General features: G+C 41.9%; 57 protein-coding genes (2 of these 57 only partly in view). 23 read left to right on the top strand and 34 right to left on the bottom strand.

Annotated elements, in window-relative coordinates:
* Positions 1 to 934, bottom strand: the 5' portion of a protein-coding gene (locus ACEQZT_RS12595) for an exopolyphosphatase (protein WP_370089796.1). 8 nt of this gene lie to the left of the window's left edge; the window shows 934 of its 942 coding nt (coding positions 1-934); it begins with the start codon at positions 932 to 934; the stop codon falls past the left edge of the window.
* A 167-nt stretch (positions 935 to 1,101) separates the two neighbouring features.
* Here ACEQZT_RS12595 and ACEQZT_RS12590 point away from each other — a divergent pair, with 167 nt between their 5' ends.
* The 7 genes from ACEQZT_RS12590 (at position 1,102) to aat (ending at position 6,733) form a co-directional block, all read left to right on the top strand.
* Positions 1,102 to 2,613, top strand: a complete 1,512-nt coding sequence (locus ACEQZT_RS12590; protein WP_370089818.1) for an acyl-CoA carboxylase subunit beta — start codon at positions 1,102 to 1,104, stop codon at positions 2,611 to 2,613.
* 33 nt (positions 2,614 to 2,646) lie between these two features.
* On the top strand, positions 2,647 to 3,000 hold the full coding sequence (locus ACEQZT_RS12585) for a four helix bundle protein (RefSeq protein WP_370089795.1): 354 nt from the start codon (positions 2,647 to 2,649) through the stop codon (positions 2,998 to 3,000).
* A gap of 10 nt (positions 3,001 to 3,010) precedes the next feature.
* Positions 3,011 to 3,709 carry an SDR family oxidoreductase gene (locus ACEQZT_RS12580; protein WP_370089794.1) on the top strand — a complete coding sequence of 233 codons (699 nt, stop codon included), beginning with the start codon at positions 3,011 to 3,013 and terminating at the stop codon, positions 3,707 to 3,709.
* A 94-nt stretch (positions 3,710 to 3,803) separates the two neighbouring features.
* Positions 3,804 to 4,871: a M42 family metallopeptidase gene (locus ACEQZT_RS12575; RefSeq protein ID WP_370089793.1), complete on the top strand. Its 1,068-nt coding sequence runs from the start codon at positions 3,804 to 3,806 to the stop codon at positions 4,869 to 4,871.
* The gene (locus tag ACEQZT_RS12570) at positions 4,871 to 5,326 is read left to right on the top strand and encodes a hypothetical protein (RefSeq protein WP_370089792.1); all 456 of its coding nucleotides are present in this window, start codon (positions 4,871 to 4,873) and stop codon (positions 5,324 to 5,326) included. The genes ACEQZT_RS12575 and ACEQZT_RS12570 overlap by 1 nt, the downstream gene beginning before the upstream one ends.
* Before the next feature lie 3 nt (positions 5,327 to 5,329).
* Positions 5,330 to 6,079 carry a helical backbone metal receptor gene (locus tag ACEQZT_RS12565; RefSeq protein WP_370089791.1) on the top strand — a complete coding sequence of 250 codons (750 nt, stop codon included), beginning with the start codon at positions 5,330 to 5,332 and terminating at the stop codon, positions 6,077 to 6,079.
* 3 nt (positions 6,080 to 6,082) lie between these two features.
* Complete coding sequence (gene aat, locus ACEQZT_RS12560; RefSeq protein WP_370089790.1) at positions 6,083 to 6,733, top strand: leucyl/phenylalanyl-tRNA--protein transferase; 651 nt, start codon at positions 6,083 to 6,085, stop codon at positions 6,731 to 6,733.
* On the opposite strand, the gene ggt is transcribed toward aat, so the two are convergent.
* On the bottom strand, positions 6,715 to 8,415 hold the full coding sequence (gene ggt / locus ACEQZT_RS12555; RefSeq protein WP_370089789.1) for a gamma-glutamyltransferase: 1,701 nt from the start codon (positions 8,413 to 8,415) through the stop codon (positions 6,715 to 6,717). The two genes, aat and ggt, sit on opposite strands and share 19 nt — an antisense overlap.
* A 262-nt stretch (positions 8,416 to 8,677) precedes the next feature.
* Here ggt and ACEQZT_RS12550 point away from each other — a divergent pair, with 262 nt between their 5' ends.
* Genes ACEQZT_RS12550 through ACEQZT_RS12540 form a run of 3 tightly spaced genes read left to right on the top strand, consistent with a single transcriptional unit; the run spans position 8,678 to position 11,760 of the window.
* Positions 8,678 to 9,478: a hypothetical protein gene (locus ACEQZT_RS12550; protein WP_370089788.1), complete on the top strand. Its 801-nt coding sequence runs from the start codon at positions 8,678 to 8,680 to the stop codon at positions 9,476 to 9,478.
* Positions 9,479 to 9,524: 46 nt separating this feature from the next.
* Positions 9,525 to 10,682 (top strand): tetratricopeptide repeat protein, encoded by a 1,158-nt coding sequence (locus tag ACEQZT_RS12545; RefSeq protein ID WP_370089787.1) that lies wholly within the window; start codon positions 9,525 to 9,527, stop codon positions 10,680 to 10,682.
* A 25-nt stretch (positions 10,683 to 10,707) separates the two neighbouring features.
* Positions 10,708 to 11,760 carry an amidohydrolase family protein gene (locus tag ACEQZT_RS12540; RefSeq protein ID WP_370089786.1) on the top strand — a complete coding sequence of 351 codons (1,053 nt, stop codon included), beginning with the start codon at positions 10,708 to 10,710 and terminating at the stop codon, positions 11,758 to 11,760.
* Here ACEQZT_RS12540 and ACEQZT_RS12535 read toward each other — a convergent pair.
* From ACEQZT_RS12535 to ACEQZT_RS12525, 3 genes are read right to left on the bottom strand one after another with little or no spacing between them, the layout of a single operon-like run.
* Complete coding sequence (locus tag ACEQZT_RS12535; protein WP_370089785.1) at positions 11,757 to 12,224, bottom strand: nuclear transport factor 2 family protein; 468 nt, start codon at positions 12,222 to 12,224, stop codon at positions 11,757 to 11,759. The genes ACEQZT_RS12540 and ACEQZT_RS12535 overlap by 4 nt on opposite strands.
* A complete protein-coding gene (locus ACEQZT_RS12530) occupies positions 12,221 to 12,916 on the bottom strand; it encodes an NAD-dependent deacylase (RefSeq protein WP_370089784.1) in 696 nt (231 codons plus the stop codon). Before ACEQZT_RS12530 ends, ACEQZT_RS12535 begins: the two co-directional genes overlap by 4 nt.
* 47 nt (positions 12,917 to 12,963) lie before the next feature.
* Positions 12,964 to 13,428: a hypothetical protein gene (locus ACEQZT_RS12525; RefSeq protein WP_370089783.1), complete on the bottom strand. Its 465-nt coding sequence runs from the start codon at positions 13,426 to 13,428 to the stop codon at positions 12,964 to 12,966.
* A gap of 218 nt (positions 13,429 to 13,646) precedes the next feature.
* On the opposite strand from ACEQZT_RS12525, the gene ACEQZT_RS12520 reads away from it, so the two are divergent.
* From ACEQZT_RS12520 to ACEQZT_RS12510, 3 genes are all read left to right on the top strand, one after another.
* A complete protein-coding gene (locus ACEQZT_RS12520; RefSeq protein ID WP_370089782.1) occupies positions 13,647 to 14,126 on the top strand; it encodes an outer membrane beta-barrel protein in 480 nt (159 codons plus the stop codon).
* A gap of 146 nt (positions 14,127 to 14,272) precedes the next feature.
* Positions 14,273 to 14,794 (top strand): porin family protein, encoded by a 522-nt coding sequence (locus ACEQZT_RS12515; protein ID WP_370089781.1) that lies wholly within the window; start codon positions 14,273 to 14,275, stop codon positions 14,792 to 14,794.
* Between the two features lie 111 nt (positions 14,795 to 14,905).
* Positions 14,906 to 15,427: a hypothetical protein gene (locus ACEQZT_RS12510; protein WP_370089780.1), complete on the top strand. Its 522-nt coding sequence runs from the start codon at positions 14,906 to 14,908 to the stop codon at positions 15,425 to 15,427.
* Between the two features lie 57 nt (positions 15,428 to 15,484).
* Here the strand turns inward: ACEQZT_RS12510 and rsmG are convergent, their stop codons facing one another.
* Genes rsmG through ACEQZT_RS12495 form a run of 3 tightly spaced genes read right to left on the bottom strand, consistent with a single transcriptional unit; the run spans position 15,485 to position 17,796 of the window.
* Complete coding sequence (rsmG, locus tag ACEQZT_RS12505; protein WP_370089817.1) at positions 15,485 to 16,114, bottom strand: 16S rRNA (guanine(527)-N(7))-methyltransferase RsmG; 630 nt, start codon at positions 16,112 to 16,114, stop codon at positions 15,485 to 15,487.
* Between the two features lie 3 nt (positions 16,115 to 16,117).
* Positions 16,118 to 16,729, bottom strand: a complete 612-nt coding sequence (locus ACEQZT_RS12500; RefSeq protein ID WP_370089779.1) for an RNA polymerase sigma factor — start codon at positions 16,727 to 16,729, stop codon at positions 16,118 to 16,120.
* Positions 16,717 to 17,796, bottom strand: a complete 1,080-nt coding sequence (locus tag ACEQZT_RS12495; RefSeq protein ID WP_370089778.1) for a glycosyltransferase — start codon at positions 17,794 to 17,796, stop codon at positions 16,717 to 16,719. Before ACEQZT_RS12495 ends, ACEQZT_RS12500 begins: the two co-directional genes overlap by 13 nt.
* Positions 17,797 to 17,894: 98 nt before the next feature.
* On the opposite strand from ACEQZT_RS12495, the gene tgt reads away from it, so the two are divergent.
* From tgt to ACEQZT_RS12475, 4 genes are read left to right on the top strand one after another with little or no spacing between them, the layout of a single operon-like run.
* On the top strand, positions 17,895 to 19,025 hold the full coding sequence (tgt, locus tag ACEQZT_RS12490; RefSeq protein WP_370089777.1) for a tRNA guanosine(34) transglycosylase Tgt: 1,131 nt from the start codon (positions 17,895 to 17,897) through the stop codon (positions 19,023 to 19,025).
* 15 nt (positions 19,026 to 19,040) lie between these two features.
* Positions 19,041 to 20,123, top strand: coding sequence for an LptF/LptG family permease (locus tag ACEQZT_RS12485; protein ID WP_370089776.1), 1,083 nt, complete (start codon positions 19,041 to 19,043; stop codon positions 20,121 to 20,123).
* On the top strand, positions 20,120 to 21,031 hold the full coding sequence (locus tag ACEQZT_RS12480) for a DMT family transporter (protein WP_370089775.1): 912 nt from the start codon (positions 20,120 to 20,122) through the stop codon (positions 21,029 to 21,031). The genes ACEQZT_RS12485 and ACEQZT_RS12480 overlap by 4 nt, the downstream gene beginning before the upstream one ends.
* A gap of 1 nt (position 21,032) precedes the next feature.
* The gene (locus ACEQZT_RS12475; RefSeq protein WP_370089774.1) at positions 21,033 to 21,353 is read left to right on the top strand and encodes a heavy metal-binding domain-containing protein; all 321 of its coding nucleotides are present in this window, start codon (positions 21,033 to 21,035) and stop codon (positions 21,351 to 21,353) included.
* Here the strand turns inward: ACEQZT_RS12475 and ACEQZT_RS12470 are convergent.
* The 14 genes from ACEQZT_RS12470 to ACEQZT_RS12405 form a co-directional block, all read right to left on the bottom strand.
* Entirely contained in the window at positions 21,350 to 22,312 is a 963-nt protein-coding gene (locus ACEQZT_RS12470) for an NAD(P)-dependent alcohol dehydrogenase (RefSeq protein WP_370089773.1), read from the bottom strand. The two genes, ACEQZT_RS12475 and ACEQZT_RS12470, sit on opposite strands and share 4 nt — an antisense overlap.
* Positions 22,313 to 22,370: 58 nt before the next feature.
* Complete coding sequence (locus ACEQZT_RS12465) at positions 22,371 to 23,984, bottom strand: SulP family inorganic anion transporter (protein ID WP_370089772.1); 1,614 nt, start codon at positions 23,982 to 23,984, stop codon at positions 22,371 to 22,373.
* A gap of 303 nt (positions 23,985 to 24,287) precedes the next feature.
* Positions 24,288 to 24,932 carry a hypothetical protein gene (locus tag ACEQZT_RS12460; RefSeq protein ID WP_370089771.1) on the bottom strand — a complete coding sequence of 215 codons (645 nt, stop codon included), beginning with the start codon at positions 24,930 to 24,932 and terminating at the stop codon, positions 24,288 to 24,290.
* Between the two features lie 150 nt (positions 24,933 to 25,082).
* The gene (gene ispE / locus ACEQZT_RS12455) at positions 25,083 to 25,871 is read right to left on the bottom strand and encodes a 4-(cytidine 5'-diphospho)-2-C-methyl-D-erythritol kinase (protein ID WP_370089770.1); all 789 of its coding nucleotides are present in this window, start codon (positions 25,869 to 25,871) and stop codon (positions 25,083 to 25,085) included.
* Between the two features lie 38 nt (positions 25,872 to 25,909).
* Positions 25,910 to 26,263, bottom strand: a complete 354-nt coding sequence (locus tag ACEQZT_RS12450) for a four helix bundle protein (RefSeq protein ID WP_370089769.1) — start codon at positions 26,261 to 26,263, stop codon at positions 25,910 to 25,912.
* A 31-nt stretch (positions 26,264 to 26,294) separates the two neighbouring features.
* Complete coding sequence (locus ACEQZT_RS12445; RefSeq protein WP_370089768.1) at positions 26,295 to 27,107, bottom strand: enoyl-ACP reductase; 813 nt, start codon at positions 27,105 to 27,107, stop codon at positions 26,295 to 26,297.
* A gap of 27 nt (positions 27,108 to 27,134) precedes the next feature.
* Positions 27,135 to 27,536, bottom strand: coding sequence for an endonuclease domain-containing protein (locus tag ACEQZT_RS12440; protein ID WP_370089767.1), 402 nt, complete (start codon positions 27,534 to 27,536; stop codon positions 27,135 to 27,137).
* Positions 27,537 to 27,585: 49 nt separating this feature from the next.
* A complete protein-coding gene (gene recN, locus ACEQZT_RS12435; RefSeq protein WP_370089766.1) occupies positions 27,586 to 29,238 on the bottom strand; it encodes a DNA repair protein RecN in 1,653 nt (550 codons plus the stop codon).
* Positions 29,239 to 29,263: 25 nt separating this feature from the next.
* Positions 29,264 to 30,154, bottom strand: a complete 891-nt coding sequence (locus tag ACEQZT_RS12430; protein ID WP_370089765.1) for a DUF4835 family protein — start codon at positions 30,152 to 30,154, stop codon at positions 29,264 to 29,266.
* The gene (locus ACEQZT_RS12425) at positions 30,155 to 31,138 is read right to left on the bottom strand and encodes a hypothetical protein (RefSeq protein WP_370089764.1); all 984 of its coding nucleotides are present in this window, start codon (positions 31,136 to 31,138) and stop codon (positions 30,155 to 30,157) included.
* A complete protein-coding gene (gene coaBC / locus ACEQZT_RS12420) occupies positions 31,135 to 32,325 on the bottom strand; it encodes a bifunctional phosphopantothenoylcysteine decarboxylase/phosphopantothenate--cysteine ligase CoaBC (RefSeq protein WP_370089763.1) in 1,191 nt (396 codons plus the stop codon). The genes ACEQZT_RS12425 and coaBC overlap by 4 nt, the downstream gene beginning before the upstream one ends.
* Positions 32,326 to 32,335: 10 nt before the next feature.
* Positions 32,336 to 32,668, bottom strand: a complete 333-nt coding sequence (locus tag ACEQZT_RS12415; RefSeq protein WP_370089762.1) for a DNA-directed RNA polymerase subunit omega — start codon at positions 32,666 to 32,668, stop codon at positions 32,336 to 32,338.
* Positions 32,669 to 32,676: 8 nt separating this feature from the next.
* Positions 32,677 to 33,483 carry an outer membrane protein assembly factor BamD gene (locus ACEQZT_RS12410; RefSeq protein ID WP_370089761.1) on the bottom strand — a complete coding sequence of 269 codons (807 nt, stop codon included), beginning with the start codon at positions 33,481 to 33,483 and terminating at the stop codon, positions 32,677 to 32,679.
* Between the two features lie 59 nt (positions 33,484 to 33,542).
* A complete protein-coding gene (locus tag ACEQZT_RS12405; RefSeq protein WP_370089760.1) occupies positions 33,543 to 35,183 on the bottom strand; it encodes an OstA-like protein in 1,641 nt (546 codons plus the stop codon).
* A 24-nt stretch (positions 35,184 to 35,207) separates the two neighbouring features.
* On the opposite strand from ACEQZT_RS12405, the gene tilS reads away from it, so the two are divergent.
* Positions 35,208 to 36,509: a tRNA lysidine(34) synthetase TilS gene (tilS, locus tag ACEQZT_RS12400; RefSeq protein WP_370089759.1), complete on the top strand. Its 1,302-nt coding sequence runs from the start codon at positions 35,208 to 35,210 to the stop codon at positions 36,507 to 36,509.
* 20 nt (positions 36,510 to 36,529) lie between these two features.
* On the opposite strand, the gene ACEQZT_RS12395 is transcribed toward tilS, so the two are convergent.
* The 12 genes from ACEQZT_RS12395 to ACEQZT_RS12340 all read right to left on the bottom strand — a co-directional run bounded on the left by ACEQZT_RS12395 (position 36,530) and on the right by ACEQZT_RS12340 (position 51,326).
* Positions 36,530 to 38,767 carry a SulP family inorganic anion transporter gene (locus ACEQZT_RS12395; protein ID WP_370089758.1) on the bottom strand — a complete coding sequence of 746 codons (2,238 nt, stop codon included), beginning with the start codon at positions 38,765 to 38,767 and terminating at the stop codon, positions 36,530 to 36,532.
* A 222-nt stretch (positions 38,768 to 38,989) separates the two neighbouring features.
* On the bottom strand, positions 38,990 to 40,717 hold the full coding sequence (locus ACEQZT_RS12390) for an ATP-binding protein (protein WP_370089757.1): 1,728 nt from the start codon (positions 40,715 to 40,717) through the stop codon (positions 38,990 to 38,992).
* A 19-nt stretch (positions 40,718 to 40,736) separates the two neighbouring features.
* Positions 40,737 to 42,455: a chitobiase/beta-hexosaminidase C-terminal domain-containing protein gene (locus ACEQZT_RS12385; RefSeq protein ID WP_370089756.1), complete on the bottom strand. Its 1,719-nt coding sequence runs from the start codon at positions 42,453 to 42,455 to the stop codon at positions 40,737 to 40,739.
* A gap of 136 nt (positions 42,456 to 42,591) precedes the next feature.
* Complete coding sequence (locus ACEQZT_RS12380) at positions 42,592 to 42,783, bottom strand: YwbE family protein (RefSeq protein WP_370089755.1); 192 nt, start codon at positions 42,781 to 42,783, stop codon at positions 42,592 to 42,594.
* A complete protein-coding gene (locus ACEQZT_RS12375) occupies positions 42,783 to 43,022 on the bottom strand; it encodes a hypothetical protein (RefSeq protein WP_370089754.1) in 240 nt (79 codons plus the stop codon). Before ACEQZT_RS12375 ends, ACEQZT_RS12380 begins: the two co-directional genes overlap by 1 nt.
* A gap of 290 nt (positions 43,023 to 43,312) precedes the next feature.
* Positions 43,313 to 44,017 carry a hypothetical protein gene (locus ACEQZT_RS12370; protein WP_370089753.1) on the bottom strand — a complete coding sequence of 235 codons (705 nt, stop codon included), beginning with the start codon at positions 44,015 to 44,017 and terminating at the stop codon, positions 43,313 to 43,315.
* A gap of 249 nt (positions 44,018 to 44,266) precedes the next feature.
* On the bottom strand, positions 44,267 to 44,791 hold the full coding sequence (locus ACEQZT_RS12365) for a hypothetical protein (RefSeq protein ID WP_370089752.1): 525 nt from the start codon (positions 44,789 to 44,791) through the stop codon (positions 44,267 to 44,269).
* A gap of 324 nt (positions 44,792 to 45,115) precedes the next feature.
* Positions 45,116 to 46,654 (bottom strand): NFACT RNA binding domain-containing protein, encoded by a 1,539-nt coding sequence (locus ACEQZT_RS12360; protein WP_370089751.1) that lies wholly within the window; start codon positions 46,652 to 46,654, stop codon positions 45,116 to 45,118.
* 15 nt (positions 46,655 to 46,669) lie between these two features.
* Positions 46,670 to 47,437: an MBL fold metallo-hydrolase gene (locus ACEQZT_RS12355; RefSeq protein WP_370089750.1), complete on the bottom strand. Its 768-nt coding sequence runs from the start codon at positions 47,435 to 47,437 to the stop codon at positions 46,670 to 46,672.
* Positions 47,434 to 47,709, bottom strand: coding sequence for a hypothetical protein (locus ACEQZT_RS12350; RefSeq protein WP_370089749.1), 276 nt, complete (start codon positions 47,707 to 47,709; stop codon positions 47,434 to 47,436). The genes ACEQZT_RS12355 and ACEQZT_RS12350 overlap by 4 nt, the downstream gene beginning before the upstream one ends.
* Positions 47,699 to 48,073, bottom strand: coding sequence for a response regulator (locus tag ACEQZT_RS12345; RefSeq protein ID WP_370089748.1), 375 nt, complete (start codon positions 48,071 to 48,073; stop codon positions 47,699 to 47,701). The genes ACEQZT_RS12350 and ACEQZT_RS12345 overlap by 11 nt, the downstream gene beginning before the upstream one ends.
* Complete coding sequence (locus ACEQZT_RS12340; protein WP_370089747.1) at positions 48,066 to 51,326, bottom strand: PAS domain S-box protein; 3,261 nt, start codon at positions 51,324 to 51,326, stop codon at positions 48,066 to 48,068. Before ACEQZT_RS12340 ends, ACEQZT_RS12345 begins: the two co-directional genes overlap by 8 nt.
* 36 nt (positions 51,327 to 51,362) lie before the next feature.
* Between ACEQZT_RS12340 and miaA the strand changes: the two genes are divergently transcribed.
* The 5 genes from miaA to ACEQZT_RS12315 all read left to right on the top strand — a co-directional run.
* Positions 51,363 to 52,277: a tRNA (adenosine(37)-N6)-dimethylallyltransferase MiaA gene (gene miaA, locus ACEQZT_RS12335; RefSeq protein ID WP_370089746.1), complete on the top strand. Its 915-nt coding sequence runs from the start codon at positions 51,363 to 51,365 to the stop codon at positions 52,275 to 52,277.
* Positions 52,278 to 52,311: 34 nt separating this feature from the next.
* Entirely contained in the window at positions 52,312 to 53,598 is a 1,287-nt protein-coding gene (locus ACEQZT_RS12330; RefSeq protein WP_370089745.1) for a hypothetical protein, read from the top strand.
* A gap of 25 nt (positions 53,599 to 53,623) precedes the next feature.
* The gene (locus ACEQZT_RS12325) at positions 53,624 to 54,466 is read left to right on the top strand and encodes an N-acetylglucosamine kinase (protein ID WP_370089744.1); all 843 of its coding nucleotides are present in this window, start codon (positions 53,624 to 53,626) and stop codon (positions 54,464 to 54,466) included.
* Positions 54,459 to 55,265 carry an N-acetylmuramic acid 6-phosphate etherase gene (murQ, locus tag ACEQZT_RS12320; RefSeq protein WP_370089743.1) on the top strand — a complete coding sequence of 269 codons (807 nt, stop codon included), beginning with the start codon at positions 54,459 to 54,461 and terminating at the stop codon, positions 55,263 to 55,265. Before ACEQZT_RS12325 ends, murQ begins: the two co-directional genes overlap by 8 nt.
* 184 nt (positions 55,266 to 55,449) lie before the next feature.
* Positions 55,450 to 57,387, top strand: the 5' portion of a protein-coding gene (locus tag ACEQZT_RS12315) for a TonB-dependent receptor (protein WP_370089742.1). 597 nt of this gene lie beyond the right edge of the window; the window shows 1,938 of its 2,535 coding nt (coding positions 1-1,938); it begins with the start codon at positions 55,450 to 55,452; its stop codon lies off the right edge, out of view.

Below are 57,387 nucleotides of genomic sequence, written 5' to 3'. Positions count from 1 at the left end.
AGGTATTATTTTTGAATCGATCAAGTACGTTGTACAGGATTCCTTCTTTGAGCGCATAGCCAGATACACGGATGGACTCAAGTTCAAATTTTTCTATGATGTAATTGACCAGGACACAAGCTACCACGATCATGTCCACCCTCATCTCAATCATACCTGGAATCAGGAGTCGTTGTTCTCTGCTTTTGGAGATAAGTTCTTGATAGATTGCTCTGAATGCTTCCTTCCCAAAGGGATATTCAGTCAGGCTAAGGTCTCGCTCAATCCCATTTTCTTCACAATAGATATCACTAAGTGTATCAAAGGTGCCCGAGCATCCTATGAGTGTTTTTGGTTTGTATTCTTTACAGGCTTTCGATAAGGGCTCAAGCTCCGCATCAAAGAAATTGTAGAGATCAGATATTTCTGTTTGTGCGATTGGGTCTGTTCTATGAAATTTTTCAACAAGCCGCTGGCCACCTACTTCAAAGCTTTGCAACCAATAGGCCTGATTTTGATCTGCGATAATAAACTCAATACTCCCCCCACCAATATCCATAATTAGGTTCTTCTCTTCACCAAAATTGAGCGCTTTGCTGGCACCCAGGTGAATAAGCTCAGCTTCTCTCATCCCTGAGATCACCTCTATTTCAATTCCAGTTTGTTTTTTTATTTCTTCAACAAGAGCTCGCCCATTCTTAGCATTTCGAATGGCACTAGTGGCAGTGGCAAAAACCTGATCAATTTCATTTTGAGCGATGGTGGTTTTAAACTCATTTAGAGCGGCCAATGCACGATCCCAGGCTTGCTGATTGATCTCACCTTTATTGATTCCCTTTTCTCCAATTTTTACAGCCTTTCGCTCTCGATGAAGAATTTCATGAGATTCCTTTTCTATTCTTGCGATTAGCAGATGAAAAGTATTAGTACCCAGATCGATTACAGCGACTTTCATATTGGAGGGCGCAATTTACTAATTTGAGTGAGCTTTCAAAGAGAGACCCTTGGATTGAAGGATAGTATTTTATCTTTGGCGTTTTGCAAATAAATATGAGTACAGAGAAACCAAAAACCGCAACGAACATACAATCTATAGCCGAAAAAATTGAGCGCCTTGAATCGATGAACGAAGAAGCTCTGAAAGGCGGAGGAGAAGATCGGATTGCTAAACAGCACGAGAAAGGAAAATTGACAGCCAGAGAGCGAATTGATTTGCTTTTGGATGAGGGCTCATTTGAGGAGATTGGGAAGTTTGTTACCCACCGGGCTACCGATTTTGGAATGGCAGAGCAGAAGATTTTAGGTGATGGTGTTGTCACCGGATATGGCACCATAGATGGAAGGTTGGTTTATGTATTCAGCCAGGATTTTACCGTTTTTGGTGGATCACTTTCCGAGACATTTGCCGAGAAGATTGTGAAGATCATGGACATGGCCATGAAAAATGGAGCTCCGGTAATTGGTCTTAACGATTCAGGTGGTGCGCGAATTCAGGAGGGTGTGGTTTCACTAGGCGGCTATGCCGATATTTTTTATAGAAACACGCTGGCTTCAGGGGTTGTGCCTCAAATATCTGCGATTCTAGGTCCATGTGCCGGTGGGGCCGTTTATTCTCCAGCTATTACCGACTTCATTTTCATGGTGGAGCAAAGTAGCTACATGTTTGTGACCGGACCTAACGTGGTGAAGACTGTAACTCAGGAAGATGTAACAAGCGAAGAATTAGGTGGAGCTCAAACACATGCAACAAAAAGTGGTGTGACCCATTTTGCTTGCGCCAATGAGGCCGAATGTATTCGTCGGATCAAGCAATTGATGAGCTACATCCCATCAAACTGCGAGGAGGAGCCTCCAATGCTGAAGTACGAGATCGGAGATGAAACTCGTAAGGAACTGGATAGTGTGATGCCTGAGAATCCTAATCAGCCATACGATATGCACGATGTAATCAAGGGCATTATTGATGCTGATTCATTCCTGGAAGTGCATAAAGATTTTGCTGAAAATATCATTTGCGGATTCGGCAGATTAGCCGGAAGAAGTATAGGTATCGTGGCTAACCAGCCTATGAGTATGGCGGGTGTGCTGGATATTCATTCCAGCACCAAGGGAGGTCGATTTGTTCGTTTCTGCGATAGCTTCAATGTCCCGCTGCTAGTGTTGGTGGATGTTCCTGGATTCTTGCCTGGAACAGATCAGGAGTGGAACGGCATCATTACCAATGGAGCTAAACTCCTATATGCTTTCAGTGAAGCAACGGTTCCTCGAATTTCGGTGATTACCAGAAAGGCATATGGTGGAGCCTATGACGTCATGAACTCCAAGCATATTGGAGCGGACATGAATTATGCCTGGCCAACAGCTGAGATCGCCGTGATGGGAGCTCAGGGAGCATCTGAGATTATTTTCAGAAAGGAAATTCAAAAAGCGGACGATCCGAATGCAATGCATCAGGAAAAAATCAATGAGTATACGGAGAAGTTTGCCAACCCATACATTGCTGCCGCACGAGGTTTTGTAGATGAGGTGATTATGCCTCATGCTACCAGAACTAAACTCATTCACGCATTTAAGATGCTGGAAAATAAGGTTGACAAACTTCCAAGAAAGAAGCACGGAAATATTCCGCTTTAAAGCTTAAAGTTTTTAGTTTCAAGCTTCAAGTTTATGCGGAATTTTAAAGAATTGATGATTTGGCAGAAAGGTATGGACATTTGGCAAGAATGCTATAAGCTTTCTCAATTATTGCCAAACGATGAAAGGTTTGGACTAGTAAGTCAAATTAATCGAGCATCTTCTTCAATACCCGCAAATATTGCTGAAGGGTCAGGTAGAAAGAGCGTGAAAGATCAGGCAAGATTCATTCAAATCGCACTTGGTTCAGCATTCGAATTAGAGACATTTTTCATTGGAATTGCACGACTGGAGCTTATTGAAGAAAATATTGTCAATCCAATACTTAATTTGATTATCGAGGAGCAAAAGATGCTATCTGGGTATCTCAAAAGACTTGAAGCTTAAACCTTGTGACATGAAGCTTAATAAAGTAGCAATCATCACCGCAGCATCGAAAGGAATGGGGCTGGCTTGCACAGAAAAGCTGGCTGAAGAAGGCTATCAACTGGCCATTCTTTCCCGCTCATCTGAAATCCATGATCTGGCTGATAAGTTTGGGGGAATTGCAGTACAAGGATCAACGGACAATGTTGAGGATTTGACCAGGCTGGTTGATGCTACCATGGAAACTTATGGGCAAATTGATGTGGTGGTTAATAACACCGGACACCCACCAAAAGGTGAGCTTCTGGAGCTTACTGATGAGCAATGGAGAGAAGGATTTGATCTTGCCTTGATGAATGTAATTCGTATGTGCAGGCTAGTAATTGATCATATGAGTGGAGGTGGATCAATCATAAATATCTCCACTTTTGGGGCAAAAGAGCCATCATTAAGCTTTCCGATCTCTTCCGTAGCAAGAACTGCACTTAGTGGGTTTACCAAATTGTTTGCTAATAAGTATGCCAAGGCAAACATTCGAATGAATAATGTTTTACCAGGCTTTATTGATAGTTATCCGGCTGATAAAGAAACAATTAAAAATATTCCAATGTTGCGACAAGGGACACCAAAAGAAGTGGCTGAGTTAGTTGCATTTTTGGCTAGTGATAAATCAGAATATATTACAGGACAAGATTTCCTCATTGATGGAGGATTAGTCAAAGCCTTATAGCTACAAGCCGAAAGCTTCAAGGATTTGATGACTCAATCTTGTTGCTTACTGCCTTTACTTGTAGCTTGCAGCTTCAAAACTTGAGACTTAGATAATGGATAAGAAAAGCAGAGATTTCCTTTTTAAATACCTCAATAACGCATCTCCAACAGGGTTTGAGCAGGAGGGACAGAAAATATGGTTGGATTACATCAAGCCATATGTGGATGACTATGTGGTGGATACTTACGGAAGTGTGTATGGTGTGGTGAATCCGAAGGCAAAGTACAAGGTGGTGATCGAGGCGCACGCCGATGAGATCAGCTGGTTTGTAAACTACATCACAGACAAAGGCTACATCTATGTAGTTCGTAATGGTGGTTCAGATCACCAGATCGCACCTTCTATGAGGGTAAACCTTCACACCGAAAAAGGTATCGTTAAAGGAGTGTTTGGCTGGCCGGCTATCCACGTGAGAAAAGAGAAAGAGGATGCTCCAACCTTGAAGAACATTTGTATTGATGTGGGAGCAGAGAGCAAAGAAGAAGTGGAGAAGATGGGCATCCATGTGGGTACTGTAGCTACTTTCCAGGATGAACTTTTTGAGATGAACAAAAAGTACCTTGTAGGGAGAGCACTAGATAATCGTGCCGGAGGTTTTATGATCGCCGAGGTAGCGAGAAGGATTTCTGAGAACAAAATCAAACTTCCTTTTGGACTGTATGTGGTAAACTCTGTGCAGGAGGAGATTGGACTAAGGGGAGCTGAAATGATTTCTCGCAGGATCAAACCGGATGTAGCCATTGTTACCGATGTGACTCACGACACACAATCACCAATGTATGACAAGATTACGAGTGGAGACATGACTGCCGGCAAGGGTCCTGCTGTTACATACGGTCCTGCGGTTCAGAATAATGTTCGGGACATGATCCTAAAAGTGGCTGACAAGAATAAAATCCCTTATCAGAGAATGGCGGCATCCAGAACTACTGGTACGGATACAGATGCATTTGCTTACTCGGACATTGGCGTAGCTTCAGCGTTGATTTCGTTACCTCTTAAATACATGCACACGACAGTAGAAACCGTGCATAAAGATGATGTGGAAAATGTAATCAGGCTGATTTACGAAACAGTGATTCAGATAAAAGACGGACAAGACTTTACCTATTTCAAATAATGAAAAATCTAATCTTAATCTCAGTAACTAGTCTCCTGATCTTTGCTTGTGGTAAGGAGGAAAGCACATCTGTAAAAGGAAAGTGGTATACCTATGCAGAGAGCGGTGATTACATGGAGTTGTGGCTTGGGGAGGAGAGAGCCATGAGCTATTTGAGCGGAATTGACCAGTTTCTATTGTATGATTTGAAAAGAGAAGGTTCCAAACTCAATTTCTCTTTAATTGAGAGTAGGATTATTGATAAGCACAATTTTCAGCTGGATGTGACTAAATCTGATGAAAAATTGTTTCAGGCTACATTCATAGGTGGAGATAAGGTGGATTCGCTGAAGACTTATTTTCTGGTAGATGCAAAGATGCCTGTGATAAAAGAAACCCTCGATCAGAATCAGGATCTAATGAATGAGCTTTTCGAACGACTGGAGAGTGGTTCTCATGCAGGTCATGGGCATTGATTCATGAGTTTCAAAACGTATACAGATCAGATGGGACGAGAGGTGAAAATTCCCTCTCAGCCCCGTCGGATTGTATCTCTTGTCCCCTCCCAGACTGAATTTCTTATGGACATTGGTGCACCAGTGATAGGTCGCACTAAATTTTGTATTCATCCTTCTGAGCGTGTATCCAATATTCCTATCATTGGAGGAACTAAGAATTTTCATTTCGAAAAAATCCGAGGGCTTCAGCCGGATTTAATCATTGGCAATAAAGAGGAAAATTACGAGGAGGGAATCGATCAATTGGCAGAGGAATTCCCGATATGGATGAGCGATATCTATACCCTGGATGATGCCTTCGATATGATGACAACTATTGCTGGTCTTTGTGATCTTGAGAATAGTGCTCGGCAAATTGTGGAGGAGTGCCAGGAAGCTGTCAATAACGTAAGAGGCTCAAAATCAGGTAGAGTCATTTACCTCATCTGGAAGAGCCCATGGATGGCTGCTGGAAAGAATACGTTTATTGATCATTTTCTTGATCATTTAGGTTACGAGAATCTGATACATGAGGAGCGCTATCCTGAACTAACGGATGATCAGATCATCGCATTGAGTCCGGATAAAATTCTTTTTAGCTCCGAACCATTTCCATTCAAGGAGAAGTATTTGGAGTTAGCACGAGCCAAATGGCCCACCATCGAATGTGAGCTGGTAGACGGAGAATTGTATAGCTGGTATGGGAGTCGCCTGAGATACTGGAAGGAATAATCTATGCCCATCTATCGACTCACTGATGATCTGATTTTTCCACCGGTTGATGGTGCTGAAGATGGAATTGTAGCGGTTGGTGGAGACCTACTCCCGGAGCGTTTGATGATCGCCTATCGTTCAGGCATTTTCCCATGGTATAGTGAGGGGGAGCCGATCATTTGGTGGAGTCCTGATCCTCGTTTTGTTCTGTTTCCTGAAAAGTTGCACATCCCAAAGTCGATGAGACGTGTGCTGAATAAAGGAGAACTTAGGGTTACGCTCAATGAGGACTTTGAACAAGTCATTGCACAATGTAAAAAAGTGCCAAGGCAAGGACAGGAGGGTACCTGGATCACGGATGAAATGGAACTCGCATATATCCGTCTGCATGAGTTGGGCTATGCGAAATCAGTAGAGGTGTGGAAGGAAGATGAGCTTGTCGGAGGGATGTATGGCGTGGATCTGGGAAATATCTTTTGTGGAGAATCGATGTTTTCAAATGTGAGCAATGCCTCGAAGGTTGCCCTGATTTATTTCATTCAGGATTTTGCTAAAAGAGGAGGTAAGTTATTTGACTGCCAGGTTCACTCAGATCACATGGTGACCATGGGAGCGGAGGAGGTGAATAGGGAGGAGTTTTTGGGGTATTTGAATCAAAATCCCTCCGCATAATTATCCCCTCGGGTATAATCAGCACCTCCCTCTAGCATTCCATCATCCCGAATCAGGATACAGTCCATCCGACCCCAGGAAGTTCTTCTTTCAATAGTGTGGCCCATCTTTTTGAGTTTTTTGATCACCTTCGGATCAATTGGCCTTTCCTCGATGAGGATTCTGTCCGGTAGCCACTGGCTATGCGTTCTGGTTGCATTCACTGCATCCTGCATACCCATACCATGATCGATCACATTCATGATGGCTTGGAAGTTAGAGGTAATAATGGTAGATCCACCAGGCGTTCCCACTACCATTTTTAGCTTTCCGTCTTTCTCCACGATGGTTGGGGTCATACTGCTCAACATGCGTTTTTCCGGCTGTATAGCATTTGCCTCTCCGCCAACAAGTCCAAATTGATTTGGTACGCCCGGTTTAGCACTGAAGTCATCCATTTCATTGTTCAAAAAGAAGCCAGCACCCCTCACATAGACTTTGCAACCGAAAAATGAATTCAGAGTGGTGGTAAGCGAAACAGCATTTCCCTCTGGGTCCACAATGGAAATATGTGTGGTTTCCACACTTTCTATTGCCTCAACCTCGCCTTCCTTGATATCCTGAGAATCAGTTTTCTTCTTTAAAGAAATGTCTGAGAAGCGCTTTTTATTGTATTCAGGGTTGAGTAGCATTTTGACCGGCACATCGTAGAAGTCAGGGTCTCCAAGATGAGTTGCTCTGTCTGCATACACCCTTCGTTCCAGTTCGGTCAGCAAATGGATGGTTTGAGCAGTATTGTGTCCCATTGTTGCAATGTCAAATTGTTCAGCTCCCTGAAGCAATTGTAGAATAGCAACTCCACCACTGGAAGGTGGAGGCATAGAAATGATTTTATGATCACGGTAGTTTCCTGTGATTGGCTCACGCCATTTCGAATCATAATTTTTGAGGTCTTCTTCAGAAATGAGCCCACCACCGCGTTGCATTTCTTTTACAATCTGGTCAGCGACTATCCCACCATAAAATCCCTCTCTTCCACGGTCTCGAATTTGGGTAAGTGTGCCTGCCAGTTCGATGAACTTTACCGTATCTCCTGCCTGCCAGGGTTGAGGTTTGATTAGAAAAAAGTCTGCACCATTCACTTCTATAAAATCTTCCTTCTTTTCATTGAACTCGTCCGCTTGATCCTGGGTGATTGTAAAACCATAATAGGCAAGATTAATCGCAGGCTGGATTAATTCGTTTAAAGGCTTGGTTCCATGTTTTTCATGAAGCTTTAAAATTCCATCTACTGACCCAGGCACACCGGCTGCTTTATGCCCTTTGGTACTTAAATGTTCAATCACGTTTCCGTCCTCGTCCAAAAACATATCTCTTTTAGAAGCGAGAGGAGATTTCTCCCTAAAATCTAATGCTCCGGTACTCCCATCATTCAATCGATAGATAGCAAACCCACCCCCTCCAATATTCCCTGCTCTTGGGAAAACTACCGCTAATGCAAACTTTACAGCAAGTGCAGCATCGAAGGCATTTCCTCCATTTTTTAAAACATCTACGCCAACCTTGGTAGCCAAGGGATGAGCTGTTGAAATCATTGCGTGCTCTCCAAGAGGACCTGTTTCAGGTTCTAGCGGTTTGTAGGATTGCTGTGATTGGCAACTAATGAATAGTAAAAGCAGAAATGTTAATTTGATATACCTCATTGTGAATTTAAATTGTCAGGATTGTAGGCATTAGATAGTGAAAGCTATAAAACGAGCAATGAGTAAAAAAATGATTTCTTTATGACGTTGTTTATTAAGTTAAAGGATTGCTTGGTATAAGTCCATAGTTTTCAGTGAGTAGTGATTAATATTTTAAGTGTAAGTAAAGGTGAAAATTTTGTTGTTACGGGTCAATTCACTATATTCATCGACCCTAAGCGAAAATACACGTTTTGATCAACCAAAAAATCTAACCGGCCACATGAAAGATTCACCTAGAACCCCTTTAGAAATAGAGATACCAAAAGGATACAGAAGATATAAATTAAAGGGGATTGATCGGGAGATCATCGCAAAGAAGGGAGGACCTACTGCCTCTCAAATTAAAAATAAAGCATCGTACAAGGAGCTAAGAAATAATCAAAAGGAATTTGGTGTGGCATCTATGATGGCCAAGACCTTGCGTCAGTCACTATCAACCGGAATGTCGGAAATATGCGAGACTTATGTTTCCGGGAAGCTCACTGCTCAATTCAGAAATCTCGCAAAGATGGAAGAGGGCAAGACAGGTACTCGTCCGTTGTTTCTGAGCAAGCACGGGCATCTACTCAATGGGTTTGAGTTCAATTCGAAAGCCCCTTACGAAAAGATTTTTGGAGCAAAGTATTTTGTGAAGCCAGGCTCGCAAAGAGGACAAGTTATTCTGCACTTTCCGGCGTTCATTCCAGAAAAGACTTTTAAGTATCCCAAGGGAGCTACAAACTTCAAGGTTACAGCCAGACTAATTGCTTTGTCTGATTATCAGTATGATCAAAAAGCTCAAGGCTATAAGCCGGTAAATAAAGACCTTCACGGCAAGTTTGGCACCTACGAAAGCTCCATGCTTCCGTTGTTGAAGATACCTACAGAACCAATGACGGGTATGATTTCCATTGACAACCGGATAATTCCGGAAGGCACAGGACTGTTTTTGGTGATGGCGGTCAGCTTTTATCAGATGGATGGCGGGAAGTTCAATCATCTGTGTAAGGAAAGTAGCATGCAAATTCAGCGGGTACTATAACCTATGATCATGAAGGTTCGTTTTTCCTGATGGAAACCAAACCTTGATGAAATCATTTTTAACCTTCTTGTTAGCATTGATAGTTGTTCCTGTATTTTCTCAGGATTACTACGATAAGGCCAGAGCCAAGTATCATGAAAATGATATTGACTCTGCGAGGTACTTCATCAATAAGAATTTAGCGAAAAAGCCAAACGCGGAGGACTATTTTCTTAGCGCCATGATTCATGAGGCCGAAGGGAAGGATTTGCGAGCCTTAGCGGACTATGAGGCTGTGATTCAGCGGGAGCCTGACAACATGGAAGCTTACTTTCAAAAAGGCTTGATCTACTACAATTCCGCAAGCACGGAGCAAGCGATCAAAGACTTCACATTTGTTTTAGAAAATAGCTGGAACTCGGAAACAAAGGCTGTTTACTATGCTTCCGATCCTACAGGAGCAAAGGGCACCTTTCTCACCACGCTTCAGAGTATGATTGGTCGTGTCTATCAGTATCGTGGGATGGCTCACAAGAAAATGGGAAACTACGATCTGGCATTGCAGGACTTTACCAAAGCTTTTGAGTTTGACACCCTTGCTGATTGCTACATCAACCGCTCTCAGGTTTTTGATAAAATGGGAGATAAAAGAGCAGCTGTCAATGACTTAAAGGAGGCCTTAAAAATAGATTCGACCAACTATCATGCGTGGTATAATCTTACCATTTTGGATGAAACCACCCAGCTTCCATCATACCTGTTGGAGGATGAGGAATTTTTGCCAATGTTGAATCTTGTAGGGGCGAATGCCTATGAGAGCGGTGATTTTGACACGTCCGTTCGGTATTATTCTAAGGCCATTGAAGCTAATGCGGAGGATGATTTTGCATACATCGGAAGGGGAAAGGCACTTTTAAGGATTGAGGAATTTGGAGCGGCCAGGCAGGATTTTATGAAAGCCATGCAGCTCAACCCCTCACGGACTGAGACTTTTTACCTGATTGGGAATTCATTGTTTCATGAGAAAAGGTTCAAAGATGCACTTGGCTTTTATGAGCAGTACCTTAGTATTGATTCTGACTATGAGAATGTGTGGTTTAATGCCGCCATGGCGAGCCTCAGCTTAGAAGAATCCGATAAAGCATGCAGATACCTTAAAAAAGCAAGTGATCTGGGCATGACTCAAGCTGATGTTTTGATAGAGAAACATTGCGATAGTCAATAGGTGAAATTCTTTTTAACTTTGTGAAATGGCAAAATCTACAAGTTTGAAAATTGATATGCACACGCATATCCTCCCACACTCCATCCCAAATTTTGCGGAGAAATTTGGCTATGGAGACTTCATCCATTTGCTCCATCACAAGCCGGAGGCAGCTCGCATGATGAAAGGGGATAAGTTTTTCAGGGAGATACAGTCAAACTGCTGGGATGAGAAGATCAGAATAGAAGAGTATAAAAAATTTGATACACAGGTGCAGGTTGTATGCACCATTCCTGTGATGTTTAGCTATTGGGCTGATGGACATGATTGCCTTGACCTTTCCATGTTTCTGAATGATCACATTGCGCAGGTGGTGGAAGAAAACCCAAAACATTATATAGGATTGGGAACGGTTCCAATGCAGGATACTGAGCTGGCAATTAAGGAACTGGAGCGATTAAAAAAGCTGGGTATTCCGGGAGTGCAGATCGGTTCCAATATTAATAATCACAACTTAAGTAAGCCTCGCTTTTTTGAATTCTTCGAAGCTTGTGAAAGCCTTGGAATGGCCATCTTAGTACATCCGTGGGAAATGATGGGTAAGGAGTACATGGAGAAGTACTGGCTACCATGGCTGGTAGGTATGCCTGCAGAAACGGCCAGAGCGGCTGCTTCCATGATTTTTGGAGGAGTGTTTGAGAGATACCCGAAGTTAAGAGTTTGTTTTGCTCATGCCGGAGGTTCATTATTAGCAACAATCGGTAGGTTAGAGCATGGTTTTAACTGCAGGCCTGATTTGGTTGCAGTGCACAACAATGTGAACCCTAGAGAGTATCTGGGTAAGTTCTGGGTGGATAGTATCACCCATGATACTAACTATCTGCAGTATGTCATTGATTTGATAGGTTCGGAGAAAGTTTGCCTGGGTTCCGATTATCCATTCCCGTTAGGCGATTTAGAAATTGGGAAGTTTATCACTGAAATGGATTTACCTCAAAAAGATTTAGACAATATTTTCTATCAATCTACACTTGACTGGTTGGGGCTGAGTGAAACTAAAAACAAAGAATTACTCAAGGTGTTGATGGATGAGAATTAACCATTCTCATTCAGGTATTTGTCCAATGACATTCTAGCTATCTTTTTCACACGGTTTTTGATCATAGGAGACCAGCCGAGGAGTACACCCGTGAGACCCAGTGCCATTTTTGACCACCTCCAAAAATCAAACACATCTGTGTGTCGGATGATTAACCCATCCTTAAATTCCATAGTTGAATGGATGATGTTGTGAACAGGGTTTCCGGTTTTTGAGAATTCATAATCCGCCTCCCAAATACATTGCGCCATTTCGTCATCTCCAACTACAGAATCGAAACTAATCTCTAGTTGGCCTTTAGACCGCTCAATTAACATTGCCCACATGGCCGTAGCTTCCCTATGGTTTAGATTATGAAAAACTGGATCATTGAAAATTATATCTTCGTGATAGCACTCTGCCATTTTTTTTGAATCATGGGCTTGAAATGCACTGTAGAATTTCTCGAGGATAGCTTTGCTCATGAGTACTTTTCGATTAATTGTGCTTTCACTTTTGGAAGTCCTGAACTTGCAGGTTCTTCATAAAGATAAAGATTATCTCTTTGCGGGACTGAAGGCATTTTAGGATCAATGATGAACTTTGGTACTTCCGGTTTGATAAAATCAAGCAATCCAGCAGCAGGGTATACCACCAGAGATGTGCCGGCTACAATGAAAATATCTGCAGAAAGCGCTTCTTGAATGGCTGGTTCCATCATGGGCACAGCTTCTCCAAACCAAACAATGTGTGGTCTTAGCTGAGAACCTTTTGCACATTTATCTCCTTCTTTTAATTCCCAGCCCTCCAGGTCATAGACAAGATCAGGATCTAGTGTGCTTCTTACTTTACTTATTTCTCCGTGTAGGTGTAGTACATTACTACTTCCCGCACGTTCATGTAGAGCATCAATGTTTTGAGTGATGATGACTACCTCAAAAAACTCTTCTAATTCCGCAAGTGCAATATGTCCTGGGTTGGGTTTGGCTTCAAGGGCTTGCTTTCTTCTTTGGTTATAAAACTCTAGCACCAAAGCTCGATCTTTGGCCCAGGCTTCAGGGGTAGCTACTTTGGTTACATCATGTCCCTCCCAAAGACCTCCAGAATCTCGGAAAGTCTTGAGTCCGCTTTCGGCGCTAATTCCTGCACCAGTTAGTACTACGATTTTCTTTTGCATAAAAAAAGCCCCAATTAAGGAGCTTTAAGTTAGTGAGAATGATTCTTTTAATTCAAAGGAAACCGCACTCCGCCGAATAGGGAGAGCTGATCAGCATTGCCCAGAACATACTTTGCTTCAGCAAAGGGTATTAATGATCCACCTGCATCGAAATTTGCTCCAATACCCAGGTTCAAACCTAATTCTGAATCGCTTGCACTTCCAAATCCAGTATCTACCTTAAATCCGGTTAAATTCAATCCTGCTATACCATATATGGTCGCATTGTTTTCACTGAATATGTAGTTAATGTTTCCATTGAGCTCCCACCATGTCACATTGTTTTTCTTAAAATAATAGATAAAGCTAGGGGCTACATTGATTTGATCGGATGCTGCAAACTCTCCGTTTACACCAATACCGGCACTTTCAATCTGAGACCCATAGGCAAGTCCTGCACCTACACGTGATTGAGCCTGAGTGGATAGTGATATTAATGTAATTAGAATAAGTGATAAGATTAACTTTCTCATATAGTTGATAGATTTTTTAATAAAGGTACATAATTGAATTAAAATGTCATTTTATGGAGAGAAAAATTGAATATTTTAATCAAAAACAAAATGGCATTAACTTTTTGATGCTCAAGTACTTTAATTGACCACCCGCAAAATACCCTCTTAGTGGTATTTGCAGATGATTTGAAGGTGAGTATATTGCATACATTGTACAACCAAACAAAAACAACAAAATGAAAAAAGTATTACTAACCGCTACACTAGTAGCTATTTTCGGATTTGCAGCTACTGCTCAAGAAGCAGGTGATATGAGTATCAATGCTGGAATGGGTATCGCAACTGGACCTTTTGGTGGCGATGACAGCTTCACTGGTTTTGGTGGAGGTTTCGAATATGTATTCGCCGATGCTATGTCTGGTACTGCTGAATACTATTCTTACGCTAAAGACGGATTTTCTGTAGGAGTTATTGGTATTGATTACAAATACTATTTTGCTACTGATGCCTTCAAAGCTTATGGAAAATTAGGTTTCTCTAGCGTAAGCCCTGAAATTGGAGACAGTGCTAGTGGTATTAATTTAGGAGTTGGTGGAATTTATGGTATTTCAGACCAAATTGGTATTGGTGCTGGACTTGATTACAACCTTGCAAAAGGAGATTACCAAGATCCAATGGGGGTGATCATTAAATTCGGACTTTCTTACTCATTCTAAGAAATACAAGAATATAAATAAAAAACCCTTCCAACTGGAAGGGTTTTTTTATGCTTTTACTTAACATAAATACCCTTTCTCGATTCTTCTAAAGACGATTTTGAATGTATATATTGCGGGCATTAATAATCAAACATCTATTATTTATGAAAAAAGTATTACTAACCACTATGCTTGTAGCAATTTTTGGATTTGCAGCAACTGCCCAAGAAGGTGAAATGAGAATTGGTGGAGGATTAGCCTTGGGAACAAAGGCAGGAGTTGACGAAAGTGGAAGCAAAGCTGGAATTGGAATTAACATTGGAGGAGAATACTTCGCCTCAGATGTAATTAGCATTGCACCTAGTTTTACCTACTTCTTCCCATCATCCGTAACAATATTTGGAACTGAAGTTAAGACCCAAGCTTCATCAATCAATTTGGATGGCAGATACTATTTTGGCGATAGTGACGTACAGCTATATGGATTAGCTGGAATTGGAATTGGCCTTGCATCAGCAAAAGCCAATGGCCAAAGTGATTCTGATTCTAAAGTTGGTCTTAATCTTGGATTGGGTTTAAATTATCCGTTGGGTGACGGAATGTTTTTTAATGGTCAGGCAAAATATAATACACCATTCGAGCAATTAGTACTCAATGCCGGAATAGCTTTCAATATTGGTGGATAAATTCAATTTCAGAGTTGTAGGAGAAACCCTTCCGTTTTTGGAAGGTTTTTTTTTATGCCTATTTTTCAAACCGTTATTCCATAAATTTACTGATATAATTTAGTAAATGAAATGAAAAAGTTAATTCTCGCAAGTGCATTGGTGGCATGTTTCAGCCTCGCTATTGCACAAACTGATCAAGGTGGATTGCTTTTAAGTGCATCCACAAGTCTAGGGTTTGCATCTACCAGTTATGATGCACCATTGGAAAAAACTTCAAACTTTGATTTGGAGGTTGGGGCTGGCTACTTTTTGATTAACAATCTTGCAGTGGGTTTAAATGCAAGGTTTGAAAAGGAAAAACAGGGTGATGACGAAACCACAACCAAATTTTTTGGACCCTTTGCCAGATATTATATCAATGGAGGCTTTTTCGTAGGAGCATCTTATGCAAGGGCAAGTTTAGAAGAAGTATTTGCTCGTGCGGGTAACAAAATAAAATTTAGCATTCTTGCCTTTGAAGCTGGGTATCCTATTTGGATTGTAGAGAAAGTTGCCATTGAGCCAAGCTTAAATTACGGCATTGCATCTGGCAGTGATATTATTAATTCAAAGACACTCGGTTTTAACATCGGTTTCTCTATTTATTTCTAATTCTTTAGAGTAATAAGATATAAAAAAACCTCCCTCCGGAGGGTTTTTTTATGCTCCTTAATGAACAGGCACGTAAATGATCTTCTTAGTCTCAAAGAAATCTTCGGCGAAGTAGTCTGAAAGGTCCTTTTCTACATATCGTCTTCCAAATTCTTTCATTTCCTGAGTCAGATTACCACCTTTTAAGAGTATCATGCCATTGTCCAGATCGTTTCGTTGCTCTTTACTCACCTTCTGGTGCGCCCAGATAAATAGCTGCTTTGTCTGAGCTACAGCCCGGGAAACAATAAAATCAAACTTTCCACTCACCTTTTCCATGCGCTGGTGCTCAGCGGTGAGGTTGGTTAAGTTGATAGCTTTTGCCACTTCATTTACCACAGTGATTTTCTTGCCGATAGAGTCCACTAAATGGAAGTGACATTCCGGGAATAGGATTGCGAGCGGAATACCTGGAAACCCACCACCGGTCCCAACATCGAGTATTTCTGATCCAGGGTTAAACGATGTAAACTTGGCTATAGCAAGACTATGTAATACATGCCGTTCGTAAAGCTGGTCTATATCCTTTCTGCTGACCACATTTATTTTAGCATTCCACTCCTCATAGAGTGAATACAACTGATCAAATTGTTTTTTCTGTACTTCAGAAAGATCGGGAAAGTACCTGTAAATGATATCTGATGTGATCAATTAGATATGCTTTTTCTTATCCTTCACAAGCTCATACATAAGCTCTCTTGCTCGGTGTAGCTGTGCTTTCACTGTGCCTAGCGGTGCATCAAGCTCCTTGGCTATTTCATCATAAGAAAGCTCATCGAAGTAGCGAAGCTTTACGAGTCGCTGATATTTGGCCGGAAGTTTATCTACAAACATCCGCACTAACTCGATTTTCTGATCTTTAATTGTTTCCTGATCAGGAGTTAAGTTTTTGTCTTGCACATCAATATTCACGGATTCTCCGCTATCGTCGGTAAACGAGCTATTCAGGCTGAACGTGTTGAGCTTTTTCTTCCTGATAAAGTCGATTGCATTGTTGGTGGCTATACGGAAAAGCCAGGTACTAAACGTGTAATCTTTTTTGAATCTGCTCAGGTTTTTAAACGCTTTCGCAAATGCTTCTATGGTTAAATCCTCAGCATCATCAACATTCCTGACCATTTTCAAGATCATATGGTACACAGGTTTTTTGTATCGCTGCATGAGTTCCGCATAAGCCGCCTGATCTTTACCCTCAGTAGCAAGATCGATTAACTTAAAATCACGAAGCGCCTTATCAGAAAACTGACGATTTAGTTCTTCCATGGAATGTCCTTTACGAGTTTTGACCACAATGCAATCACAGGGATCAGCACTGCATACAGCATGTCAACGAGAGGGAGCAACATATAGTTGAAGCCGGTTCCCATTTTAGCTGCGACAAATCTATAACTCACTAATTTAATAAATAGGTAAAAAAGGAGCAGTGGAAAAAAATATGTATACGAAGGATTGAAAAGCAAGAGAACAAAACAGAGCAAATGTGACAGGTGGAATGTGCTTAGAAATAGTTGATCTGCTGGTTTGTAGCTCGTTCCTACTGATAAATGCCTTGTTTTTTGATTCCAGTATTCTTTCCACGTTTTTTTAGGATGAGAAATCATCAGACTGTCTTTTCCCAATACCACCGAGGTATTGGAAGGAGTTGCGATTTTTTGAATGAGTAAATCATCGTCCCCACCTTTTATTGACTTTATGGAATAGTATCCGCCCGCATTCACGAAAGTGGATCGCTTGATAGCCATGTTTCTGCCTACTCCCATATAAGGCTTCCCTCTCAGCACTTTGGAGATGTATTGAAAAGCCGTCATAAATGCCTCGAATCGGATAAATTGACTTAGGAATGAATTGTTGCTTTCATATGGAGAAATACCGAGTACGATTTCCGTTTGCGGTTTTATTTGCCAACAAAGTGTAGCTAACCAATCTTTTGATACTGGACAGCAATCAGCATCTGTGAAAGCCAGCCATTCGCTATCCGATTGCTTTATGGCGGTATGGAGTGCAAATTTCTTTGGGTTCCAATCTGCCGGTACATCTTTGATGTCAATAAACTTAATCTTCTCTGAATTTAGCTTTTGCAAGTAGTTTACACTCTGATCTTCGCACCGGTCAAGTGCAACCACAATCTGATAGTCATCATGATTTTGGCTCAGTAACAGAGGAATAAGTTTCTTGAGATTCTCAAGCTCATTTCTCGCAGCGATGATAATGGAGATGGAAGGGAAGGTACCTTCACCTTTGTTCTTTTTTGTGAAGAAAAAAGGGATGGTGAGGTAAAGGGTAAACGCTATTTGAATTGCGCAGCATATACTCCAAACAATAAAGATCATACGGTGAAGTAAACAAACCTGAGACTAATATTCAGCAAATTTTGAAAACCTCTGACGTAAATAGCCGAGGATAACATTTCAACGTATTTTTGCGCCCCATGCAATTCGAGTTACATCATACGGACAGTAAATCAGCAGCACGAGCAGGAACGGTAAAGACCGATCACGGCGAGATTCAAACGCCTATCTTCATGCCGGTTGGAACTGCCGGAACAGTGAAGGCGGTGCATCAGCGTGAACTGAAGGAGGACATCAAAGCCCAAATTATCCTTGGAAATACCTATCACCTGTACATGCGTCCTGGATTGGATGTGATCGAGCAGGCGGGAGGGTTACACAAGTTCAATGGATGGGATCGACCCATTTTGACTGATAGTGGTGGTTATCAGGTTTACTCACTCGCAGATAACCGAAAGATAGTAGAGGAGGGTGTTCACTTTCAGTCTCACAAAGACGGGAGCAGGCACTTCTTCACGCCAGAGTCCATCATGGATATTCAGCGAACTATCGGTGCGGATATCATCATGGCTTTTGATGAGTGCACACCCTATCCGTGTGAGTATGATTACGCCGAAAAGTCGATGCACATGACCCATCGGTGGCTGGATCGATGTGTTAGTCGATTTGATGAAACCGAAGGAAAATACGGATACACCCAGACCTTATTTCCGATTGTTCAGGGCAGTGTTTACAAGGATTTGCGAACGCAATCTGCGGAATACATAGCCAGCAAAGAAAGAGAAGGAAATGCCATTGGAGGCCTGTCTGTAGGTGAGCCGGCAGAGGAGATGTACGCCATGACTGATCATGTATGTGGCATCCTACCTAAAAACAAGCCTCGTTACCTGATGGGCGTAGGGACACCTGCGAATATTTTGGAGTGTATTGCTTTAGGGGTGGATATGTTTGATTGTGTGATGCCAACCCGTAATGCGCGCAATGGTATGCTATTCACCACTCAGGGTATTGTGAATATTCGCAATGAAAAGTGGAAGGATGATTTTTCACCAATTGACCCGGAGTTGGGAGGCTATGCAAGCTCTTTTTATACAAAAGGATACTTACGACATTTGATCACCAGCAACGAAATTCTTGGCGCACAAATTGCAAGCATCCAAAACCTTACATTCTACTTGTGGCTGGTAGGTGAGGCACGCAAACAAATCTTAAATGATAACTTCGCAAGCTGGAAAGAAGCAATGGTGAAAAAGGTAAGTCAGCGTCTTTGATCCATTTTTTGAACAATGAAAAAGCTCGATTGGTACATACTCAAAAAGATTCTCGTCACATTCGTTTTTGTGGTGGGATTGCTGGAGCTGATCATTTGCGTCATTGACTTTACAGAGAAGAATGACGACTTCATCAAGAACGAGCTAAGTTCAGACCTGATCTGGGATTATTACCTTTCATTTATACCATACATTGCCAGCCTGCTTACACCCATTACCGTATTTATAGCTACGGTTTTCGTAACCGCTAAAATGGCAGCCAAGTCGGAGATTGTGGCCATTCTGGCCAGTGGCATTAGTTTTAGACGTATGCTGTTTCCGTACTTCATAGCCTCCATTCTGATAGGCAGTACCAGCTTTTATTTAAATAGTTATGTGATTCCGGATGCCAACAAGTTCAGGCTTGAATTTGAAATGCGATACCTCAAGGACCCATTTTATAATACCGATAAACACATCCACATAAAAATTGCTGAGCGAGACAGTCTGGAAGACTATATCTATATGTATCGGTATGATGTAAGGCGTGATGTGGGGTCATCTGTGACGCTGGAGACCATTCATGGCACTCAGTTAGTAGAAAAAGTAACAGCTCGTCAAATTGACTGGGACACCACCGGAGTATGGAAGCTGAAAAAATGGCAAAAGCGTGAAATCAAAGACTTTAAGGAAGTGATTACAGAAGGAGAGGAGCTGGACACCTTACTGAACCTGACTCCTGAAGATTTTGGGAATAAAGATCGGATTTGGGAAACGATGACCATGGATGAGTTGAATAAGCACATCAAGCTTCAAAAGTCTCGTGGTGCAGACGATGTGCACATTTTTCAAATCGAAAAATATGTGCGGTACATGTCGCCCTTTACGCTCATAATCCTGATGGCTATCGGGGTGATTGTTTCGGCAAAAAAATCGCGTCAGGGTACAGGGTTTCAGATTGCGCTAGGTTTTGTGATTGCCTTTGCTTTCATCATTACATTTATCCTGGCTACCGCAATTGCTGAGGCAGGGACGATGAATACCATTCTGGCCATTTGGATGCCAAATATTATCTTCACAGGGGTGGCTATGTTCCTATATAAAACAGTACCCCGATGATCCAGGAGCGAAAGGATTTTCTGACGCTTCATTTCATTGTATTGATCTGGGGTTTTACAGCCATCCTGGGATTATTGATTGAGATTCCATCAGTAGAGGTGGTTTTCTTCCGTACGCTCATCGCCTCAGCCGGGCTATGGTTGCTTTTGAAATTGTGGAAGAAGTCATTGAGCATTCCTTCCAGAAAAAATCTATTAATGATCTTGGGCACAGGCGTGTTGATCGCTGCACACTGGATTTTATTCTTCCTTTCGGCCCGAATATCGAATGCTTCCGTTTGTTTGGCAGGTATGGCTACCTGCTCATTATGGACCAGCCTGATAGAACCTTTATCTCAGGGTAGAAAAATCCGCGGATTTGAAGTCCTCCTTAGCATCATCGCCTTTGTGGGGATTGGGGTGATTTTTAATGTGGAGTTTGACTACCTGTCCGGATTGCTGACTGCAGTGCTTTCTGCTTTTATTGCTTCTGTTTTCACCGTTATCAATGGTCGATTGACAAAATCTTATGACCCTTATGTGATCACATTCTATGAGATGGTTGGAGCCTGCCTGGCCACAGTGATGTTCTTCCCGATTTATCGAATGTACTTTGTGGATTCACTTTCACTGAATCCTACTGCTACAGAGTGGCTTTACCTGGGTATTCTTGCTGTGGTTTGTACCGTGTATGCCTACTCGGTTTCCGTCGAGTTGATGAAACGACTTTCAGCATTTTCAATTAATTTGGTCGTGAATCTGGAACCCGTTTATGGAATCATATTAGCGCTGCTGATTTTTGGTGACAGTGAGGAAATGAGCCCCGGATTTTACCTGGGAACATTGTTGATCCTAACCTCTGTGTTGCTATACCCGTTATTGAACAGGCGCTATAAGAAAAAGGCGCTTTCAACCGATATAATTAGATAATATGCTATTAACTACTACGAACACTGTGGAGGGTAAGTCCATCTCCACTTACTATGGCCTGGTTACAGGTGAAGCCATCATTGGTGCCAATATTTTCAAAGACATTTTTGCTTCCATTACAGATATTGTAGGCGGTCGTTCTGGTGCCTATGAAAAGTCTTTAAAAGATGCTAAGAATATTGCGGTGCAGGAGCTGATAGCTGCTGCAGAAGCCCTAGGAGCCAATGCTGTCATAGCCATAGATCTTGACTATGAGACGCTGGGAAAGGACTCAGGGATGATGATGGTGAGCGCCAGCGGTACGGCTGTAAAATTGAGCTAATTGGAATCCAGGGAGACAATCACTTTACCGTGGTGTCTCCCTTCACCAAAATATTGAATGGCCTCTCCAGTTTTTTCAATCGGATAGGGGCCATCAATAATGGGTTTGACCTTACCGGACTTACAGAGTTTATGAATCTGTTCCAGATCTTTGTTAGCATCAAGGGGTACTACGTAAACAGGCTTTTTCAACACCCACTGAGCCAAAGCGATCTGTAAGAGCCTTCCAATATTTCCACCTACTGTCACATACCTTCCATGTGGATTTAAAACCTTCATGTATGCTTTAGGAGCATGAGTAGTTTTTGTGTCCAAAATCAGGTCATATTTCTCACGACTTTTAGTAAAGTCTTCTTCCTTGTAATCTATGATTCTATCAAATCCGATCTTGTTCATGATCTGTAGTTTATTTCCGGTATCCACTCCGGTCACATGACAATTGTAGGTTTTGGCAATTTGTAAGCCAATTGAGCCGACACCACCTCCGGCTCCATTGATTAAGACCTTCATGTCTTTCTTAAGCTTTCCAAAGTCTATTAGTCCCTGCCATGCCAGGTTTGCAGCATGCGAGAGAGCTGCTGCTTCTTCAAAGGAAAGATATTCAGGCTTTTGAACTACTGCATCTTCATGGATGGTGATGTATTCTGCAAAACTTCCAAATCCGAATGCAGAGATGTCTCCATACACTTTGTCACCAGCTTTGAATTTTGATACTTCTGCTCCACAAGATTCAACGACTCCTGACAACTCCATGCCGGGTATCGGATGTTTGGGTTTAAATAGCCCAAAGAGAAGTCGATAAAGGTTGGGTTTGCCTCTCACCATGCTCCAGTCGTAATCATTGACTGCACTGCAGTGGATTTTAATTAAAACTTCCTTGGGCTTAGGGCTGGGTTTTTCAACTTCTTCCAGTTTAAGCTGAGAAGAAGGGCCATACGATTTGCAAACGATTGCTTTCAAAATATTGGTCAGTTAGGTTGACCAATTTAGGACGTTTGACAAAACCAAAGAGTTACAACTACACCTCCCTATCCATCAAATCCGTCACCACATGGTACCGTGGATCATCGATGGATGATACGATCATGTGCTCAAATTCCGGGCTCGCTTTGTGTAGAAGTGTTTTACACTCCGGGCTAAGGTGCACCAGCTTCACCCGCTTGCCATATTCCTTGTATTTCTGCTCCAGCGCATAGATGGCCTCAATACCCGAGTGATCACTCACTCTGGACTCCATAAAGTCCAACTCGATAACCTCAGGGTCGTTAGCTGCATCAAACTTAGTGTTGAAGGCCTGCACAGATCCAAAGAAAAGTGGCCCCCAGATTTCATACACTTTGGTGCCGTCTTCTTTCATATACTTCCTTGCTCGGATCATTGTAGCATTTTGCCATGCAAATACGAGGGCTGACATGATTACACCGACTATCACTGCAATAGCCAAATCCTGCCAGACGGTTACTGCAGATACAGTTACCAGCACAATGGCATCTGCCAAAGGAATCTTGTTGATGATGCGGAAGCTGCTCCACGCGAATGTGCCGATGACCACCATAAACATTACGCCGACTAATGCTGCGATAGGAATTTGCTCAATAAGTGGTGCAGCAAACAAAATGAAGCACAACAGGGCAATAGCTGCAGTGATTCCAGATAGACGCCCTCTACCTCCCGAGCTTACATTGATGATGGATTGACCGATCATTGCACAGCCACCCATTCCACCGAATAGTCCGTTGAGGATATTGGCACCACCCTGAGCCACACACTCGCGATTTCCACTTCCACGTGTCTCCGTCATGTCATCTATAAGGTTGAGTGTCATCAACGACTCAATTAAACCTACGGCTGCTAAAAGAAATGCGGTAGAGATTATCAACCCCCAATGTCCATTTAGTGTGTCAAGTAACCCAAAAATCTGTATTTGAAAACTTGGCAAGCTTCCTTCCAGGCCGTTACCACCACCTTCTCGGATAAAGGAACCAACGGTGCTGACATCCAGGCCTCCGAAAATTGTGATGCATGCTACCACCACAATACCAACCAATGCAGATGGTATCTTCTTGGTGATTTTTGGTAGTAGGAACATAATGGCCATCGTAAGCCCTGCCAGTCCCAGCATGATGAAAAGATCTTGCCCTTGCATCCATTGGTACTCACCGTTTACACGCTCCTTGAAAAGACCTAGCTGAGAGAGGAATATCACGATTGCAAGACCGTTCACAAATCCCATCATTACAGAGTGCGGGATGAGTCGCACAAACTTTCCAAGGCGAAGCACACCTGCAAGAATCTGAATACCACCAACCAGTAAGAGTGTGATGAATAACCATTGAAGTCCAAGGTTTTCGATAGGTGCAGCCAACGAAGCTCCAACTTCATTTCCTTTTTGGATCATGTGCACCATCACTACGGCCATTGCTCCTGTAGCTCCTGAGATCATGCCCGGCCGTCCACCAAACATGGAGGTGACAATGCCCATCATGAATGCCCCATATAGTCCAACCATTGGGTCTATGCCCGCTACAAAGGCAAAGGCTACAGCTTCCGGTACCAGCGCAAGAGCTACTGTAAGACCGGATAGGATGTCGTTCTTGGGATTAAAAGTGAAGTTTCGGAATAATCTTTTCATTGCTGCGCTTAAATGAGCGCGCAAAGATAGAATATTCGGGGAGGGGAGGGAAGGTTGGTGAGATTATTTAACGCTCAGATATGGCGCTGTGGCCTCCGAGCTTTTTTAATACCGATAAAAGTAGCTTATCTGCCGGTGCATTCAAAGTATCAAATGGCACTGCGCCAACACAAATAAAAATCTCCCACGAGCAGATGTAAGTAGAAAGCACTTCAGTTTCTTGGCGACAGATAAGCGGGAAGTTTAGCAGACACTTGGCAGATGACTAAGTAAGGCCATGCGCAATATCGTTTGTTAGAAACTTTACTTTCTCGATATGATGTCAAATGGAGTTCCGTGAGAGCCGTAGCTTTTCAAGTATTCCTTTTCTTGTTCATCCAGTTCGTCCGTTCCAAGAGCAATATCTTCTTTCCTTGTATTATCCTCGGTTTTCAAGGATACGTATTCAATTGCAGTTATTCTTGGTTTACAGTTAAGTCCGATCATGGTTAGGTCGATAAAGTCACCCTTGTTCACCTGTCCTTCTGTTATCTGGCCTGTTAGGAAGAATGGTCTGTCAGTGAGTTGAAAAGAAGAGTTGAGTTGAAATTTAGCTGTAGTTATGTTATGCCAATTGGCACCACAGTGTCGACATTGTCTTGCTTGAGGAGTTCTTGCAAGTTTTCCACAGTTAGGACATTTGTTGAGGTAAATTTTATTACCTGCTTCCAGCATAATTCTGCCAGCTGCGTTTAGTTCAAATTCATCATATCCGTTTTTTACCAATTTTAGAACTTCGGGATCTTCGGATATCCAGTTTTTCTCCTTATAAAGTCGCCATTTGGTATCATCTTCGTTTGCTTCCCCTAGCTTTTCAATTGAGTTTAGATGCCTGCGAGCAGTTGCTTCGTTCTCCGTTAGAAGGTTAGCAAAGTGAATTACAATATATCTAGCAGTCTCTTTGTCCAAGGGAAGGGTATTGTTTCTAACAATAATGTAGCGTGCAAACTAACCAATTCCTTTCAAACAACGTGTATTCAGCGTTTTCTTCTATTTCAAAGCGTTCAATAAACGTTTCTTAAACGTATAGTTACGTATATAAACGTTTATGAAAACGTTTTATAATTCTACGACTTTCCACCCATTCATCTCAACCACTTCCTCAAACAACCCAAACACCGTACTCCCGCTTCCGGTCATAGAGGCATAGATGGCGCCAGCATCGTACATTTCCCTTTTCAGCTGCTCTATCTCGGGATGATTGGGGAAGATGGAGGACTCAAAATCGTTTACAAGCTTATCCTTCCATTCTTGGATAGGTGTATTTATGAAATTGCTAATGGAGATTTTAGCTTTCCTCGGCGTGACGCCTGCATAGGCTTCTTTGGTCGAGACATGAATGCCGGGATTGTATATCGCTAAATAATAACCAGACAAATCCAAATCAATGGGCTGAAGGTGCTCGCCTCGTCCGGTAGCTATGGCCGGTAGGTTTTTGATGAAGAAAGGGCAGTCGCTTCCAAGCTTCAAGCAGTAAGTTTCAAGCTGCGAATCGGAAAGTTCGAGTCTAAACAGGTTGTTCAGCATTTTTAAAGTGAACGCTCCATCTGCTGAGCCCCCACCCAAGCCGGCACCCATAGGAATGGTTTTGAGCAGATGAATTTCTACGGGAGGAATATCAAAATCTGCTTTAATGAGCTCATAAGCTTTCACACATAGGTTGGAGGTAGCGTCCCCAGGGATATCCAGTCCATAGCTATGGAAAGCAAAAGAAGCGGCTTCTATCACCTCCAGGCTGTCGTGCCTGGGGATGGGATAAAAGCAGCTTTCAATGTTGTGGTAGCCGTCTTCCCGCTTGCTCACAATGTTGAGTCCAAGATTGATTTTTGCGTTTGGGAAGGTGATCATTAGCTATAAGTTTCAAGGTGCAAGCTTTAAGCAAATGCTTAAGAACTAAGTTTTTTCAAATAGCCCGAAAGCATTTTTTGTTCTTCAATAATTAAGCTAAGAATTTGCTCAATCTCGGATTCTTCTGTGAGTTTTAATCTAAGGATTCCAAGATAGAAGGTCTCGAGTTCGAAAGCAGAACCAAGAGCTATTTGAATAAATCGGGCCTGATCTTTTATGCCCTTTCGGCTAGCTCCCTCTGCAATATTGGCAGGAATAGAAGATGAAGCTCTATTTATTTGACTTACAAGTCCAAATCGTTCATCTGTAGGAAGGAGCTGAGTGATCTTATAAGATTCTTCCCAAATCTCCATTCCTTTTTGCCAGATTAACAACTCTTTAAAGTTCCGCATATCAAACTTGTAGCTTGAGACCTGAAACTTGCTACTTACTCAATTCCTCTACCATGGCCTCTGTGATACCCGAAGTAGAGAATCCTCCATCGTGCATCAGGTTCTGCATGGTGACCATACGGGTCAGGTCTGAGAACATGGCGATGCAGTAGTCTGCACAGCTTTCTGCGTCTGCGTTTCCAAGTGGCGACATCTTGTCTGCATAATTGAAGAACACGTCAAAGCCCGGAACTCCAGATCCTGCAGTTGTCATGGTCGGAGACTGAGAGATCGTGTTTACACGTACTTTTTTACTCACTCCAAACCGATAGCCGTAGCTTCGTGCAATTGATTCTAGCAGTGCTTTGGCTTGCGCCATATCTGAATAGTCCGGGAACGTTCGCTGTGCAGCGATGTACGAAAGTCCAAGAATGGATCCCCACTCATTCATAGCATCAAGTTTTTCTGCCGTTTGCATCATTTTGTGAAAAGAAAGTGCCGAAACATCTAGTGTCTTCTGAAACCAGTCGTAGTTCAGGTCACCATAGTTTTTGCCTTTTCTCACGTTAGGGCTCATCCCTATGGAGTGGAGTACAAAGTCAATTTTTCCTCCCAGTACTTCCTGAGATTTGGTAAACAGATTTTCCAGGTCTTCCATGGAGGTAGCATCGGCAGGAATAATTTCCGCATTGCACTGCTCGCCAAGTTTGTTGATCTCACCCATACGCATAGCGATAGGGGCGTTGGTCAATGTAAACGTGGCTCCTTGCTCATGTGCTTTTTCAGCGACTTTCCAGGCGATAGAGTTTTGATCCAATGCGCCAGAGATGATACCTCTTTTTCCTTTCAGTAGATTATGTGACATAGTATTTGATTTCGGTTTATTTAACTCTTACTCCCCCTTACCAAAGGGGGCTGGGGGGTTGTTCTTTTCTTCTAATTCTAAAATAAAACTTTCAATAGTTCTCAAGACATTGACCATATTGTGTTTCACGTCTAGGTCATCAAATCGCAAGAAGTGAATGCCAAGTTTTTCAATTTCCCTTTGTCGCTCAATATCCGCCTTGTATGCTTCCGCATGATGATGTGAATCGCCATCAATCTCGATTACCAGTTTAAGTTTACTGCAAAAGAAATCAACAATGTAATTAAGTATGGGTTTTTGACGCATAAATTGATAGCCATACATCTTTTTCGCTTTCAATTCATTCCACAATAGCACCTCAGATAATGTGCTGTTGTTTCTAAGTTGACGAGAGAGGTCTTTGAGTTTTGGGTTGTAGTGGATTTTCATTCCGGTGTAAATATAACAACCCCCTAACCCCCTTTATTAAGGGGGAATTTTAAAGCCTCAACAATTCCTTAGCACTCTCCAATGCAGAAGCACCGGGATTCTCGCCACCAATCATCTTGGCAATTTCAGTGATGCGATCCTGATCGGCAAGTCGCTTGATGCGGCTCACTGAGCGATCTGAGCTGTGATCTTTGTACACGTAATAGTGTGCATCCCCACCGGCAGCAAACTGTGGCAGGTGACTGATGCTAATGACCTGGTGATTTTTTGCCATGTGCTTCATCATCCGGATCATCTGAAGTGCAACTTCACCGGATACTCCTGTGTCAATCTCATCAAAAATGATGGTTGGCATGGCTGTCTTATCCGCTATCAGGTATTTCACTGCAAAGATCAATCGGGAAAATTCTCCGCCTGAGGCTACCTCTTTGAGCTCTTGAGGCTTGATTCCTTTATTGGCGCTAAACAGCATCTCGATGGTATCCAGGCCATTTGAAGATGGATCTGAGGGATTTACCTTTATCTCCACTGTACCGTTTTCAATCCCAATCTGATGAATTATTTTTTCAATCTCATCGGCAAAGTTGAGTGCGGAAAGCTTTCGTGATTCGGTCAGCTTTGATCCACGCTCAAGCATCTCTTCTTCAGCTGCACTCAGGTCTGTTTTTGCCTTGGCAATATCTGCATCTAAGTTAGCTACCTGGCCAAGGCTCTGATCCAGCTCTTCTCGAATGGAGATTAACTCTGAAACAGTGAGCACATTGTGCTTTTTTTGAAGGCGGTACAATAGATCCAGGCGATCTTTCAGTTCCTGAATCTTTTCCGGGTCGTGCTCCACTTTGTCCTGCACTCGCTGCATCTCATTATTGATGTCCGAAAGCTCTATCGTTGCACTCTCTATTCGATCGCTGAGTTCTTCCAGTTCTTTTGAAAAGGAGGCGATGGAGTGTATGAGCGATTTCGATTCAGTCAATTGCTGAATCACTGCAACCTCGGACTCATCCAGCAAATGAATGATCTGTGAGAGTTTCAGCTTAATATCTTCGGCATTTTCCAGGACTTCCAATTCACTCTCTAGCTCTTCCTGATTAAGGCTGTTGAGATCAGTTTCCACTAGTTCATTCAGCAGAAATTGTCTGTAGTCCGCATCTTCGGCACTTTGAGATGCTAATGACTCCAGTTTTTGAAGATGCTTTCTGGCTTGATCGTAGGCTTTATAGGATTGTTTATAGGCACTGATCAGTTCAGGGTGTGCCGCAAATGCATCTAGTACATTTAGTTGGTAGGTGTTGTTCCCAAGCTGCAATGACTCATGTTGTGAGTGCACGTCCATCAGCTTCTCACCAATAGCTTTTAGAGCATTGAGATTCGTTGGAGTATCATTGACAAAAGCTCTGGACTTTCCGGAGGGGCTTATCTCCCTTCGGATCACACATTCCGATTCATAATCAAGGTCTTCCTGTTCGAAGATTTTTTGAAGCGAGTAGGGCGAAATATCAAAAACTCCCTCTACGATGCATTTTTGATTTTCGTCAAGCAAGACTTTAGTGTCTGCACGCTTCCCCAGCAGCAAGCCCACAGCTCCCAGCATGATTGATTTACCGGCTCCCGTTTCTCCGGTAATGATATTTAACCGAGCGGAGGGAGACATTTCCAAATCCTGGATGAGTGCGTAGTTCTTTATCTGGAGCGACTTGATCATAAATGGGTCACAAAGATATCAGAGACTACTCAATCAGCGACTTATATTCATCGGTTCTTGATGGGTCTAAATTGTTGAGCAGGTTGTATGCCTGTCGCCGGGTAGCCAGGTTGGATTGTGAGAAGATTTGCTGTAATTCTCCTGACTTGGCATCCATGAAGGTGATAGTCAAAATTGATCTTGGACGCGCTCTGTTTGCTTTTTGTATTTCTCCCAAAGCAGCCAGGATATTTTTTTCTGCTTGCTCCCGATCCTCTGCCATGATGTCTAGTCCATTTCTGTGGTAGGTATAAAGCGCTTTTCTGATTGGTTCCAGCTGAGGATTTTGCACATTCTCTACCAGCCAGTACCTGTTTCGTACACTATTGAATTGCTGCCACCCGGAATAGTTGGTCTGCTGTGCATTATTCACCACCTTAAAAGCATTCTGAAAGTGGGGAGTACCGCCAAGCTCCGAAAAGGTGTCGTAATCAAATCCAATGATCATGTAGGCATAATAAGCTAGCATGGAGGTGATGTTGCTATTGAAGGTGTTTTCATTGAACCGCAAAGGTTGAGACTGTAGGTACTCAAACTCCCAATCACGATCAGCAAAATTCATGATGACAGATTCATAACTGGTGCCGTAAACGGGGCGGCTTGAAAGTATCTGAACGGATGCCTTGAACACACCGATACTTGGCATTTCGGAGATTGTAAGCACCAGGTTGCAGTTGATCACCTCTTCTTCGTCAAAGTCATCACCTGTCCATCTGGTTGTATTTAGAAACTGAGCAAACTCGGTTTCCATTTCGGAGAACACCGCCCGCTCTGTTGTTTGAACCTGCTGTGCGTTGACAATGACACGACAGTTAAGCTCCTGACAAGGCGCAACTATTGCTAGAGAGATGGCCAATACAAATAATAATACCTTCATTTAATTTTCTTTAATCCACTTATACCAGTCTTGTGCAACCTTATCCCACGGGTTGATGCTGTAATCTACATTTCCATCATTGTCAATTGGAAAAAAATTATGATTTGTTCCGGTATATTCCCAAAATCGAATATGTTGCTTTCCACTTTTTAATGCCTCTATATGAAGCAGATCAATATAAGGAGTAACATTATCTCTACTCCCGTACGATACCAAAATAGGAATATTAAGATTAAGGATAGTTTGATTTGTTGACTTGTTGTTTGAAGTAATTGACTTGAATGAATCACCGCCTAGCTCACTAAAATCATCGTCAGAGTTCTGTAAGGCCTGAGCGTAGTACTCAAATATACGCGGGGTTTTAGGAACTGTGTCCTCATCTGCTCTGACAGAACCAATGGTATTAAGTATTCTTCCGTAAGGATTACCCCCAGAAAAGATGAGGTGACTAACACTCTTATTGGAGGCTGCCACATCAACAGCAATGTGACTACCCTGAGAGTGTCCAGCTACCACCAGAGTAGTCGATGAAACCCAATCTTCTTTGAGAAGTTGACCTATTGCTGTATTGATTTGATCGGTGTAGTATTCGATAAAGTCACTTTGAAGGAATTTTTTGGGAATATTACCCTCACTGTCTCTAAACACATAATTATCATCTAACTGGCTTTGGTTGGCAATTGCCGGAATAAACGGTTTTGAGACAAGAACTATGTGGTAATCCTTTAAGATGCTGTCGTTTCTGAATGGTAAGGCGACTAACTTAAATGTTTCATCTTCACTAAGAACCAGAGGTCTGCCTAAACTACCTTGAAGAAAAACAAATAGCGGTTTAGTAATGTCTGTTTCTTCTGGAAAGCTCTGTACCAAAACCTCAACAGGGTCGCTGTTAAAGTAGAAGGTTTTTAACCTGAAATTCTCAGGAATATTTTGAGCAAACAAAGAAGCTCCCCAGAAAATAATCAATAATCCGGCTAGTCTCATTTAAGTTTTTCAATCACATAGTTGACAATATCCTGCGCCACCTCAACCTTACTTTTCAACTCAAAACTTTGCTCATTATTGTCTTTATCAAAGAACGTCACTTTGTTGGTATCTTGCTTGAATCCAGCTCCCTGATCGTTGAGAGAATTGAGGACGATGAGGTCAAAATTTTTCTTTTTGAGCTTCTCTTTGGCATTAACGGCTTCATTGTTGGTCTCCAGGGCAAACCCAACATGAAACTGCTTCTTTTTTTTCTTACCCATCTCTGCAGCTATATCGGGATTTTTAACCAGGTTGACCTGAAGCGTATCTTCTTTCTTTTTGATCTTTTCCTTTGCAGGATTTTCCGGTCGGTAGTCAGAAACTGCAGCTGAGAATACAGCTACATCTGAATTATCATAATGACCCTTCACTTCATTCAGCATCTCAAGAGCTGAATTTACCTTGATGACTTTTCCGTGGTTGGGTAGGTGAGCGGCTGGCCCAGATACCATGATTATCTCTGCACCAGCATTTCGGAAAGCATCCGCGATGGCAGTTCCCATCTTACCTGAAGAGTGATTGCCAATAAACCGCACCGGGTCGATCGCTTCAAAGGTAGGGCCAGAGGTGATTAGAATCTTCTTTCCTTTTAAGGCTTCTGAATTAGCGAACTTTTTTTTTATAATCTCCAGAAGTTCTTCTGGCTCTGCCATGCGTCCTTGTCCGGAAAGACCACTGGCTAGCTCTCCGTCACGCGCCTCGATCACTTCATTACCAAATGATTGCAGCTTCTTTAAGTTTTGCTGAGTGGTTGGGTGCTGGTACATATCCAGATCCATGGCTGGTGCCACCATCACCGGGCACTTGGCCGAGAGGTAGGTTGCAAGCAACAAGTTGTCGCAAATGCCATTGGCCATTTTTCCCAAGGTATTGGCACTCAGAGGTGCAATGAGTATGAGATCCGCCCACATGCCCAGCTCTACATGGTTGTGCCACTCTCCACTTTTCTCATCGAAATAGTCTGAATGTACCGGGTGCTTGGATAGGGTGGCCAAAGTAAGAGGAGTGATGAAGTCTTTGGCGCTTTCGGTCATGATGACCTTTACTTCAGCGCCTTCCTTTACCAAAAGGCGCACAAAAAAAGCGGTTTTATAGGCCGCTATTGACCCACAAACCGCTAATAGTATTTTTTTACCCGCCAACATGGCGACTAATTTATGCTAAATCCGAACGAGACTCGTCTTCTTCTTCAGGTAATCTGAAATTAAGTTCACCGTTTAGGAATTCTTCCACAGCCGTAGTTGTAGGCTTAGGCATTCTTTCGTAGAATTTTGAAATTTCTATTTGCTCTCTGTTTTCGAAGATTTCTTCCAGATTGTCAACAGAAGAAGCAAATTCAGCAAGTTTAGCGTTAAGCTCTTCCTTTTGATTTGCGCTGATTTGTCTTGCGCGCTTTGCGATGATCACCAAAGATTCGTAAAGGTTACCGGTTGGCTCTAGAATGTCTTGGTTGTCGCGTGTAATAAGTGAAGAAGTCATATGCTGCATCGTCATTTTTAATTTGAATCGGCAAATTTAGTTATTTCTTCGATGCTATTTGCATAAATTTTCTCTGCATCTTTTAAAAATTTGCTATTCGGGTATTTATCTATGAAAGCCAGGTAGTGATCAATAGTGTTTCGGAATCGCTCCTCCTGTTTAGAAGGGATACTTTCTCGAGCCAGATCATAGGAGGTTTCAATCTTCAAATAAGAAACTTCTTCGTTGTAGTGTGAGTCTGGAAAATCGTCAGCAAAGTTGTCATAGACCACAAGGGCTGACTTATATCTTCTCAGCTTGTAATAAAGCTTGCACTGCTCGTATGCCTTTTTTTCGAGCTTTTGCTGCATCACATCAATGATTCTGTCAGCCTCTGTAGCATATTCCGAGCTTGGATAGCGGTTGATGAAGTTTTGCATGGCTGCAGCGGCTTCATAGGTTACCGTTTGATCCAGCTGATAGTCAGGTGATTGCAAATAAAGTGAGTAGGCATGCATATATGCTGCTTCCATTACATACTCAGATCGTCCATAAATTTTTACAAACTCATCGAAATGGTGTGCAGAAAGGATGTATTGTTTTTGGTAATAATAGCTGTAAGCCAGGTAGAAATTGCCAAGCTCCGCCTCTTCGGTTCCTCTGATTATCGGGAGTATGTCTTCTAGCAGGATAATAGTGCGGTGGTAATCCTCATCCTCATAGTAAGCCAGTGCAGCTTCGTATTTTGTCTTCCAATCTCCGCTTTTTTGAATCTTGCGAAATTTGCTGCATCCCACAATGCTGGCAGCTACGATCAGCAAGAAAAGTATTCGAATTTCCCTCATAATTTTTTTATAGGTCGGCAAAACTAAGGACTTATGCCTTAAACGGAAACATGGTGAAGTTATTCGTCTCCTTCTTTAAGAGATTTTAACATTTCTCGCTTGTTTTTAGTAGGCCCTTCCAGTTTGATTTTTTCACTCGGGATTAGTTTGACCTTATCCTTATTTTGATTTTGATTTTGAGGTTTTTCGCTACTCGTTATCAAATCTTCAAGCTCTGGACGCAAATCACCTTTCCATTCAAATCCACCGAGTTTTTGTACATCGGGAGTGAGTTCGTGAGGAGGGATAAATCTGGCTTCCGGTTTGATGTAAAATGAGATGTTGTCGAGCTTCTCATTTTTAAAGCGTATGGTCATATCACTGCATAAGATTCGATTCATTCCCATGGTTATGATATTGGCCGGGTCTTCGTCATCGAGCACGTAATAGATGCTTTCACCATTCCCATTTACATAGATCCTATCAATTTTGGATTTCTTGAAATGAGCCTGCATGGTTCTACCCTTGATTTGGTTGTAATTTTTGAGAGTATCTTCTGTCGATAGAAAAGCTTTCTGACGTAGTGCCATGGACTTGATTTCTTTCTCGGTGACTTCCATCACGATCGTGTCACCTTCGAGCTGATTCTTCAAATTCCAGAAGATGGGATCTTCATAGAAGTACAGCAACGAATCTTTTAGAAAATAAGAGGCAGAGTCCGCCAGCCCCTGAAGGTTTCTTTTCCAAATGCGCACATTGTGGTAGGCCAGTATTCGCTTCACCGAATCGTATTTACTCTCTATTGAAACCAATGTGTCAGCCGCCAGGTACAGGGTGTCTTTCTCGAGAAAGCGTTTCATCAGAGCATTGCCATAAACCTTACTGATTCCATTCGCTTTATCTGAATATCCCTCATCTCCAGTGATTACGATATCCTCGTTTTTGGCGGTAAGCTTCACATTGCCAGTAGCATCATAATATTTTTTGAGATCGTCGAAAAAGAGTTCGTCACCCTCCATGTAATAATCGATCGTCTCCACCGTGCCGCTGATAAATTCTGACTGCTCTATTTTAGTTCTGAAAGTTCCTCCTTTTGCATGAAGGATGGATTCGTCCTCAGTAATGATGGTGGTCTTGCCTTCGGTTATCGCAATTTTTGGAACGGTATTGTACCTAAGCGTATCAGCCTTTAGCGTGTAGTCCGGTGCTATAAGAACCACGTCCCTATAGAACAGGGCATACTTCTGAAGGCCATAATAGTAGCCGGTTTTGCTGGTGAGTACGTTTGTGGAATCCTTCAGCTTTCCTCCATTGAAATAGTTGCCTACTTCCGTATCCATGTTGTAGTCCAAAAACTCTGTGGTAAGTCGCTGCTCTCCTTTGGTGTACACCACATTCTCTCTCAATTTGGCCGTTCTGTCCTGGCCATTGTAGATTAACTTTCTGGAGGTAATCGTCACGGAATCATCTACAATTCTGACATGCCCAAAGGCCTCCATGGTGTTGTTTTCCACATAATAATATGAGCTGTCGCAATACATGGTGGAGGTTTCCTGAGCAAACACCACATTGCCTATTAGACGTCTGATTTTTTTTCCGTTTTTTCGAAATTCAAATAAATCGTCAGCTTTGTATTTGATCCGATCACCTTTTTGGGCGTATGCCCCGGCAGTTGAGAGGAGAATTATAAAAACAAAAGTGGTTTGGACTAACTTCCGCATCCGGCAAAATTAACAGATCAAGTCGTGCATTCTTTACAAAAACAGTTCCATGATTACATTCATTCCAATGATTTGGTGAGGAAGGGTGAAAAAATCCTGCTGGCTGTGAGTGGTGGGCTGGATTCTATGGTGATGGCCAACTTGTTTATGGGAGAAAAAATCAATGTGTCTATTGCTCATTGCAACTATCAGCTAAGAGGAGAGGAGTCTGACGGAGACGAAGCTTTTGTGATGAAATGGGCCGATCAGCGTGGGATCAATTGCTTTGTTAAGTCCTTTGAGTTAGGGGATGGATCGATTCAACTGGAGGCACGTAACGCACGTTATCAGTGGTTTGGTGAGTTAATAGCAGAGCACAAACTTGATAGGATTGCAACAGCCCATCACCTGAATGATTCACTTGAGACTGTGCTGATCAACTTGTCTCGTGGAACCGGAATTAAAGGTGTGTCCGGTATTTCAGGTAAGAATGATAACGTTATCCGACCATTGCTTTTTGCCAGTAAAGAGGAGCTGCATTCATACGCTATGGATTTGGGGCTGGAATGGAGGGAGGATTCCAGCAATAGCAAAACAGACTATGACCGGAATCTGATTAGACATGAAGTGATTCCTGAGTTGAAGAAGCTTAATCCTTCGTTACTAAGGACTTTCGTGAGTACAGCTGAGCGCCTGAGTTATGCTTCTCAGATTGTACAAAGAAGGTTAGCAGAAATAGAAGCTCAATATCTGAAAAAGAATGGAAATGGCTGGAAAATCGAGCTGGACTGGATATCTGACCCCTCGGATGAGTTGATTTTGGCAGAGATGCTTGCTTCGTTCGGAGTGAACTATGCAACAGCCAAAGAGGTCTTTGAGGCCAGAGGTAAATCGGGTAAAAGCTTTCCGGTCGGAGAATGGTTCATCACTATGGATCGCTCCACCTTATTCATTGATCCTGACAAATCGGTTTCCAATGACGAACTAATGATTGATAAGGAAGGCACCTACAATTTTGGTGACTCTACTATCGAAATTTCAAGAATTGGAAAAGGTGACATTCAATTCACTTCCAATGATGAAGCGTATTTTGACTTAAGTAAGCTCAACTTTCCACTATGCATCCGTGGCTGGAAGGAGGGCGATCGGATTCAACCATTGGGAATGAATGGAACAAAGAAGGTGAGCGATATTCTTATTGATGAAAAGGTGTCGGTTAGTCAAAAGAGAAAAGTTCTGGTGGTTGAATCATCTGGGATAATCTCATGGGTTGTAGGTTACAGAGTCTCTGATCAGTTTAAGATCACCGAAAAGACAACTGAGGTTCTAAAGATTAGTGTTAAGTAATTTTTTTCTGGACCTCATGTCTAAACCAGCTCAGACGTTTTTGCATCCAAGAGAGTGGCCAACGCTTTTCCATAATCTATAAACGCAAGCGTTTCATCAGTCCGTGCCAGTTTAATTTTATTAAAAATGAGTAGTGCCTCACCATTGCTTTCTAAATGATACGTTTGATGATTTTCGAAAAATCGAATGATGTCATCGGTGAAAAATGACCGAATCTCTGGTTCATTATTCCCCATAAGAAGGAATTTCTTAGAAAAATCAGGATAGATCTCAAAATCAATGTCTTTATAGCCCGTCAAAGCAATCACACGGTCAAATATTCTTTCAAATACTCCTTCCTTATCCAACGTGAAAACGGGGATTTTTTTATTCAACTTTAAGACCATAAGCGTTGTATTGAACGTCTCGGCTGTAAAAGCCTGGCCTTCATTGAAGGTTACATCGGCAATTTCCCAGGACACATTCAGATCTTCGTAGGTTCCTCTGAGCGTATTGGATTTTCCTTCAATAGGTCTGATTTCAAAAAAGTGGAATTTTTTCAGATAAACCGTATTCCAGTCCATTTGACTGTTGTATTGATAATCATACTTAGTAGCTAAGTTTCTTAAACGTTTTTGTCTTTGCGACAATTTAGCGGAGCTGGTCAAGCTAATTTTTAGAGCTCTATTATATCCGGAGGAAGAAACATGTGAATCCAATCCTGTAATAAAGACATTGCCTCCCGTCTCCCTTTGCATCTTTAGGAATTCCACCAGATAGTCCATATAGGTCATGCCTACCAATCTTGTTTCAGACAAATCAATATTGACGTCTGCTCCGGCTGGAATTTGAGCCACTAGTTTGTCGATTTTTAAGATGCCTAAGAAATTCGCAACCCCTCTGATTTTTAAGTCGAAACCTCCGTCCGGTCGCTGTATCAATTTTGTGCGCGAACGATAAACCATGTTGAAAAACTCAGGAATGGACAGTCTCGCCAATAGCATATGGGTGGTCAGCGCCAATAATAGTCCGCCAAGTAAACCAACCAATAAATTGGTGTACAGGGTTAAGACCATCGTCCCTACAAAGAACAATAATTGCTCAGTTCCTTGGTCATACGCTTGTTTGAAGACGGCAGGAGAGGCCAGCTTAAATCCGGTATAAACGAGCAAAATAGCAAAAGCACACAGTGGTACTTGAGTCATTATTGGGCTCAATACCACAATAAAAAGAAGTAGCAGCAGACCCTGATACAAATTGGACCACCTGGTCTTCGCACCATTATGGATATTGACCGTGCTTCTTATGATCACAGCAATGATTGGCAAGCCCCCAATTAAACCAGCAGCCATGGTACTCAACCCGATTCCTGTTAAATCCTTATTCAAATCCGTCTTTCGCTTATAAGGATCAATTTTGTCAACCGCTTTCGCAATAGCCAGCGATTCAATACTTGTAATGATCAAAATAGAAAAGACGGTTGTCCAGAATTCAATCGTGTCAATTTTGCTGAAATTCGGGTGCATGATCGAGTCCTTGATTGAATCGGGAATATCCAACAACAGTTGGGGCCCTACCTCATAGGCTTTTCCAAAAAATGAAAGCGTGTGCTCCTCAAAGAAATTGAAGATATAGACAAATGGAATGGAAAGGACGATAACCCACATGGGGGCAGGCAAGAAATTGAAAAACCGGTTGCTGATTTTGGAATGAAATAATAACAGAAGCAAGCCTGCCAAAGAAATCACCACCACGAAAGGATTGGCTTGTGGAAGGAATACTACCGCATCGATGAGGTTTTGTATGATGCTCGGACTATCTGAGTGTGTGCCCAGGGCCACATGGATCTGTTTAGCGAATATGATGATTCCTATGGCTGCCAAAATGCCGTGAATGACGGAAGTATGAAAGATTTCCGCTAACCGACCCAACTTCAATAATCCCAAAACAGCCTGAATGGCACCTGAGACAACTACAGCAGCCAGTATGTAATTAAAGGCCTGGCCTGTACCATCGTCCATCAATGCGATCCCCAAAAGGATCACTCCAATGACACCCTTTGCCGGTCCGTTGATTGATACATGACCACCTCGATAAAAGGTTGTAACCACACCACCCACAACAGCTGAAATGATACCAGCCATGGCAGGTGCCCCTGCTGCCAAAGCAATACCTAATGAAAGGGGTAAAGCAATCAACGCGACGCTTACCGCAGCGATTAAATCACTCTGCCAGTTTTCAATTAACCCTTGAATTCCTTTTTTAGGTACAGTTTCCATTACTCAATAATCCGACGGATCGTAAAATAATAACCGATTCACATAAAGCAGTGAATATTTGTAATTATTAGGAAAGAGTGGGAAGAACTATTGAAAAATTGTTAAATAAAAACGGCCTTGATTCTGTAAATGGATTTGATAAAACGAATAGTGGAATTACCCTTAAAAGCCTATTGTTTTCTTTTGAAATCAATTATATGGCGAGTGAGATATGGACTTCATTTAACTATCCCATTTCGGCAACTCCATATAAAAGGTGGTGCCTTTGCCTTCCTGGCTTTCGAATCGGATGGCTCCATTCATGGCCTCAATGTATTTTTTGGAAATAGACAACCCAAGACCGGTTGATTCCAAATCACCATTTTTCAATGGCCTAAAAGTTTCAAAAAGATATTTTTGATCTTCTTTGGTTATACCCGGACCATGGTCTTTCACAAAAATCTCAAGGCTTTTTCCATTAGAAGCAACCGCTCCTAATTCGATCGTCGAGCCTTTTGGAGAATATTTCACTGCATTGTAAAGGACATTTTCAATGGCTTGTGTTAAGTAAATGCGATCTCCTTTGACGAATGAGTCATTAGGAATATTTCCCAAATCAAAAGAGATGTTTTTTTCTCCGGCGGTTAAGCTTTGCGATTGTGCATTGTCTTCAAGTATAGTTCTCACCGACAGCTTTTCCTGAACCACATTTAGCTTTCTGCTTTCAATAGCTCCGGCATCCAAAATCTTGTGTACCATCTCTCGGTATCCGCTGGAGGATTTTTTTAGCACGCTCACCAGGTGGTTAAAGTCTTCCGGCAATTTGTCTTGATACTGTTCTAATATCTGTGATAAGGAAGTAAGGTCATTGATGGGTTTTTTCAGATCGTGAGCTACCATGCTCATCATCAAATTCTTCTCTTTATTAACAGCTGTGAGCTCTTCGTTTTTGATAGATAGATTGTTACCCTGCCGTTCGATTTCTTCTTTTTGGCGAGTGATCTGATCGTTTTTCTGACTGAGTAGAATATTTTTTTTCCGTTTTTGTCTATACTGAATGTAAAGAACAACCAAGAAAAGAAGTGTCAGGGATGTAATGATGATCAATCCATTCCTGATTAGTCGCTCGTTTTCTAGCTGAGCTTCCTGTTCTCGCAAGGTGACTTCATTTAGCTTGAGCTGAAGTCGCTGACGTTCGGTAATTTCTCTTGCTCTTTGGAGGGAATCAGTCGCTACCTGCAATTTTTGATTGCTACTTTGAAGTTCACGATCCGTAAGTGCTTTTTGATTCGCAATGGCGGCTACTTGCCGTTCGGATTCAGCTTTTACTTTCTTTTCCTGCTCATCTCTGAGAAATCTGTCGACAGTGGAGTACAGGTCAAAATACTCAATTGACTTTTCGGAATCACCTTCTGACTGATAGCTTTCATAAAGGATACCATAACACCTCTTTGTCAAATTGATGTTTTCAAGTTCTTTGGCAATATCTAATGCCTCTAATGCCAGGTTGATGGCTTCCTGGTTTTGGCCCAGGCTCTGACTGACAGAGGCCGCATTGATAAGCCCGGAGAGTACGTGATTTTTCTGATTGAGTTCCTTGGCAAGCACAATTCCATTATTGAAATCGCTAAGTGCTTTTTCGTATTGTTCATTGTCTATCCGAAGGAGCCCAAGATTGTAGTAGGCACTCTTAACGCCGTTTTTGTTATTTACCTTCTGGTTGTATTCAATAGATTTTTCGAAATAGGAAATAGCTTCATCATATTTTCTATTGTCCCAATAGATATAAGCAACTTTCCCACATATCCCCGCAGCATTATCGTACTTGCCTTCATCCAGAGCCACTTTTAGCGCCTGCTCATAGTGAATGAGCTGGCTCTGTGTCTCGGCGCTGAGATCTTGAGATAGACAAGTAAGGGCGGTGAGCAAGAAAGCCACACATAAGAGCATAGCTTTTTTACAAAAGTTCATGTATCAAATTTACAATTGATTAATCAATGTAGAAGCTGATTTCTTCCTGATTTTCATTACCAAGTTTATCAACCACCAGCACATTTATTTTATAAGCTGTATCCTTTCTGAAATTTTCTATCAGGCTTTTGTATGGAAGCATCGGCCCACCATTGATCTGATAGCTGATTTTATCAAGGCCAGCATAGCGATCGGTTGAGGAAAGGAAAAGAACCACATGAGGCGGATAAACTTTGTATTCTTCACCTTCTATCATTTTAGATTTGTTTGAATCGATACTGAATCGATTGAATACTTCAGGGCCACTGTTATCAACAATACACAAGATTGTCTCAGTACTGGAATTCGATAAGTTATCGTATCCATTGTAAGTAACCGCATGAAAACCTTCTTCCTCAATTTTGAATGCCTCGGAATAGGTCACAGCAGATCCATTATCTACCTGATAGTCAATTTCTTTAAACCCTGAGTCCTTATCAGTTCCCCGAAGAGAAATGGCCGTCTCTTTCGATATGTAAACTGTGTCTTTGACCGTGAAAGACGGTCCGGAAAGGTTAAAACTTAGTGATGGCCCTGATAAGTCAACATAGCTCAAAAGATTGTTTTTATCGGAAAATTCTGTCGAACGAACCCGGTTATTCACTTTATCCATTGCCAGTACTTCAATGTTAAGATTTCCGGACTGGGTAAGGTAAAATGGAGCTTCATAAAGTTTAAACTCACCTCCGTTTACCGAATATCGAATTTCTTTTACCCCGGCTTTATTATCCATGGCTACTAGTTTCAGTTTGGTTCTACCGGAATAGTACTCTTTCCCATTTGCGATAAATGTGTTTCCAATGATTTCGTCTATGACGCGTGGTGCAGACTTGTCGAGGTAGAAATTGTATGTCTTCTTTTCTTCATTATTGTCTACCATATCCACTGCGAAATAAGTAATGGTATGCTCTCCTTCACTCAGGCTTGTCATGGAAATTGGCGATGCGTACTCATAGGTTTTTCCGTCATCGATGGTGTAAAAAATCTTCGAAACGTTCGATACCTCATCAGCTGCATCCAGGACAATACTGGATCTTGCTGAAACGATGTTCTCTGAAAGATCTCCATCTACGTTCATTGATGTGGACGGTGCAGTATTATCCACTTGAATAGAGATGCTCTTCATATTTTCCCTGTTGCCCACATTGTCTACTGCATAGTACTTGAATGTGTAGCTTTTTTCGTCCGCAAGAGAAATGGGATTTTCGTATTTCTGAAATGAAGCATTGTCCAGTGAATAGTAAATTGATTCTGTTCCGGAGATTTCATCTTTTGAAGAAAGTGTGATTGTACAGGCTTTTAGAATGATTTTGTCATCCACTTTAGCCCGCTTTTCAGCATCAAACGAAATAGTTGTTATCGGCGGTTTGCTATCAGCGTAAAGCTCGAAAATCACTTCCTCTTTTGGATAGATGGTTTGTTTGGTTTCGGGATCCACTTTCCAGGGTGTTCGGATGGTGTTGTATCCTTCAGAATCCAGATACATGGGACTGCTATACTTAGGATCTTTTCCATCAAGTACCTTGCTGTCCGTGCCGTCAGGGCTGGTAGAGATACTTAGGTATAGTGGGAGGTCTTTGTTTACATAAACCTTTCCATCTTCATTTTTATAAATTTTTTTATTGTGAGTTGGAGTGTCTTGTGCGATCAGACTAAAACAAAAGCATGCGATAATTAACAGGCTTAATACTTTTTTCATGGTTATTTTGGTAATAGTGACAAACTAGTTTCACTAATATATACTCCGAAACAGCCTGTAGAATTAATTATAAGACGGAGCTAAGTAAGCAGTCGATCAATCAGCGAATACAGCGACTAAGAATTTTCAGGTCACTTCAAAAAATCTCTTTTACTCTCCCTACAACCCCGTCCTCCAGCATCACTTTGATGCCATGTGGGTGGGAGGACGATTTAGTTAGAATTCGTTTGACAATCCCTTCTGTCAACTCGCCCGTTCGTTGATGGTGCTTTTGAACGACAGCTACCTCGCTACCAATTTTAATATCACTTCTTTGCGTACCGTCCATCAGGCCTTGAGTCGCATTTGGATAAGTTTGAAGGCTGAGAATACCACCCAAACGAAGTTTACAGCTACGAAAGGAAAGGCTCCATTCATGTATGCATTATAAAGCAGAAGCAAAGAGCCAATCAGATTGAGCATCAAATAGGCATTTGATTCTGCCTGTATTTTTTGAAAGATGTTAAGTGCAAATCCAAAGAGGAGGCAGCCGGCACCCAGCCAGCCGATAAGTTCAAGTATGGACATAGTTTAAAATTAATGAATTGCGAAAGTAGGGCTTTTTAGGGAAGGTGAAGGAGGGTAACGTCTAACTAGCTGGCGTATGCCCACAAGTTGTAAAGAGCACTAAACTAGCGAAACTGACCAACCCCCGCAACAGTATCTACGAAGCACTGCGTTATGAAAGTCTTAGGCCAGAAAGACACAAAGGAGGGAGGGGAAATAAAAGTAGCAGAATGGACAATGTAGCGGTCGAATTGCACTGAGATATGTCGAAAGCACTTCGGTATATGCCTGCTAGTGCTTGTTATATGCCGTTACCTATAGTAATAGAACCAGCTACTCTCATAGTTGTTGTCAAAGTTTTCTTTGCTATCCAGGTATATGTTGAAAGTCTTTAGGTTGAAGTAGTTATACTCATCATATTCCTTCAGTAGTTGGAAGTATTGATTGCGCCAGACTTCTTTTTCTGTTCCTTTTTCATATTTCTTTAGTTGTTCGTCTGTATGTACAAAGAAAGTTACCCCTGAAAACGCTCTCGAAATTTCCCAAATGTCTGGATTAGCAATATCATTTTTTAATTGCTTGATTCGGGATTCAGGTAATTTTTCATTTACCTCAGATTTAGCAACTGGTTCAAAAGAGCTAAAAATAACCCACAAGTTTTTCCATATAGATTCGTGATTTTCACGTTTGAAGAAGTTAAGTAGTCCTGGTCGCTTAGAATCAAAGTACTCCTTCATAAGTCTCTCAAACTCACCGGCAATCTTTTTCTGTTTGCTTGAATCGTACCCGAATCGTTCTTTACCGTTGAATTTGAGTTTTTCTTTTTCAAATTCAAAGATGATGTTCAGCCTTGGTCTTTTATTGCCATTTATATAATCATGAACAATGTTCACAGTTTTCACATTAAATGTTGAATCAATCCAGTTAGCTAGTGGCTCATACAAAGGAGCCATTTTGGAATCGCCAAGGATAATTTGCTTGGTTTGTTTGTAGACTTTGTCTGATTTAAGAATCATTTTGGGATTCAAGAAATGGCATATAACGTCTAACTAGCAGGCTGTATGCCCACAAGTTGTAAAAAGCACTAAGCTAGCGAAACTGACCAATCCCCGCAACAGTATCTACGAAGCACTGCGTTCAGAAAAACTCAGGCCAGAAAGACGAAAAGGAGGGAGGGGAAACACAAGTAGCAGAATGGGCAGTGTAGCGGTCAAGTAGCACTGAAATAAGTAGAAAGCGCTCCGGCATATGCCTGCTAGTGCTTGTTACATGGCGTTTCTCCAGTTAATAAAGGTTCCCGTTGAATCAATGGGTTCTACCTTTAGAATAGGTTGTCCACTAGTGAATTTTCTGTCTGTCAGAATCATTCGGAAGTTAGCTGTTGATGGATCGTAAAATCGAGTTGAATCATAATAATCAAATGAACCATATAAAGCTCTTAGCTCTACCCACTCAATGAGTTTGTCGTTCTTGATAAATGCTAAGACGTTGTATCCTTCAGTTACTGTAATTTTCGTGTAAAAGAGTGGTTCTAGGTCAATGTTAGTGTTTCTTTCCAGATACTTTATTGGGGTGTATGGTGTTAAAACTAAAACTGTGTCCCAGTCAAAACTTGTTAAACTATCTAGACTGAAATTCAGAATTGAGTCGGTTCGGGCTTTTTTTGACAACTGCTCAAAAACTGCTTCAAGGTCAGCATTTCCCTTGGTGTTAGAGTAGTTCCGCTTCTCACTGTTCTGGCAGTTCGTTAGGAAGTTCGCCAGTAAGAGAATGATGAAGGTTCTGCGCATTGCTTATGCCATGTAACATTAATGTAACGAACATAAACCCGTGCAAAACGTTATTCTTAGCACAGTTATGACGTTTAGGTGGAAAGTTAACGGTTTTGATAATTATTTGGTCAGTAAAGAAGGATATATCGTTCGAGTGCAATACAAAACCTCACATTTGCATTTCAAGCACATGCGATTTATAAGTCATAATTCTAGAAACCAATTCCGGCTATGGCGTAATGGGAGGCAGGAAATTTGGAGCAAGCGACAGCTTAGAAATCAATTGATTCAGATTGAGCCTATTGAAATGGCTGATTCATGCAAGTTGAAGGGGTTACCTTTTTAGGCACTAACTTGTTTCGGCTCCACCATTACTACCTCTTCTTTCTCTACGATCACCTGTCCGGCAGGGGCGCCCTTCATTTTCCTCACAAACTTCTTCTGTGTATAAATAACCGGGCAGAGGGTGTCTGTTTTACGCTTGGAGTTAGCGGCTGCCAGCGCTGCTGCTTTTTCAATGATGTGCTTAGGGAAATTTTGTCCCGGTTTCTGGCGAACTACCACATGAGATCCTGCCACATCTTTGGCATGAAGCCAGAGGTCGTTTTTGTTAGCCACTTTTAAGGTGAGTTCATCATTTGCTTTTGCGTGCTTACCGAGGAGGATGTGCCAACCATCTACCTCAAATTCATGATAGGGAAGGTGCTCTTCCTTCACTTTCTCCTTCTGAGCCAGCCCGTGATCTTTCAGGTATTTTCTGAGTTCCTTGGTATCTGAAATCTCATCTATGTGCAGCACCTGTCTGCTCAGCTTGTCTATCAGCTTTTCTTTTGCCGCAATGTTTTCTTTGAGTGCATCAATTTCCTGATGCCGGTTTTTAGCCTTTCGGTACAGGTTCTCGGCGTTTTTCTGTGGGCTTAGCTCCCGGTTGAGCTTGATCTCAATGGGGGCATCATTGTAAAAATCATGGAGTACCGCCTTGGATAGGCCCGTCTGAAGACTGTTGAGGTTGGCCATCAAAATGTTGGCAATCTCTTCCGGACTTCTGGCATTTTCTATTTGCTGGAGTTTGCTCTTTGTCTTGGAGATGTAGCTTTCAGACTTTTTAATTTTTTGCTTCAGCTTATTGATCGCCTGTGATTTCTCTTTTTCAAAATAAAATCCCTTGACGGTCTTTTCGTAAAGCCAGTTTGTGGCAGTTATTGCTTCATCTGTTTTTTCTAAGCTTTCTTTTATGAGACTGATCGCAGGGCCTTCATGAAGGTAAATCGGATTAGTATCAAGCTGCTCAAGCAGGCTCTTGAAGTGATTCCACTTTTCCTGCTCCCGGATTTCGTAAAACCCTGTGGCTTCCAAATGGATTTTGACTTCTTTGCCCAGAGCCGGAATTAGTTGGATGGGATCATGCCCATGTTTTGAAAAGTTTTCCTGGCTGATGCCAATCTTTTTATTCAGTTCTGCAGGTATGATTTCAAAATCCGGACTCAGATTTTTTCGAAACAGGTTTATAATTTCATTTTTCCTCGCATAAAGCACATTGGCTCTACGTGCGTGCATCTTGAAGATCAAAGCGTCTTCTCCAAATTCAATTTGGAAGGAACGCTCGTATTCAAAAACAGAAGCACCTGTCACCACTTTATCCAGCAATTCAGAAAAAAGGTCTACGCTGTTTTTTCCAGCTCGGGCAAATTCTTCAGGAAAGGAGAGAAGGGACACATTGGGATCAAGGTTTGCCCGGATGTAAAACACCCTTTCACCATCTCCAAAACCCAAAATAAGTTCATCCTTGTTTTGTGAGAAGCATTCGAGCAGGATCAGTCCTTTTAACTCATGTTCGAGCTCGGGTGCCAATCGTTTAAGGAAGAAATAGTTGTGGAACATTGTAATTGACCATTATCAATTGTCAATTGACAATTGCAGACCATCCCAGGCAATTTCCACATTATCGGGCAATTCTTCTGAAACTTCTTTGTGGGTACCCATATAATGCCCTATGTGCGTTAAGTAGCCCTTCTCTGGTTTCAGTTCAGCCATCAGTTCCAAAGCTTCCTCTAAATTGAAATGACTGATGTGAGTCTTTTTCTGAAGCGCATTCAGGACAATCACCTTTGATCCTTTGATCTTCTCTTTTTCCTCATCAGCAATGTTGTTAGCGTCAGTGATGTAGGTGAAATCACCAAATCGGAAGCCGAAAACAGGCAGCTTGTAGTGCATCACCTCAATCGGCTGAACTTCAACCTGGCTGACCTTAAAAGGTTTATTCTCAATGGCGTGCGTCTCCACTTTCGGTACACCCGGATACTTGCTGTCGGTGAAGATGTATTCAAACTCCTGCTTCAAACGTCCCAATACAAACTCAGTAGCGTAGATGGGCATATCTTTTTTTTGAAGAAAGTTGAAGCTTCTGATATCGTCGAGCCCAGCTACATGATCTTTATGAGCGTGGGTAAAAAGCACAGCGTCTAGCTTCTTGACTCGTTCTCTTAGCATTTGCTGCCGAAAATCGGGTCCGGTATCTACGACCATGTGGATGCCTTCTACCTCTACCAAAATAGATGATCGAAGGCGATTATCTCGATAATCCACGGAAGTGCAAACCTCACACTTGCAGCCGATTACGGGAATACCTTGTGAAGTACCGGTTCCAAGAAAAGTAACCTTCACAATTGAAGCTGATTATTGGTGATTTCTGAGTAAAGTTTTTTGTTGTTTTCGCTAAGCCGGGTGGTGTCTACTTTGATCGATCGGATGATTTCAATTAGGCTATTTACCTTCCCTTCAAGCGCGAAAAATTTATTTACTACGGCCACTTTACTTTCATTCAAAATACAGTATCCCGACTGAAAGTTTCCCTTTTCATAGCGAAGGATATAGTCGGTCTCCGACATAATGTCCTCTAGCTTGTTAAGAAAGTGATTGGTATACTTAATTGTCATCCGTGTACTTTTTCACCATTTCCACCACAGAGTCATAGTTTAGTGGCTTGGGGATGAAGGCATTGATCCCTGCTTCCTCAAAATCTTCCATCGTGTAGTTATTAGCATTGCCAGTGATGGCCACAATTGGGATACTCTGATTTTCTCCGTCCATGCTTCTGATCTTTCTGGCACATTCCATCCCGTCCATGATCGGCATGTGAATGTCTAAAAGGACCAGACTGTAGTCTTCTTTTTCCAGAAGGTCCAGCACCTGCTGACCATTTTTTACGGAAGAAATTTCATAGTTGAGCTGTGAGAGAATCTTCTTGGTGAGATTTTGTATGACACTGCTATCTTCGGCTACAATTATTTTTTTACTCATTGGTGACTAATAGGTTTTGGCTACTTTCTTTAAACTCGCTAAACAGCTTTTTTAATAACTGTACTTCTTTGCCCAGCCCCTCAAATTTATTTTCTTTTAATCGTTTTTCAATATCAGCCGCTTGTTTAGATAATTTTTCCACTCCCAACGTGCCAGCATTGCCTTTCAGGGTGTGTAATTCACCTCTCATTTTCTCATATTCTTTCTCATCAAGATATCGCTGTGTGTTGCTCACAAGCACCTCGGCTTCTTCTTCAAAATCATGTAAGGTTGCCTCAATCAACTCTTGACCGCCATACTTAGCCAGCTGGTTGAGTGTGTTTTGGTTGATAGCCAAGTCTTCGGTTTTCTCTACAATAGACTCGATTGAAACTTCAATTGGTTTGAAATCAACCCATTTCTTGATCTTTTCAACAAGCATGTCCGCCTTAATCGGTTTTGCGAGATAGTCATCGAGACCTTCTTTAAGGAACCGCTCACGATCTTCCTCCATGGAGTAGGCAGTCATGGCAATAATGGGCGTATTTGCTCCGTATTTTAGCTTTCTCACCTCATGAGTGGCCTTGATGCCGTCCATTTTTGGCATCTGTATGTCCATAAAGATCAAGTCAAAATCTTCCTTCTCCACTTTTTCAATAGCATGAAATCCATCAAAGGCTTCCTCTACTTTGCAGCCTGATTTTATCATGATGCTGCTGGCCACTTTTCGGTTCACATCGTTATCGTCTACCAGCAGGATTTTAGGCTCCTGTCCGGTAAACTCTTTGGTGAATGGCTTGTCCGGCTGGCTGGCACTGACCGACTCTGCCGAAACTTCTTCTGCCATAAAAGTGAACCAGAATGTGCTGCCCAGTCCTGGAGTGGAGACCACCCCGATTTCTCCCTTCATGGATTTTACCAGCTCACGCGAGATAGCAAGCCCAAGTCCTGTGCCACCAAAATTTTTAGAACTGCTATTATCCAGCTGATGGAAGCTTTGGAACAGACTTTTTTGATCTTCTTCAGATATGCCAATCCCTGAGTCTTTTATGGCGACCTTAAATACAAACTGCTTGCCACGCTTTTTCAGCAGTCTTATGCTCATATTTATGTTGCCCTTACTCTCACTAAACTTAATGGCATTGGATGTGAGGTTGGAGAGTACCTGAATCAAGCGGGTTTCATCCCCCAATATCCACTCAGGAATCTGATCATCTATATGATAGAAGAGGTTGTTGTCTTTCGAGGAAGCCTGCTGAGAAAACAGGTCGTAGACTTTTTCAATTGTTTTCACCAGGTGAACGGGCTGCTGACGCAAGTCCATTTTCCCGGCTTCAATTTTGGAGAGGTCAAGGATGTCGTTGAGGATATTTAGTAAAGTCTGAGACGATTTATTGATGGTCTTCACATACTCTGATTGTTCCTCGTCCAGTGTAGTGCTTGCGAGCAAATCGATCATCCCAATGATGCCATTCATAGGAGTTCTTATTTCATGGCTCATATTGGCGAGAAACCGTTCTTTGATTTTCAGCGATCGTTCGGCCATCTCCTTGGCTCTTTTCAGCTCCTCGTTTGTTTCCTTTAGTTTGGAGACATCTCTGGCCACACCTTCTATTTCTACATTTCCATCATCTTTATTAATCAATCGGATGTTGAAGAAAAACTGCAACTTTTTCCCATCGGAGGTCTTGAGGGTGCCCTCTACGTTTCTAAGTCTGTTTTCTTTTTTTATCCGATTACCAATATCTCTCACCTGAGAGGCTTTATCGGCATAATTCATCACAGATGTTTGGATCACATCACCGGGTGAATATCCTAAAACCTCCTGAACGGAAGGGCTGATCATGGTCACAATTCCATCCAAGTTGCATCTGAAGTAGATATCCTGAAAGGATTCGAAGATGGTACGGAACTTCTCTTCACTGGCTATTAAAGCGCTTTCTGATTCCTTTTTCTCAGTGATGTCATTGGCAATGACAGACAGCTCCTCTATGCGTCCATTGGGTAGGAAAATGGGGTTGACAAATACTTCACGCCAGACCATTTTACCATCCTTATCCAGATTGTTGGTTTGAAAGTTGACAAACTTACCTGTAAAAGCTTCCTCGTATTTTTTTACCCAGAAGGATTTAACATCATCATTAAGGTGCTCGTTGGCCACCTCGTAAATGCTGGTTCCAATTTTCGGGTTGAATCCATAGTATTTTTTGAAGGCTACCTCATAATTCTGGTTGAAGGACGTAAATCGAAATTTCTTATCCACTGACCAGATTTCGTGCGTACTACTGTCAAAGATCGCCCCCAGCGTGGCAGCCTGATTTTCAATTTTCTCTTCTTTGTGCTGTCGCTCCATCGCCAGGCTGATCTGCCCTCCGATGTAATCCAGAAGTTCAAGGTCTTTATTGTTGAAGGCACTCTGATCTTTGTAGCTGCAGATCGACATGACGCCCATCTCTGTAGCAGTCCGGATAATCACACCGAGCCAAATTTTCGGGATTGGATCTTGAAACTCAATCTTTGTTTGCTGGCTTATCTTCTCAATGCCATCTCGGTAAATAATGAGTGACCTATCCCGCTGAACAGTATATTCCATGAGAGTATGATCTACATCATGGGAGAGGTCGATTTCATCTGACTTTTCATTGATGGAGAATATCCTTTTGTATTTTTTTCGCTCTTTGAGAGCTATACAAAAATTCTGCACTTTCAACATCTGGTTTAGCTGGTGGTAGATGTTTTTATACAGCTGCTCCAGATCATTTTCGGTGATGGTAATGTTGGCGATTTGGTAGTAGAGGCTCTGTGCGCTTTCTGCCCTGATCCGCTCTGTAATATCATAGAAGACACAGCGATACTCTACGGGCTCATCATTTTCGAAAACAGATGTAAGCTTTCCTGTTACGTAAATGTTCTTTCCTGTTTTGGAAATCAATACGGTTTCAAATCGCTCAAATCTGCTACCAGCAGTGATTTTTAAAATATTTTGAAGCGTGCCTTTTCTATAATCCTGATGAACGACCTCCAGAAACTTCAGGTCGGTAATCTCTTCTTCAGAATATCCAAGCTTATTTTTTACAGCCTCGTTGGCAAACCTGATCTCGCCAGTCTTTTTAAAAATGGTGATAAGGTCGTTCGAATTATCGAAGAGATCCTTGAGGTTTTGATTGGTTTTCTCCACCAGCGTGTAGTAGTCTCGCTGAGTGTTATCCAATTTCGCCTCCAGGTTGGCAATTTTCTTTTTGAGCTGATCAATATCGTTTTCGGCCTCTGCCATATCGAATAAAATTAGGCATTTTAGCCATTACAAAAGATGGCAAAGTCTGGCAAACCGATATTAATTTCTATAGTAGGACCTACTGCGGTGGGGAAGACTGCCCTCTCCATTCAAATTGCAAGGTGGCTGGGATCAGAGATTGTCTCTGCGGATTCCAGACAGTTTTACAGAGAAATGGAGATTGGTACAGCCAAGCCAGATGCCGAGGAATTAAAAGCAGTACCGCATCATTTCATAAACTCTCACTCTATAAATGAAATGTACAGTGCCGGAGAATTCGGGAGAGATGCAATAGAAAGGATCGGGGAGTTGCATAGACAAAACAGGACTGTGGTTGCTGTGGGTGGCTCTGGTCTTTACCTAAAGGCACTTTGGGATGGGTTTGACGAAATGCCCAGTGTTGACAAACAGATTCGTGAAAATCTGAATCTTGAATTTGAAAAAAATGGTCTTGAGTCGCTGTTGGAGGAATTGAAAGCCTCTGATATTGAATATTTCAATGAGGTAGATAGACAAAATGGTCAGCGAGTTATCCGAGCACTTGAGGTGATACGATCTACGGGTAAGCCTTTTTCATCCTTTAGAAAAAGCCAGCCAAGTGAATTACCCTATGATCAGATAAAGATCGGGTTGAATATGGATCGGGAAGATTTGTTTGATCGCATCAACCGAAGGATGGATTTGATGATTGAGGCTGGATTGTTTGAAGAAGCCAAGAAGCTTTATCCTCATAAGGATCACAATGCGCTACAGACGGTGGGGTATTCAGAGATTTTTGGATACATGGATGGTAATTATGATAAGGAGGAGGCGATTAGACTATTAAAAAGAAATAGCAGAAGGTATGCAAAAAGGCAGCTGACCTGGTTCAGGAAGTACGATGATATTCATTGGTTTTCTCCGAACCAGCTGGAAAAAATAAAGCAGCTTATTGAAGCTGAGCTTCATTGACTAATCTTATTTTCGTTGATTTGCTCCTGATCCTATGAAGCCATCCAAGAAAATCCTAATTATTACTTACTACTGGCCACCAAGTGGGGGAGTTGGTGTGCAGCGATGGTTGAATTTCACCTTGCAATTGCAGAAAAGAGGCTGGGATTCGATCGTTTTGACTCCTAAAAATCCACAGTTTGAAATCAGGGATGAAAAACTCTTAGAAAAAGTAATAGATGTAAAAACAGTAAAAATTCCGATCTGGGAGCCGTTCAACTTGTTTCACAAGCTTACTGGTAATAAGGATAGAAAAAATGTGCAGCAAGGACTCGTGTTGGAAAAGTCTAGGAGATCATTGAAAGACAAATTCATGATTTGGATGAGGGGGAATATGCTCATCCCCGATCCCAGGGTTTTCTGGGTTAAGTCGGCCAGCAAAAAAGCTATTGAGCTGATTAAAGAAGAAGGAATTGAAACCATCATCACAACAGGTCCACCTCATAGCATTCACTTGATCGGAAGAAAAGTAAAACGAGACACTGGAGTCAAGTGGTTAGCAGATTTTCGTGATCCATGGAGTAAGTGGGATGTGTTGGAGAAGCTGGATACGTCTGATTTTGTAAGAGGAATACATCGTCGGATGGAGCGGAGTGTTGTGAAAGAAGCTGACATGGTGACTACTGTAACCGATGCATTTGCCGAAACGCTAAATGGCGAGGTTAGCATTATTCACAATGGCGTGTCACTTGATTATGTTTCAAATGAGCAGGTTACTGGCTCAGAATTCACTCTGGGGTATTTTGGGCTTTTGAATGAAATGCGAAATCCCAGTCAGCTATGGCAGCTGTTGGATCAAATGTGCAGGGAAGATGATGCTTTTGAGAAAAGGCTGAGAGTCAGGATTGGGGGGATTATTGCTCAGCCAATTATGGATGAGATTCAAGGATTGGAAAGGCTGAAACATCGAGTGGAATTTCTTGGCTACTTGCCTCATGAGACGGTGATACAGGAGTACCAAAAGTGTAATCTGTTGCTGCTACTTCAAAACAAGTCCAATAATTCACCTTGGATTTTGCCTCTTAAAGTCTTTGAGTATTTGGCAGCCAATAGAATGATTTTATGTCTTGGGGATCGAAAAGGGGAGCTAGGAAAGTTAATGAGCAATAAGGATGTGGGGGATGTGTTTGCTCATGCTGAAATCGATTTAATCAGGTCATTTATTATAGATGTGTTCGAAAATGATAGATATCCAAATCAAAACGACAGGCAATCATTATTGAATCAATACAATCATGATAACTTGGTAGAAAAGCTGGAAAAACTACTGCTTCACTTATGATCTCTTTAGCTGAACATTTAGACCAATGAGTAATCAATCCTTTATCGTAGGAGATGCAGGGGGGACATCCACCCAGTGGAGAGTTGTTGAGAATGGAAAGATTCATCAGTTTGAAACGATCGGATTCAATGCATACACCCATAACATTGACGATCTCAAGTTTAGTATCAAGCAAACTCTTGGAGAAAAAATAACAAAAGATACCCCTACCTATTTCTATGCTGCGGGCGTGGATACAAAACAACAAGCTCAGAAAGTTACAACTGATCTTTCTGAGATTTTTGGCGATAATATGTATGTCGATAATGATTTGGTGGGTGTGGCCAGATCATTGTGTGGAAGAGAAGCTGGAAATGTCTGCATCATAGGCACAGGCTCCAATGCATGTTACTATGATGGTATCAATGTCAACAAAGTGAGTGCCTCTCTTGGGTATGTTCTTGGTGATGAGGGCAGTGGAGCTTTTTTAGGTAAGAAGCTGATGATGGGCGTCTTCCGTGAACAATTCAGCAAGGATATAATTGATGCTTTTCAAAATGAATTTGGCCTCACTTCTCATGAGGTAATTCAGCGCATTTATCATCAGCCCCGGCCCAATCATTTTCTTGCATCGTTTTCGCACTTTATTCATCAGCACAGAAATCACCCTGAGATTTACAAAATGATTGAAGGTGCCTTTGTCTCATTTTTTGAAGCCTTCTTTTTTAAGAATCCCCATAAAGATGAGCCATATTATTTCTCGGGTTCTATTGCATACTATTTTTCTGATATTCTGCGTCAGGTTGGAAATGACCAGGGATTTTTAATCAAAAACATCGTCCAGTCCCCGATATCGGGCTTAGTTTTATATCATCAGCAGTATGATTAAGAAATCACTTACCGAATCCGATTCGCATTACGATCATTTGGAAAAAATGACTGTCAGTGAACTTTTGACCAACATCAATAAGGAGGATTTGACCGTTCCCGTTGCAGTTGGGAAATGCATTCCTCAGATTGAGCGATTAGTTGATCAGATCGTTCTGAGAATGAAAGATGGAGGTCGGCTCTTTTATATTGGCGCTGGCACGAGTGGCCGGTTAGGGATCGTGGATGCGTCTGAGTGTCCACCTACTTTTGGTGTTCCTCATGGATTGGTTGTGGGCATTATTTCCGGAGGAGATGGCGCCATCAGGAAAGCGGTGGAATTTGCAGAGGATGACAGAGAGCAGGGGTGGCTCGATCTTAAAGCTTATGATGTTTCTGAAAAAGACACTGTGATTGGAATTGCAGCGTCAGGAAGGACGCCATATGTAATTGGTGCAATAGAAAAATCAAGAAAGGCAGGGCTTTTGACTGGTTGCATAACCTGCAATGAGCAAAGTGAATTATCCGAAGTTTCGGAATACCCGATAGAAGTTCTTGTGGGGCCTGAATTCGTAACCGGAAGTACCCGAATGAAAGCTGGAACCGCGCAAAAGTTAGTCCTCAATATGATTTCTACAGCTGTAATGATTCAACTCGGACATGTATCCGGAAACAAGATGGTGGATATGCAGCTGAGCAATGATAAGCTTGTGAAAAGGGGAGTAGAAATGATAATGGAAAAGCTTGGTATTGCTGAAAGCGAAGCAGCCGAATTGCTGCAAAAGCACGGTTCGGTAAGAGCTGCACTGGATTCTATGTAGGTCTGTACCCACTCTCCTTAAGTACTCTTTTTTTATTATCTTTCAATGTGGTTTTTCTACACTTTTGCAAAATTTTGTTTGTTACCTTTTTGTTAAAGCGGATTTGGAAAATTTAAACCTCAAAAAACATCTTCTTACTCAGAAGATTCTACTTTTGTAGTACAGAAAAAATAAACCATTTAAGATGAAAAAAACTCTACTGACTTTAATGTTAGCCCTGAGTATGGCTGTAACCTTCGCACAGTCTGCAGTATCAGGAAAGGTAATCGACGCGGAGACTGGTGAGCCCCTAATTGGAGCTACAATAATTGAAAAAGGAACAACCAATGGTGTGATTACTGACATCAATGGTTCTTTCAATTTAAGTGTAGAGACAGGTAGCACACTTGTGATTTCATATTTGGGATACATTTCCGAAGAAATAAGTGCAAACTCAGATTTATCTCAAATAAGTCTGCAGACGGATGCGGTTGGATTGTCTGAGGTACAGGTGATTGCTTCCATTGCGGTTGATAGAAAAACTCCAATTGCAGTTTCTACGATCAAGCAAGCTCAGATTGAGGCAAAAATCGGTGGTCAGGAATTTCCTGAAATTTTAAAATCAACTCCGGGGGTTTTTGCAACGAAAGCTGGTGGTGGTTTTGGTGATGGCCGAATTAATGTTCGAGGATTTAATGATGAGAATGTTGCTGTACTTATCAACGGTATTCCAGTTAATGACATGGAAAACGGGAATGTATACTGGTCAAACTGGGCTGGTCTTACTGATGCAGCAACCAGCATTCAGGTTCAAAGAGGTCTTGGAGCATCTAAAGTTGCTGTGCCTTCAGTAGGAGGTACCATTAACATTCTTTCGAAAGCTTCCGACAGAAAAGCAGGTGGGTCTGTGAAAATGACTACCGGAAACAATGAATATTCTAAGGTTGGATTTTCTCTTTCATCCGGACTAAATGAAGATGGATGGGCATTCACTCTCTCAGGAGCGAAAATGCAAGGAAACACCTTTATGGAAGGTGGCCAGTTTTTTGGGTATTCCTATTTTGCGAATATCGCTAAGCAAATCAATGATGCGCATGAGCTTAACTTCACCATCGTAGGAGCAAAGCAGACTCACGGACAGAGATTCCATGACAGTTCTTTAGCAACAATAGAGAATAATCCTAATGGTCGTAGATACAACCCGGACTGGGGGTATCAAAACGGACAAGTTGTAAATCTTGCTTACAATTTTTATCACAAGCCGCAGATGTCCTTGAATCATTACTGGACGATTTCAGATAAAATGGAACTTTCAACTGCAGTATATGCTTCTTTCGGACAAGGAGGAGGACGAAGAACTCAAGGGACAATCAACGATTTCAACAACCTAGTGAGAACAGGCGGTCAGTATGGCCCGGTTGATGTTGATTATTATGTCGAGCAAAATGAATCAAATCAGAGTGGTGAATCCTCTGCATGGTTAGCAGCCTCGATGAATTCGCACAACTGGTATGGAGTTCTTTCTACGTTAGATTATCAATTGACTGATAATATCCGATTCCTAGGTGGTCTTGATTTCAGATCGTATAAAGGAATTCACTACTATGAAGTGACAGATTTGTTAGGTGGAGACTACATCATTGATGACAGCAATAACAATAGAATTAATCCTAACGCAACATTGGTTGTAGGAGATCGATACAATAGGGATTATGAAGGTAATGTTTTATGGTCTGGACTTTTCGGTCAGTTAGAATATTCCAAAGATGAGCTTTCAGCCTTCATTTCACTTTCGGGATCGAATACAAGATATAGTAAAGTTGATTTCTATAGCTATGCAGCCAACGATCCAGACAGAGAGTCTGACAAATTGGATTTCCTTGGATATCAGGTGAAGGGTGGTGCTAATTACAACCTAACGGATAATCACAATGTTTACGCAAATGTTGGATACTTCACAAAAGCACCAACATGGGATAATGTTTTTGCAATAGGGGACAATTCTACCGAGGTAAACGAAGGTGCAGAGCATGAAAAAATATTCAGTACAGAAGTTGGATATGGTTTTAGAAAATATGGTCTTTCCCTTAATGTTAATATCTACAGAACACAATGGAATGACAGAGCGCTTCAGCAAAGAGAG

Origin of the sequence: Ekhidna sp. (genome assembly GCF_964218185.1) — a bacterium.
Classification (GTDB): Bacteria; Bacteroidota; Bacteroidia; order Cytophagales; family Cyclobacteriaceae; genus Ekhidna.
Note: the sequence above shows the minus strand (reverse complement) of the source record. Positions and strands in the feature narration are given on the sequence as shown.

Bases quoted from the DNA above. Each gene is read 5' to 3' on its own strand.
- ACEQZT_RS12590 (WP_370089818.1), top strand. From the start codon at position 1,102: ATGAACGAAGAAGCTCTGAAAGGCGGAGGAGAAGATCGGATTGCTAAA.
- ACEQZT_RS12585 (WP_370089795.1), top strand. From the start codon at position 2,647: ATGCGGAATTTTAAAGAATTGATGATTTGGCAGAAAGGTATGGACATT.
- ACEQZT_RS12580 (WP_370089794.1), top strand. From the start codon at position 3,011: ATGAAGCTTAATAAAGTAGCAATCATCACCGCAGCATCGAAAGGAATG.
- ACEQZT_RS12575 (WP_370089793.1), top strand. From the start codon at position 3,804: ATGGATAAGAAAAGCAGAGATTTCCTTTTTAAATACCTCAATAACGCA.
- ACEQZT_RS12570 (WP_370089792.1), top strand. From the start codon at position 4,871: ATGAAAAATCTAATCTTAATCTCAGTAACTAGTCTCCTGATCTTTGCT.
- ACEQZT_RS12565 (WP_370089791.1), top strand. From the start codon at position 5,330: ATGAGTTTCAAAACGTATACAGATCAGATGGGACGAGAGGTGAAAATT.
- aat (WP_370089790.1), top strand. From the start codon at position 6,083: ATGCCCATCTATCGACTCACTGATGATCTGATTTTTCCACCGGTTGAT.
- ggt (WP_370089789.1), bottom strand. From the start codon at position 8,415: ATGAGGTATATCAAATTAACATTTCTGCTTTTACTATTCATTAGTTGC.
- ACEQZT_RS12550 (WP_370089788.1), top strand. From the start codon at position 8,678: ATGAAAGATTCACCTAGAACCCCTTTAGAAATAGAGATACCAAAAGGA.
- ACEQZT_RS12545 (WP_370089787.1), top strand. From the start codon at position 9,525: ATGAAATCATTTTTAACCTTCTTGTTAGCATTGATAGTTGTTCCTGTA.
- ACEQZT_RS12540 (WP_370089786.1), top strand. From the start codon at position 10,708: ATGGCAAAATCTACAAGTTTGAAAATTGATATGCACACGCATATCCTC.
- ACEQZT_RS12535 (WP_370089785.1), bottom strand. From the start codon at position 12,224: ATGAGCAAAGCTATCCTCGAGAAATTCTACAGTGCATTTCAAGCCCAT.
- ACEQZT_RS12530 (WP_370089784.1), bottom strand. From the start codon at position 12,916: ATGCAAAAGAAAATCGTAGTACTAACTGGTGCAGGAATTAGCGCCGAA.
- ACEQZT_RS12525 (WP_370089783.1), bottom strand. From the start codon at position 13,428: ATGAGAAAGTTAATCTTATCACTTATTCTAATTACATTAATATCACTA.
- ACEQZT_RS12520 (WP_370089782.1), top strand. From the start codon at position 13,647: ATGAAAAAAGTATTACTAACCGCTACACTAGTAGCTATTTTCGGATTT.
- ACEQZT_RS12515 (WP_370089781.1), top strand. From the start codon at position 14,273: ATGAAAAAAGTATTACTAACCACTATGCTTGTAGCAATTTTTGGATTT.
- ACEQZT_RS12510 (WP_370089780.1), top strand. From the start codon at position 14,906: ATGAAAAAGTTAATTCTCGCAAGTGCATTGGTGGCATGTTTCAGCCTC.
- ACEQZT_RS12500 (WP_370089779.1), bottom strand. From the start codon at position 16,729: ATGGAAGAACTAAATCGTCAGTTTTCTGATAAGGCGCTTCGTGATTTT.
- ACEQZT_RS12495 (WP_370089778.1), bottom strand. From the start codon at position 17,796: ATGATCTTTATTGTTTGGAGTATATGCTGCGCAATTCAAATAGCGTTT.
- tgt (WP_370089777.1), top strand. From the start codon at position 17,895: ATGCAATTCGAGTTACATCATACGGACAGTAAATCAGCAGCACGAGCA.
- ACEQZT_RS12485 (WP_370089776.1), top strand. From the start codon at position 19,041: ATGAAAAAGCTCGATTGGTACATACTCAAAAAGATTCTCGTCACATTC.
- ACEQZT_RS12480 (WP_370089775.1), top strand. From the start codon at position 20,120: ATGATCCAGGAGCGAAAGGATTTTCTGACGCTTCATTTCATTGTATTG.
- ACEQZT_RS12475 (WP_370089774.1), top strand. From the start codon at position 21,033: ATGCTATTAACTACTACGAACACTGTGGAGGGTAAGTCCATCTCCACT.
- ACEQZT_RS12465 (WP_370089772.1), bottom strand. From the start codon at position 23,984: ATGAAAAGATTATTCCGAAACTTCACTTTTAATCCCAAGAACGACATC.
- ispE (WP_370089770.1), bottom strand. From the start codon at position 25,871: ATGATCACCTTCCCAAACGCAAAAATCAATCTTGGACTCAACATTGTG.
- ACEQZT_RS12450 (WP_370089769.1), bottom strand. From the start codon at position 26,263: ATGCGGAACTTTAAAGAGTTGTTAATCTGGCAAAAAGGAATGGAGATT.
- ACEQZT_RS12445 (WP_370089768.1), bottom strand. From the start codon at position 27,107: ATGTCACATAATCTACTGAAAGGAAAAAGAGGTATCATCTCTGGCGCA.
- ACEQZT_RS12440 (WP_370089767.1), bottom strand. From the start codon at position 27,536: ATGAAAATCCACTACAACCCAAAACTCAAAGACCTCTCTCGTCAACTT.
- recN (WP_370089766.1), bottom strand. From the start codon at position 29,238: ATGATCAAGTCGCTCCAGATAAAGAACTACGCACTCATCCAGGATTTG.
- ACEQZT_RS12430 (WP_370089765.1), bottom strand. From the start codon at position 30,154: ATGAAGGTATTATTATTTGTATTGGCCATCTCTCTAGCAATAGTTGCG.
- ACEQZT_RS12425 (WP_370089764.1), bottom strand. From the start codon at position 31,138: ATGAGACTAGCCGGATTATTGATTATTTTCTGGGGAGCTTCTTTGTTT.
- coaBC (WP_370089763.1), bottom strand. From the start codon at position 32,325: ATGTTGGCGGGTAAAAAAATACTATTAGCGGTTTGTGGGTCAATAGCG.
- ACEQZT_RS12415 (WP_370089762.1), bottom strand. From the start codon at position 32,668: ATGCAGCATATGACTTCTTCACTTATTACACGCGACAACCAAGACATT.
- ACEQZT_RS12410 (WP_370089761.1), bottom strand. From the start codon at position 33,483: ATGAGGGAAATTCGAATACTTTTCTTGCTGATCGTAGCTGCCAGCATT.
- ACEQZT_RS12405 (WP_370089760.1), bottom strand. From the start codon at position 35,183: ATGCGGAAGTTAGTCCAAACCACTTTTGTTTTTATAATTCTCCTCTCA.
- ACEQZT_RS12395 (WP_370089758.1), bottom strand. From the start codon at position 38,767: ATGGAAACTGTACCTAAAAAAGGAATTCAAGGGTTAATTGAAAACTGG.
- ACEQZT_RS12390 (WP_370089757.1), bottom strand. From the start codon at position 40,717: ATGAACTTTTGTAAAAAAGCTATGCTCTTATGTGTGGCTTTCTTGCTC.
- ACEQZT_RS12385 (WP_370089756.1), bottom strand. From the start codon at position 42,455: ATGAAAAAAGTATTAAGCCTGTTAATTATCGCATGCTTTTGTTTTAGT.
- ACEQZT_RS12380 (WP_370089755.1), bottom strand. From the start codon at position 42,783: ATGGACGGTACGCAAAGAAGTGATATTAAAATTGGTAGCGAGGTAGCT.
- ACEQZT_RS12375 (WP_370089754.1), bottom strand. From the start codon at position 43,022: ATGTCCATACTTGAACTTATCGGCTGGCTGGGTGCCGGCTGCCTCCTC.
- ACEQZT_RS12370 (WP_370089753.1), bottom strand. From the start codon at position 44,017: ATGATTCTTAAATCAGACAAAGTCTACAAACAAACCAAGCAAATTATC.
- ACEQZT_RS12365 (WP_370089752.1), bottom strand. From the start codon at position 44,791: ATGCGCAGAACCTTCATCATTCTCTTACTGGCGAACTTCCTAACGAAC.
- ACEQZT_RS12360 (WP_370089751.1), bottom strand. From the start codon at position 46,654: ATGTTCCACAACTATTTCTTCCTTAAACGATTGGCACCCGAGCTCGAA.
- ACEQZT_RS12350 (WP_370089749.1), bottom strand. From the start codon at position 47,709: ATGACAATTAAGTATACCAATCACTTTCTTAACAAGCTAGAGGACATT.
- ACEQZT_RS12345 (WP_370089748.1), bottom strand. From the start codon at position 48,073: ATGAGTAAAAAAATAATTGTAGCCGAAGATAGCAGTGTCATACAAAAT.
- ACEQZT_RS12340 (WP_370089747.1), bottom strand. From the start codon at position 51,326: ATGGCAGAGGCCGAAAACGATATTGATCAGCTCAAAAAGAAAATTGCC.
- miaA (WP_370089746.1), top strand. From the start codon at position 51,363: ATGGCAAAGTCTGGCAAACCGATATTAATTTCTATAGTAGGACCTACT.
- ACEQZT_RS12330 (WP_370089745.1), top strand. From the start codon at position 52,312: ATGAAGCCATCCAAGAAAATCCTAATTATTACTTACTACTGGCCACCA.
- ACEQZT_RS12325 (WP_370089744.1), top strand. From the start codon at position 53,624: ATGAGTAATCAATCCTTTATCGTAGGAGATGCAGGGGGGACATCCACC.
- murQ (WP_370089743.1), top strand. From the start codon at position 54,459: ATGATTAAGAAATCACTTACCGAATCCGATTCGCATTACGATCATTTG.